At 73.0% G+C, this 57,671-nt stretch carries 45 protein-coding genes (1 of these 45 running past the window's edge); 12 read left to right on the forward strand and 33 right to left on the reverse strand.

Annotated elements, in window-relative coordinates; all coding sequences use genetic code 11:
- On the forward strand, positions 1-279 hold a 279-nt coding region (locus ACEPPI_RS03960), incomplete at its 5' end, for a hypothetical protein (protein ID WP_373913845.1).
- A 204-nt stretch (positions 280-483) separates the two neighbouring features.
- On the opposite strand, the gene ACEPPI_RS03965 is transcribed toward ACEPPI_RS03960, so the two are convergent.
- The 3 genes from ACEPPI_RS03965 to thyX all read right to left on the reverse strand — a co-directional run bounded on the left by ACEPPI_RS03965 (position 484) and on the right by thyX (position 4,125).
- A complete protein-coding gene (locus ACEPPI_RS03965) occupies positions 484-2,169 on the reverse strand; it encodes a ribonuclease J (protein WP_373913846.1) in 1,686 nt (561 codons plus the stop codon).
- Between the two features lie 115 nt (positions 2,170-2,284).
- Positions 2,285-3,184 carry a 4-hydroxy-tetrahydrodipicolinate synthase gene (gene dapA, locus ACEPPI_RS03970; protein ID WP_266842731.1) on the reverse strand — a complete coding sequence of 300 codons (900 nt, stop codon included), beginning with the start codon at positions 3,182-3,184 and terminating at the stop codon, positions 2,285-2,287.
- 200 nt (positions 3,185-3,384) lie between these two features.
- Positions 3,385-4,125: an FAD-dependent thymidylate synthase gene (gene thyX, locus ACEPPI_RS03975; RefSeq protein WP_030227608.1), complete on the reverse strand. Its 741-nt coding sequence runs from the start codon at positions 4,123-4,125 to the stop codon at positions 3,385-3,387.
- A 262-nt stretch (positions 4,126-4,387) separates the two neighbouring features.
- Here thyX and ACEPPI_RS03980 point away from each other — a divergent pair, with 262 nt between their 5' ends.
- Entirely contained in the window at positions 4,388-4,627 is a 240-nt protein-coding gene (locus tag ACEPPI_RS03980) for a hypothetical protein (protein WP_373913847.1), read from the forward strand.
- A gap of 48 nt (positions 4,628-4,675) precedes the next feature.
- Positions 4,676-5,230, forward strand: a complete 555-nt coding sequence (locus ACEPPI_RS03985) for a PH domain-containing protein (RefSeq protein ID WP_373913848.1) — start codon at positions 4,676-4,678, stop codon at positions 5,228-5,230.
- Between the two features lie 40 nt (positions 5,231-5,270).
- Here ACEPPI_RS03985 and ACEPPI_RS03990 read toward each other — a convergent pair whose 3' ends face one another.
- The 6 genes from ACEPPI_RS03990 to eccD form a co-directional block, all read right to left on the reverse strand.
- Positions 5,271-5,738, reverse strand: a complete 468-nt coding sequence (locus ACEPPI_RS03990; RefSeq protein WP_356222759.1) for a hypothetical protein — start codon at positions 5,736-5,738, stop codon at positions 5,271-5,273.
- A 16-nt stretch (positions 5,739-5,754) separates the two neighbouring features.
- Positions 5,755-6,507, reverse strand: a complete 753-nt coding sequence (gene dapB, locus ACEPPI_RS03995; protein ID WP_373913849.1) for a 4-hydroxy-tetrahydrodipicolinate reductase — start codon at positions 6,505-6,507, stop codon at positions 5,755-5,757.
- Between the two features lie 26 nt (positions 6,508-6,533).
- The gene (locus ACEPPI_RS04000) at positions 6,534-7,913 is read right to left on the reverse strand and encodes a M16 family metallopeptidase (protein ID WP_373913850.1); all 1,380 of its coding nucleotides are present in this window, start codon (positions 7,911-7,913) and stop codon (positions 6,534-6,536) included.
- A complete protein-coding gene (locus ACEPPI_RS04005) occupies positions 7,910-10,132 on the reverse strand; it encodes a polyribonucleotide nucleotidyltransferase (protein WP_373913938.1) in 2,223 nt (740 codons plus the stop codon). Before ACEPPI_RS04005 ends, ACEPPI_RS04000 begins: the two co-directional genes overlap by 4 nt.
- Before the next feature lie 285 nt (positions 10,133-10,417).
- Positions 10,418-10,705 carry a 30S ribosomal protein S15 gene (gene rpsO, locus ACEPPI_RS04010; protein ID WP_030227598.1) on the reverse strand — a complete coding sequence of 96 codons (288 nt, stop codon included), beginning with the start codon at positions 10,703-10,705 and terminating at the stop codon, positions 10,418-10,420.
- 172 nt (positions 10,706-10,877) lie between these two features.
- Complete coding sequence (gene eccD / locus ACEPPI_RS04015) at positions 10,878-12,440, reverse strand: type VII secretion integral membrane protein EccD (RefSeq protein WP_373913851.1); 1,563 nt, start codon at positions 12,438-12,440, stop codon at positions 10,878-10,880.
- A gap of 140 nt (positions 12,441-12,580) precedes the next feature.
- Here eccD and eccCa point away from each other — a divergent pair, with 140 nt between their 5' ends.
- Positions 12,581-16,537 (forward strand): type VII secretion protein EccCa, encoded by a 3,957-nt coding sequence (eccCa, locus tag ACEPPI_RS04020; protein WP_373913852.1) that lies wholly within the window; start codon positions 12,581-12,583, stop codon positions 16,535-16,537.
- A 164-nt stretch (positions 16,538-16,701) separates the two neighbouring features.
- Complete coding sequence (locus ACEPPI_RS04025) at positions 16,702-16,935, forward strand: DUF397 domain-containing protein (RefSeq protein ID WP_266842718.1); 234 nt, start codon at positions 16,702-16,704, stop codon at positions 16,933-16,935.
- 38 nt (positions 16,936-16,973) lie between these two features.
- Here ACEPPI_RS04025 and ACEPPI_RS04030 read toward each other — a convergent pair whose 3' ends face one another.
- The 4 genes from ACEPPI_RS04030 to eccB all read right to left on the reverse strand — a co-directional run bounded on the left by ACEPPI_RS04030 (position 16,974) and on the right by eccB (position 20,711).
- On the reverse strand, positions 16,974-17,282 hold the full coding sequence (locus tag ACEPPI_RS04030; protein ID WP_356222742.1) for a WXG100 family type VII secretion target: 309 nt from the start codon (positions 17,280-17,282) through the stop codon (positions 16,974-16,976).
- A 43-nt stretch (positions 17,283-17,325) separates the two neighbouring features.
- Positions 17,326-17,661, reverse strand: coding sequence for a WXG100 family type VII secretion target (locus ACEPPI_RS04035; RefSeq protein WP_030227588.1), 336 nt, complete (start codon positions 17,659-17,661; stop codon positions 17,326-17,328).
- A gap of 213 nt (positions 17,662-17,874) precedes the next feature.
- On the reverse strand, positions 17,875-19,134 hold the full coding sequence (mycP, locus tag ACEPPI_RS04040) for a type VII secretion-associated serine protease mycosin (protein WP_373913853.1): 1,260 nt from the start codon (positions 19,132-19,134) through the stop codon (positions 17,875-17,877).
- Positions 19,131-20,711 (reverse strand): type VII secretion protein EccB, encoded by a 1,581-nt coding sequence (gene eccB, locus ACEPPI_RS04045; RefSeq protein ID WP_373913854.1) that lies wholly within the window; start codon positions 20,709-20,711, stop codon positions 19,131-19,133. The genes mycP and eccB overlap by 4 nt, the downstream gene beginning before the upstream one ends.
- Before the next feature lie 253 nt (positions 20,712-20,964).
- On the opposite strand from eccB, the gene eccE reads away from it, so the two are divergent.
- The 3 genes from eccE (at position 20,965) to ACEPPI_RS04060 (ending at position 25,714) form a co-directional block, all read left to right on the forward strand.
- A complete protein-coding gene (gene eccE / locus ACEPPI_RS04050) occupies positions 20,965-22,239 on the forward strand; it encodes a type VII secretion protein EccE (protein ID WP_373913855.1) in 1,275 nt (424 codons plus the stop codon).
- Positions 22,236-22,958 carry a hypothetical protein gene (locus ACEPPI_RS04055; protein WP_373913856.1) on the forward strand — a complete coding sequence of 241 codons (723 nt, stop codon included), beginning with the start codon at positions 22,236-22,238 and terminating at the stop codon, positions 22,956-22,958. Before eccE ends, ACEPPI_RS04055 begins: the two co-directional genes overlap by 4 nt.
- 164 nt (positions 22,959-23,122) lie before the next feature.
- Entirely contained in the window at positions 23,123-25,714 is a 2,592-nt protein-coding gene (locus tag ACEPPI_RS04060) for an SCO5717 family growth-regulating ATPase (protein ID WP_373913857.1), read from the forward strand.
- Between the two features lie 77 nt (positions 25,715-25,791).
- Here the strand turns inward: ACEPPI_RS04060 and ACEPPI_RS04065 are convergent, their stop codons facing one another.
- The 9 genes from ACEPPI_RS04065 to rimP all read right to left on the reverse strand — a co-directional run bounded on the left by ACEPPI_RS04065 (position 25,792) and on the right by rimP (position 38,782).
- Entirely contained in the window at positions 25,792-26,748 is a 957-nt protein-coding gene (locus tag ACEPPI_RS04065) for a bifunctional riboflavin kinase/FAD synthetase (RefSeq protein ID WP_373913858.1), read from the reverse strand.
- Positions 26,749-26,860: 112 nt separating this feature from the next.
- Positions 26,861-31,366, reverse strand: coding sequence for a hypothetical protein (locus tag ACEPPI_RS04070; protein ID WP_373913859.1), 4,506 nt, complete (start codon positions 31,364-31,366; stop codon positions 26,861-26,863).
- A gap of 260 nt (positions 31,367-31,626) precedes the next feature.
- The gene (gene truB, locus ACEPPI_RS04075; protein WP_373913860.1) at positions 31,627-32,535 is read right to left on the reverse strand and encodes a tRNA pseudouridine(55) synthase TruB; all 909 of its coding nucleotides are present in this window, start codon (positions 32,533-32,535) and stop codon (positions 31,627-31,629) included.
- Positions 32,532-32,984 carry a 30S ribosome-binding factor RbfA gene (rbfA, locus tag ACEPPI_RS04080; protein WP_373913861.1) on the reverse strand — a complete coding sequence of 151 codons (453 nt, stop codon included), beginning with the start codon at positions 32,982-32,984 and terminating at the stop codon, positions 32,532-32,534. The genes truB and rbfA overlap by 4 nt, the downstream gene beginning before the upstream one ends.
- A gap of 33 nt (positions 32,985-33,017) precedes the next feature.
- Positions 33,018-33,311, reverse strand: a complete 294-nt coding sequence (locus tag ACEPPI_RS04085; RefSeq protein ID WP_219671569.1) for a DUF503 domain-containing protein — start codon at positions 33,309-33,311, stop codon at positions 33,018-33,020.
- A gap of 188 nt (positions 33,312-33,499) precedes the next feature.
- Complete coding sequence (infB, locus tag ACEPPI_RS04090; protein ID WP_371676411.1) at positions 33,500-36,604, reverse strand: translation initiation factor IF-2; 3,105 nt, start codon at positions 36,602-36,604, stop codon at positions 33,500-33,502.
- Positions 36,605-36,752: 148 nt separating this feature from the next.
- The gene (locus ACEPPI_RS04095) at positions 36,753-37,040 is read right to left on the reverse strand and encodes a YlxR family protein (RefSeq protein ID WP_373913862.1); all 288 of its coding nucleotides are present in this window, start codon (positions 37,038-37,040) and stop codon (positions 36,753-36,755) included.
- A gap of 144 nt (positions 37,041-37,184) precedes the next feature.
- A complete protein-coding gene (nusA, locus tag ACEPPI_RS04100; RefSeq protein WP_373913863.1) occupies positions 37,185-38,267 on the reverse strand; it encodes a transcription termination factor NusA in 1,083 nt (360 codons plus the stop codon).
- 2 nt (positions 38,268-38,269) lie between these two features.
- Entirely contained in the window at positions 38,270-38,782 is a 513-nt protein-coding gene (gene rimP / locus ACEPPI_RS04105) for a ribosome maturation factor RimP (protein ID WP_285526121.1), read from the reverse strand.
- A gap of 156 nt (positions 38,783-38,938) precedes the next feature.
- Between rimP and ACEPPI_RS04110 the strand changes: the two genes are divergently transcribed.
- The 4 genes from ACEPPI_RS04110 to ACEPPI_RS04125 are packed head-to-tail and all read left to right on the forward strand — an operon-like array spanning position 38,939 to position 41,864.
- A complete protein-coding gene (locus tag ACEPPI_RS04110; RefSeq protein ID WP_373913864.1) occupies positions 38,939-39,514 on the forward strand; it encodes a hypothetical protein in 576 nt (191 codons plus the stop codon).
- A complete protein-coding gene (locus tag ACEPPI_RS04115) occupies positions 39,511-39,969 on the forward strand; it encodes a ferritin-like domain-containing protein (RefSeq protein ID WP_373913865.1) in 459 nt (152 codons plus the stop codon). The genes ACEPPI_RS04110 and ACEPPI_RS04115 overlap by 4 nt, the downstream gene beginning before the upstream one ends.
- Before the next feature lie 16 nt (positions 39,970-39,985).
- A complete protein-coding gene (locus tag ACEPPI_RS04120; protein WP_373913866.1) occupies positions 39,986-40,888 on the forward strand; it encodes an aminoglycoside phosphotransferase family protein in 903 nt (300 codons plus the stop codon).
- A gap of 43 nt (positions 40,889-40,931) precedes the next feature.
- The gene (locus ACEPPI_RS04125) at positions 40,932-41,864 is read left to right on the forward strand and encodes a slipin family protein (RefSeq protein WP_373913867.1); all 933 of its coding nucleotides are present in this window, start codon (positions 40,932-40,934) and stop codon (positions 41,862-41,864) included.
- On the opposite strand, the gene ACEPPI_RS04130 is transcribed toward ACEPPI_RS04125, so the two are convergent.
- From ACEPPI_RS04130 to ACEPPI_RS04180, 11 genes are all read right to left on the reverse strand, one after another.
- A complete protein-coding gene (locus tag ACEPPI_RS04130) occupies positions 41,861-43,573 on the reverse strand; it encodes a proline--tRNA ligase (protein ID WP_373913868.1) in 1,713 nt (570 codons plus the stop codon). The two genes, ACEPPI_RS04125 and ACEPPI_RS04130, sit on opposite strands and share 4 nt — an antisense overlap.
- Positions 43,574-43,582: 9 nt before the next feature.
- On the reverse strand, positions 43,583-44,188 hold the full coding sequence (locus ACEPPI_RS04135) for a GNAT family N-acetyltransferase (RefSeq protein ID WP_373913869.1): 606 nt from the start codon (positions 44,186-44,188) through the stop codon (positions 43,583-43,585).
- Between the two features lie 99 nt (positions 44,189-44,287).
- Positions 44,288-45,133: a GNAT family N-acetyltransferase gene (locus ACEPPI_RS04140; RefSeq protein WP_373913870.1), complete on the reverse strand. Its 846-nt coding sequence runs from the start codon at positions 45,131-45,133 to the stop codon at positions 44,288-44,290.
- Positions 45,134-45,273: 140 nt separating this feature from the next.
- Positions 45,274-46,431 carry a flavodoxin-dependent (E)-4-hydroxy-3-methylbut-2-enyl-diphosphate synthase gene (gene ispG, locus ACEPPI_RS04145; protein ID WP_030227539.1) on the reverse strand — a complete coding sequence of 386 codons (1,158 nt, stop codon included), beginning with the start codon at positions 46,429-46,431 and terminating at the stop codon, positions 45,274-45,276.
- Positions 46,432-46,606: 175 nt separating this feature from the next.
- A complete protein-coding gene (locus tag ACEPPI_RS04150; RefSeq protein ID WP_373913871.1) occupies positions 46,607-47,908 on the reverse strand; it encodes an RIP metalloprotease in 1,302 nt (433 codons plus the stop codon).
- A complete protein-coding gene (gene dxr, locus ACEPPI_RS04155; protein WP_373913872.1) occupies positions 47,905-49,167 on the reverse strand; it encodes a 1-deoxy-D-xylulose-5-phosphate reductoisomerase in 1,263 nt (420 codons plus the stop codon). The genes ACEPPI_RS04150 and dxr overlap by 4 nt, the downstream gene beginning before the upstream one ends.
- A gap of 12 nt (positions 49,168-49,179) precedes the next feature.
- Positions 49,180-50,496: a hypothetical protein gene (locus tag ACEPPI_RS04160; protein ID WP_373913873.1), complete on the reverse strand. Its 1,317-nt coding sequence runs from the start codon at positions 50,494-50,496 to the stop codon at positions 49,180-49,182.
- 62 nt (positions 50,497-50,558) lie between these two features.
- Positions 50,559-52,511, reverse strand: coding sequence for an acyl-CoA dehydrogenase family protein (locus tag ACEPPI_RS04165; protein ID WP_373913874.1), 1,953 nt, complete (start codon positions 52,509-52,511; stop codon positions 50,559-50,561).
- A 169-nt stretch (positions 52,512-52,680) separates the two neighbouring features.
- On the reverse strand, positions 52,681-54,126 hold the full coding sequence (locus ACEPPI_RS04170; RefSeq protein WP_373913875.1) for an aldehyde dehydrogenase family protein: 1,446 nt from the start codon (positions 54,124-54,126) through the stop codon (positions 52,681-52,683).
- 167 nt (positions 54,127-54,293) lie between these two features.
- Positions 54,294-55,874 carry a PucR family transcriptional regulator gene (locus ACEPPI_RS04175; RefSeq protein ID WP_373913876.1) on the reverse strand — a complete coding sequence of 527 codons (1,581 nt, stop codon included), beginning with the start codon at positions 55,872-55,874 and terminating at the stop codon, positions 54,294-54,296.
- 124 nt (positions 55,875-55,998) lie between these two features.
- Positions 55,999-57,671, reverse strand: partial view of an ATP/GTP-binding protein gene (locus tag ACEPPI_RS04180; RefSeq protein ID WP_373913877.1) — the 3' portion only. Its footprint extends 694 nt past the window's final position; the window shows 1,673 of its 2,367 coding nt (coding positions 695-2,367); its start codon lies off the right edge, out of view; the stop codon is at positions 55,999-56,001.

The raw sequence follows: 57,671 nt of genomic DNA on the forward strand, positions 1-57,671 counted from the left end.
TCTTTTTCAAAGGAACCTCATCCACCGAAGTGGACGGGGTATCAACTTCTGGCGTTGATTTTTGGCACGCTGTTGAGTTCTCAAGGAACGGACGCTTCCTTTGTACTCACCCTCGCGGGCTTTCCTCCGGGCTTTCGTTCTGTTCTTGCGTTTCCGACTCTATCAGAGTCTTTCGCGCTTCGCTTTCCAGGTCCTTCGCTTTCGCGTTTTCCCTTTCCTGCGATTCCGACTCTATCAGATTCTTTTTCCTGGCCGTTACCGGCTGGATTGGAATTCTGATGGCCTTCGGGGGGCCTTTCCCTTTCGGGTGGATCAGACTTTATCAGGTCTCCCTGGCTCTGATTTCCCACCCGCCCGCATGCGGCAACGGGCACACGTGTGTGCCCGAGTCCTTGCGAGGTGGAGACGTAAACGTACTGGAGCGGGGCCCCCGGACGCAAATCCGGTTGCCCCGCTCCAGTGAGGTCGCTACGAACGCGGAGGTCAGACCTCTACGACGACCGGGAGGATCATCGGGCGGCGGCGGTAGCCGTCCGAGACCCACTTGCCCATCGTGCGGCGGATGAGCTGCTGGATCTGGTGCGGTTCGGCGACACCGTCCGCGCCTGCGCGGGCGATCGCGTCCTCGATCTTCGGGAGGATCGCGGCGAAGGCGGAGTCTTCGATGCCGGAGCCGCGGGCCTGGATGTTCGGACCGCTGACGACCTTGCCGGTGGTGCTGTCCACCACGACGAAGACCGAGATGATGCCTTCGTCGCCGAGGATGCGGCGGTCCTTGAGCGAGGCCTCGGTGACGTCGCCGACCGAGAGGCCGTCCACGTACACGTAGCCGGCCTGGACCTTGCCGGAGATCCGGGCCTTGCCGTCGATCAGGTCGACGACCACGCCGTCCTCGGCGATGACGATGCGGTCCTTCGGGACGCCCGTCATGGCACCGAGCTCGGCGTTGGCGCGCAGGTGGCGCCATTCGCCGTGGACCGGCATCAGGTTCCGCGGCTTGCAGATGTTGTAGAAGTACAGCAGCTCGCCCGCGGAGGCGTGGCCGGAGACGTGCACCTTGGCGTTGCCCTTGTGCACGACGTTGGCGCCCCAGCGGGTCAGGCCGTTGATCACGCGGTAGACCGCGTTCTCGTTGCCGGGGATGAGGGACGACGCCAGGATGACCGTGTCGCCGGGGACGATCCGGATCTGGTGGTCGCGGTTGGCCATGCGGGACAGGGCCGCCATCGGCTCGCCCTGGGAACCCGTGCAGACCAGCACGACCTCGTCGTCCGGCAGGTCGTCGAGGGTCTTGACGTCGACGACCAGGCCGGCCGGGACGCGCAGGTAGCCCAGGTCACGGGCGATGCCCATGTTCCGGACCATCGAGCGGCCGACGAATGCGACGCGACGGCCGTACTCGTGGGCGGCGTCGAGGATCTGCTGGATGCGGTGCACGTGGCTGGCGAAGGACGCCACGATGATCCGCTTCTGGGCACCCGCGAAGACGCCGCGGATGGCGTTGGAGATGTCGCGCTCCGGCGGGACGAAGCCCGGGACCTCGGCGTTCGTCGAGTCCGAGAGGAGGAGGTCGATGCCCTCTTCGCTCAGACGTGCGAAGGCGTGCAGGTCGGTGAGGCGGTTGTCCAGCGGGAGCTGGTCCATCTTGAAGTCACCGGTGCACACGACCATGCCGGCGCCGGTGCGGATGGCCACGGCCAGGGCGTCCGGGATGGAGTGGTTGACGGCGATGAACTCGCAGTCGAAGGGGCCCAGGTTCTCGCGCTCGCCCTCCTTCACCTCAAGGGTGTAGGGGCGGATGCGGTGTTCCTGGAGCTTGGCCTCGATGAGGGCCAGCGTCAGCTTGGAGCCGATCAGCGGGATGTCCGGCTTCTCCCGGAGGAGGTACGGGACGGCGCCGATGTGGTCCTCGTGACCGTGGGTGAGGACGATGCCCTCGATGTCGTCGAGACGGTCCCGGATCGACGAGAAGTCAGGCAGGATCAGGTCGATGCCCGGCTGCTCCTCCTCCGGGAAGAGGACGCCGCAGTCGACGATCAGCAGACGGCCGTCGAACTCGAAGACGGTCATGTTGCGGCCGATCTCGCCGAGACCGCCCAGCGGGGTGACCCGCAGGCCGCCCTTCGGGAGCTTCGGCGGCGGGCCCAGTTCAGGGTGCGGATGACTCAAAAGTTTCTCCTTCACCACGCGCGCCACGTGCCCCTGGAGGCACGCGGCGCGCATGTCATTCGTGCACTTGCTTTTGTCTTTTTTGATCTTGGCTATTCAGTTGTGAAGTCTGTTGTCAGAGCTGTACCCCGCCGGCGGCAAGATCGATCTTGAGCTGCGCGGTCTCTTCGTCGGTGAGGCCGACGAGCGGGAGGCGCAGCGGGCCCGCGGGCAGGCCCTGGAGGTTCAGCGCGCCCTTGGTGGTCATCACGCCCTGGGTGCGGAACATGCCGGTGAAGACGGGCAGCAGCTTCTGGTGGATCTCGGTCGCCTTCTGCACGTCGCCGCCCAGGTGGGCGTCGAGCATGGCACGCAGCTCGGGGCTGACCAGGTGGCCGACCACGGAGACGAAGCCGACCGCGCCGACCGACAGGAGCGGCAGGTTCAGCATGTCGTCGCCGGAGTACCAGGCCAGGCCGCTCTGGGCGATGGCCCAGCTGGCGCGGCCGAGGTCGCCCTTGGCGTCCTTGTTGGCCACGATACGGGGGTGCTCGGCCAGCCGGACCAGGGTTTCGGTGTTGATCGGGACACCACTGCGGCCCGGGATGTCGTAGAGCATGACCGGGAGCTCGGTGGCGTCCGCGATGGCCGTGAAGTGCCGGTAGAGGCCCTCCTGCGGCGGCTTGCTGTAGTACGGGGTCACCGCGAGCAGGCCGTGGGCGCCGGTGCGCTCCGCCTGGCGGGCGAGCTCCAGGGTGTGCCGGGTGTCGTTGGTGCCGATTCCGGCCACGACGTGGGCGCGGTCGCCGACCGCTTCGAGTACGGCTCGTACGAGGTCGTTTTTCTCCGCGTCGGTGGTCGTGGGCGACTCACCGGTGGTGCCGTTGATGATCAGGCCGTCGTTGCCTGCGTCCACCAGGTGGACGGCGAGCCGCTGCGCGCCGTCGAGGTCAAGTGCGCCATCCGCCGTAAACGGCGTGATCATGGCGGTGAGGACCCGCCCGAAGGGGGTCTGCGGAGTCGAGATCGGAGCCATGGGTAACACGCTACTCGCTGCCACGCTCGCGGTGTCCCCTCGGGGGACGTCAACACTGGGTTGGAGCCCGGCACTGCCTGCTCGGGGGTTCAAGCAGTGCCGGGTCCGTTTGATCAGCCTAGATGAACTTTACGAAACGCCGCAATACGGACACTTGGGACTTGTCTCCGCACATCTGTACGCCGCACGTGCATCGGGCCTTACGGGGCAACGCGACCGTTGCCGTTGAAGGCGGCGTAGGTCAGCGGCATGAGCTTGGCCCACTCCCGCTCCATCTTCTCGCCGACCATCTCGATCTCCCGCTGCGGGAAGGACGGCACCGCCGCCAGCTCGTGCTGGGTGCGCAGACCGAGGAAGTGCATGAGCGAGCGCGCGTTGCACGTGGCGTACATCGAGGAGAAGAGACCCACCGGCAGGACCGCGCGGGCCACCTCGCGGGCCACGCCGGCCGCGAGCATCTCCTGGTACGCCTCGTAGGCCTGGCGGTACGAGTCCTCCATGACCCGGCCCGTCAGCTCCTGCTGCGCCTCGGTGCCCTCGACGAAGACGTACTTGCCCGGACGGCCCTCCTGGACGAGCTTGCGCTCGGCGTCGGGGACGTAGAAGACCGGCTGGAGCTCCCTGTAGCGGCCGGACTCCTCGTTGTAGGACCAGCCCACCCGGTGGCGCATGAACTCGCGGAACACGAAGATCGGGGCGCTGATGAAGAAGGTCATCGAGTTGTGCTCGAAGGGGCTGCCGTGGCGGTCGCGCATCAGGTAGTTGATGAGGCCCTTGGAACGCTCGGGGTCCTTCTGCAGCTCCTCCAGGGACTGCTCGCCCGCCGTGGAGACGCGGGCGGCCCACAGCACGTCGGAGTCGGCGGCGGAGTGCTTCACCAGCTCCACCGTCACATCGCTGCGGAAGCTGGGTTTCTGGTCTGAAGCGGCGGTCTCGCTCACGCGGGGTCCTTCCGAACGGGTCTTTCCTGGGGCGCGCCCACTCTACGGCGCCGACCGGGGGCGGCTGCGCAGGCGCCGAGGCCGCCGGAGGGCCGCTCCGGGCGCGCCCGCGTCACCCGGCCGGCTGACGGACCGCCATGAATTTCGGTTAATGTCCCGAATTTCGGCACCGATTGGGCCCTCCGCTCGTCCTACAGGGAGAACGTGTTCCGTCCTGTCCGCAGCGCCCCCAGGGGCCCGACCGTGAGGAGAGTCGCTCCCGATGTTTCGCCGGCGCGAACCCGTCCCCTTCGCCTTCGTCGCCGAGGCCGACCGATTCCGCAGTAACGTCACTCCGCCGCCGCGCGAGAGTCTGAGCAAGACCCAGATCGCCGCCCGTAGTCTGGTCGGACTGACCGTGGTGGCAGGGCTCGTCGGCTCGCTGCTCTTCGGGATGCCCGCGCTGCAGCCGTACAAGGCGACCGAGAAGGCCCAGCAGCCGGAGGCGTCCGAGGGGCGGTAGCCTCACGGGCACAGTCCAACCGAACGTGCATGTGAGTGAGGTCCAGCCGTGCCCCTGCCCTTCTTGACGGCCGACGGCGTATTCGACGCACACGAGGACGAAGCCCTCCCGCATGCGGATCCCGAACGCTGGCGGCGCCCCTACCGGCCCGGCCCCTGGCGGGTCGCCGGCGCGGCGCTGCTGCTCCTGGTCTCCGCCTTCATGCTGCTGGCCACGGTGATCATCGCCTTCGCCGGCACCTGGGGCGGCGCCGCCGTCGCCGGGGCCGCGTCCCTCACCGTGATCGGCTGCGCGTTGCGCATACTGCGCACGGGCGTGTGGGTGAGCCCGGCGGGACTCCGCCGGGTCGGGTTCTTCGGGACCCGCTCGATCTCCTGGAGCGAGATCGACACGGTCCGCAAGGTCCAGCAGCCCGTGCGCTGGCTGGGGCTGCCGAGGACCGTGCAGGGACAGGCCCTGACGGTGGCCGGGCACGGCGGAGCGGAGCTCCCGGTGCTGCTGACCGACCACAGCGCCGACTTCCTGTCCCGGGGCGAGGCCTTCGACCGTGCGGCCGGCCGGGTGGAGGCGTGGGCCCGGGAGTACCGGGCCGTGCCCGCCTGACGGCGGGGAGCCGCCCGCCCGTGTGGGGCCCGTACGGGGATCAGACCTGTACGGGCCCTTCGTGTGCCGGCCGGGCGGCGTGCAGGGCGATCGCCCGCTGCATCGCCTTGCGGGCCCTCGGGGTGTCGCGGGCGTCGTGGTAGGCCACGGCGAGCCGGAACCAGCTGCGCCAGTCCCCCGGAGCGTCCTCCGTCTCGGCCTTGCGGCGCGCGAAGACCTCGTCGGCGGAGTCCCGCAGGATCCGCCCGTAGCCGTCCCGTTCCAGTTCGTCGACGGGCAGGCCGCCCTCGGCCTCCAGCTCGGCCGCGAGCTGGTTGGCGCGGGTGACGAACCGGGTGTTCATCCAGAGGAACCAGATGCCGATGACCGGCAGGATCAGCACGGCCGCACCGAAGGTGACGGTGAGCCAGGTGCCCTGCTGGAGCAGCATCACGCCCCGGCTGCCGACCAGGACGAAGTAGACGACCAGGACGGCGGCCGTGAGGAAGTACGTGATCTTCGCGCGCATGGGTGCTACTGCCTCATCAGCCGAGGTCGAGGAAGTTTTCCAGGCCGAAGGTGAGGCCCGGGGTCTGCGTCACGCGGCGGGCGCCGAGCAGGATGCCCGGCATGAAGCTGCTGTGGTGCAGGGAGTCGTGACGGATGGTCAGGGTCTCGCCCTCGCCGCCGAGGAGCACCTCCTGGTGGGCCAGCAGGCCGCGCAGGCGGATGGCGTGCACGGGCACCCCGTCGACGTCCGCGCCGCGGGCGCCGTCGAGGGCCGTCGCGGTGGCGTCGGGCTGGGCCCCGAGCCCGGCCTCGGCGCGGGCGGCCGCGATGAGCTGGGCCGTACGGGTCGCCGTACCGGAGGGGGCGTCGACCTTCTTCGGGTGGTGCAGCTCGACGACCTCGACGGATTCGAAGTAGCGGGCGGCCTGGACGGCGAACTTCATGGTGAGGACCGCGCCGATGGAGAAGTTCGGGGCGATGAGCACCCCGGTCTCCGGGGAGGCGGCGAGCCAGGTGTCCAGCTGCGCGAGGCGGTCCTCGGTCCAGCCGGTGGTCCCGACCACGGCGTGGATGCCGTGGCCGATGAGGAAGTCGAGGTTGTCCATCACCGAGTCGGGGGTGGTCAGCTCGACCGCGACCTGGGCGCCCGCCTCGGCGAGCGCCTCCAGCTTGTCGCCACGGCCCAGGGCCGCCACCAGCTCCATGTCCTCGGCGGCCTCGACCGCCTTGACCGCCTCGGAGCCGATGCGGCCCCGGGCGCCGAGGACTGCCACGCGCAGCTTGCTCATGTTGCTTCCTTCGTGTCCGTACGGAACTAGGCGACCGCTTCGTCGAGGCGGGCGGCCTGCTTCTCCTTGAGCGGGCCGATCACGGCGAGCGAGGGCCGCTGTGCCAGTACATCCTGGGCGACCGCGCGGACCTCGTCCGGGGTCACGTCCGCGATGCGGGACAGCATGTCGTCGACCGACATCTGGTCGCCCCAGCACAGCTCGCTCTTGCCGATCCGGTTCATGATCGCGCCGGTGTCCTCCAGACCGAGGACGGTGGAGCCGGACAGCTGGCCGATGGCGCGCCGGATCTCCTCGTCGGTGAGGCCTTCCGAGGCGACCTTGTCGAGCTCGTCGCGGCAGATCCGCAGCACGTCGTGGACCTGCCCGGTCCGGCAGCCCGCGTAGACGCCGAAGAGACCGGTGTCGGCGAAGGCCGAGGTGTACGAGTACACGCTGTAGGCGAGGCCGCGCTTCTCCCGGACCTCCTGGAAGAGGCGGGAGGACATGCCGCCGCCGAGGGCGGTGTTGAGCACGCCCAGGGCCCAGCGGCGCTCGTCGGTGCGGGCGATGCCCGGCATGCCGAGGACCACGTGGGCCTGCTCGGTCTTGCGGTTGACCAGTTCGACGCGGCCCGCGGTGCGGATGCGCTTGGTGCCGGTGCGGGGGCCGATCGGCGCCGCGTCGGTGTGTCCGAGCGCGCCGGCCTTCTCGAAGGCCGCGCGGACCTGGCGTACGACCTTGTTGTGGTCGACGTTGCCGGCGGCGGCCACGACCAGGCGCGTGGGGTCGTAGTGCTTCTTCCAGAAGCGGCGGATCCGGTCGGCGCCGAGGGCGTTGATCGTGTCGACGGTGCCGAGGACGGGGCGGCCGAGCGGCGAGTCCCCGTACATGGTCTGCGCGAACAGGTCGTGGACCATGTCGCCCGGGTCGTCCTCGGTCATCGCGATCTCTTCGAGGATGACCCCGCGCTCGGCGTCGACGTCCTCCTCGCGGATCAGCGAACCGGTGAGCATGTCGCAGACCACGTCGATGGCCAGCGGCAGGTCGGTGTCGAGCACCCGCGCGTAGTAGCAGGTGTACTCCTTCGCCGTGAAGGCGTTCATCTCGCCGCCGACCGCGTCGATCGCGGAGGAGATGTCGAGGGCGCTGCGCGTGGCGGTGCCCTTGAAGAGGAGGTGCTCCAGGTAGTGCGTGGCGCCGTTGAGGGTGGGCGTCTCGTCCCGGGAGCCGACGTTCGCCCAGATGCCGAAGGTGGCGGAGCGGACGGAGGGCAGCGTCTCGGTGACGACGCGCAGGCCGCCGGGCAGGACGGTGCGCCGGACGGTGCCGATGCCGTTCTGCCCCTTGAGCAGGGTTTGGGTACGGGCGACGGCCCGCCCCTCCGAAGAGGGGCGGGCCGTCACACGCGAACTACGCGACGTCACTTGTCGGAGTCGTCCTTGTCAGCGTCGTCACCGGCGGCCTCGCCGTCGATCACGGGGATCAGGGAGAGCTTGCCGCGCTGGTCGATCTCGGCGATCTCGACCTGCACCTTGGTGCCGACCGCGAGCACGTCCTCGACGTTCTCCACGCGCTTGCCACCGGCGAGCTTGCGGATCTGCGAGATGTGCAGCAGGCCGTCCTTGCCGGGCATCAGGGAGACGAAGGCACCGAAGGTGGTGGTCTTGACGACCGTACCCAGGTAGCGCTCGCCGACCTCCGGCATGGTCGGGTTGGCGATCGCGTTGATCGTGGCGCGGGCGGCCTCGGCGGCCGGGCCGTCGGAGGCACCGATGTAGATGGTGCCGTCGTCCTCGATCGTGATCTCGGCGCCGGTGTCCTCCTGGATCTGGTTGATCATCTTGCCCTTGGGGCCGATGACCTCACCGATCTTGTCCACGGGGATCTTGACGGTGATGATCCGCGGGGCGAAGGGGGACATCGCGTCCGGCGTGTCGATCGCTTCCATCATCACGTCGAGGATGTGGAGGCGGGCGTCGCGGGCCTGGGTGAGGGCCGCGGCCAGCACGGAGGCCGGGATGCCGTCCAGCTTGGTGTCGAGCTGGAGGGCGGTGACGAACTCCTTGGTGCCGGCGACCTTGAAGTCCATGTCGCCGAAGGCGTCCTCCGCACCGAGGATGTCGGTGAGGGCGACGTAGTGCGTCTTGCCGTCGATCTCCTGGGAGATCAGGCCCATGGCGATGCCGGCGACGGGGGCCTTGAGGGGCACACCGGCGTTCAGCAGCGACATGGTGGAGGCGCAGACCGAGCCCATGGACGTCGAACCGTTGGAACCGAGGGCCTCGGACACCTGGCGGATCGCGTAGGGGAACTCCTCGCGCGTCGGCAGGACCGGCACGATCGCGCGCTCGGCGAGCGCGCCGTGGCCGATCTCGCGGCGCTTCGGGGAGCCGACGCGGCCGGTCTCGCCGACGGAGTACGGCGGGAAGTTGTAGTTGTGCATGTAGCGCTTGCGGGTCACCGGGGAGAGGGTGTCCAGCTGCTGCTCCATGCGGAGCATGTTGAGGGTGGTGACGCCCAGGATCTGGGTCTCGCCACGCTCGAACAGCGCCGAGCCGTGCACGCGCGGGATGGCCTCGACCTCGGCGGCGAGGGTACGGATGTCCGTGAGCCCGCGGCCGTCGATGCGGACCTTGTCCTTGATGACGCGCTCGCGCACCAGGGCCTTGGTCAGGCTGCGGTAGGCGGCGGAGATCTCCTTCTCGCGGCCCTCGAAGGCCGGGAGGAGCTTCTCGGCGGCGATGTCCTTGACGCGGTCCAGCTCGGCCTCGCGGTCCTGCTTGCCCGCGATGGTCAGCGCCTTGGTGAGGTCGCCCTTGACGGCGGCCGCGAGGGCCTCGTACACGTCGTCCTGGTAGTCCAGGAAGACCGGGAACTCGCCCTCGGGCTTGGCGGCCTTCGCGGCCAGGTCGGCCTGGGCCTTGCAGAGGACCTTGATGAACGGCTTCGCGGCCTCCAGGCCGGAGGCGACGATCTCCTCGGTCGGCGCCTCGGCGCCGCCCTTGACGAGGGCGATGGTCTGCTCGGTGGCCTCGGCCTCGACCATCATGATCGCGACGTCGCCGTCCTCCAGGACGCGGCCCGCGACGACCATGTCGAAGACGGCGTCCTCGAGCTCGGTGTGCGTCGGGAAGGCCACCCACTGGCCGCGGATCAGCGCGACGCGGACGCCGCCGATCGGGCCGGAGAAGGGCAGGCCGGCCAGCTGCGTGGACGCGGACGCGGCGTTGATCGCGACAACGTCGTACAGGTGGTCCGGGTTGAGCGCCATGATGGTGGCGACGACCTGGATCTCGTTGCGCAGGCCCTTCTTGAAGGACGGGCGCAGCGGGCGGTCGATCAGGCGGCAGGTGAGGATCGCGTCCTCGGAGGGGCGGCCCTCGCGGCGGAAGAAGGATCCGGGGATCTTGCCGGCCGCGTACTGGCGCTCCTCGACGTCCACCGTCAGGGGGAAGAAGTCGAGCTGGTCCTTGGGCTTCTTCGACGCGGTGGTGGCGGACAGCACCATCGTGTCGTCGTCCAGGTAGGCAACGGCGGAGCCGGCGGCCTGGCGGGCCAGACGGCCCGTCTCGAAGCGGATGGTGCGGGTGCCGAAGGAACCGTTGTCAATGACGGCCTCGGCGTAGTGGGTCTCGTTCTCCACTAGCGTTTTCTCCATTTTCGTCGTCTCCGTCCACCACCCGTGTGGTGGGGGACGGTGCCGGAGAAGCGCTCCTGGCGTGCGGGCCGGTCTTCGATCGAAGCACCCGGTTCCGATCCCCGTCACGGGGATTTCCGGATGCCACTACCGAGGACCGGCGGCGTAGGGCCGGCGCTCCTCCTCTTCGGTCGTGCGCTGTGTCCAGACTACAAAGCGTCCGGTAGGTCGCGCACGTACAGCAAAGGGAGCGGCCCCATCGGTGTGGGAACCGCTCCCTTCACAGCGTCTTTACTTGGCGCCGGCCGCACCGCGACGGATGCCGAGGCGCTCGACCAGCGTACGGAAGCGCTGGATGTCCTTCTTGGCCAGGTACTGCAGCAGGCGGCGACGCTGGCCGACCAGGATCAGCAGACCACGACGGGAGTGGTGGTCGTGCTTGTGGGCCTTCAGGTGCTCGGTCAGGTCCGAGATGCGGCGGGAGAGCATCGCGACCTGGACCTCGGGAGAGCCGGTGTCGCCCTCCTTGGCACCGAACTCTGCGATGATCTGCTTCTTCGTAGCGGCGTCGAGCGGCACGCGTACTCCTCGTTTGGTCTTCGTAGCCACCGAGTGCCCCAGGTCGAATTCTCTGGGGATCTTCCGTAACTCGGGAGGCGGGGTCCGCTGAGCGCAGCCTCCAGAAGGATGTCCGGGGGCGCGTACACAAACGGCCGTCACACAGCGTACCAGGCTGCCGGGTCGCGCCGTCTCAGCTGGTGAGCGAGCGGGCGCGGCCGTAGACGTCGAGCACGGCCAGGGTCAGCGGGACCAGGCTGAGCAGTACTGCGGCCTCGGTGAGGTCGAGCAGCCGTCCCCAGAAGGGTGACAGGCCCTTACGGGGGATGACAAGCGCAATTCCCGCGAGGAGGGCCGCGCCGGCGGCGACGGCGGCCGAGAGCCAGATCGTACGGAGGTCCAGGCCGGCGCGGTCGTGGTAGTGCACGAAATCGAACATCAGATCGACGGGTGGGTGCAGCGCGAGGCCCAGGATCAGCAGCGCGACGGAGGCCAGGCCGGCGGCGAGGGCGCAGACCACCTGGGAGGTGTACCGGAAGAGCCGCGCCCGCAGCAGCATGGCCGGCCCCGCGGCCAGGGCCAGCAGCCGGCCCCAGGTGTTGTCGGCGAACCCGAGGACGGCGGCCGAGCCCACGACCACGGCGGCGCAGCCCCCGACCAGGCCGAGGAGCATCTCGTGGCCGCGGCGGGCCTGGGCGGCGATCTGCTCGGCGTCGAGCGGGGCGGCCGGGTCGTGCCCGACGGCGGGGGCGTCCGGGTCGGCGCCGGGGGCGGTCTCGTAACGGTCCGGGGTCTCGTAATCCTCGACGGCGCTGCGCGGGGCGGCGTACCCGATGGGCAGCCGGGCGAAGCGGGCCGAGAGGCCGGGGAGGAAGGCGACGAGCCCGATGGCGACGGGGGCGCAGACGGCGGCGGTCGCGGTGGCGGAGGCCTCGGCGGCGATGGCGGCGAAGGTGGCCAGGGTCCCGGTGGCGGCGAGGAAGGTGGTCGCGACGAAGGGGGCGTCGCCGTGCGGGGTGAGCACGACGAGGGCGACGGAGGCGACGAGGACGCAGAGGCAGCCGAGCAAGAACTGCAGGCGGCCCGGACCCTGGCCCGCGCCGGCGGCGACGATGCCGGAGCCGGCGATCAGGAGGTGCGGCAGACCGCCGAGGCCGAGCGCGACCGCGGAGCCGCGGTCGCGGTAGACGCGGGCGCGCACCCCGGCGGCGGCGGTGAGCAGGACGCCCACGGCCCCGGCGATGATCCCCGGCAGGCCGTGCATGTCGTGCCGGAGCGGGTCGGCGTACCAGAGGACGAATCCGAGCAGGACGAGCAGCAGGGCGGCGCCGGCCAGGCCCGCCCCGCGCAGCATGTCGTCGCTCCAGCGGTGCCGGTCGCGCACGACCGCCGCGGCGACGGCGTCGGAGACGTCGTCGAAGACGGCCGGCGGCAGGGACTCGGCGAAGGGGCGCAGGCTGAGCACCTCGCCGTCGAGGACCTGCTGGGCGGCGAGGGTGCGGGCGCCGTCGAGGACGGTGCCGGAACGGCGCACGAGGTGGAATCCGGTGGGGGCGCCGACGGGCTGGGTCTGGCCGGTGAGGCGCAGCAGCTCCGGGTAGACGTCGGCGACGGCGATGTCCTCGGGGAGGGCGACGTCGATGCGGCTGTCGGGAGCCACGACGGTGACCCTGCAGAACCCCGTCGCCTCGGCCGTACTCACCTGTGGGACCCCCTGGTTGGCGCCGGTGGCGGCGTCGGATTCGCGGATGCGCATGCTGCGCGCGCCACCCTACCCGGCGGGGGTGCGACTGTCGGCAAGTAGGATCACCGGGCGCGGAGGAGTCCCCCTCCACGCCCGGGACTTGGGGACGCCGGTTGCGACGTCCCGTCCGTTTCCAAGGGATTGATGCTCCGGTGAGCCAGATCGTCGTCAAACGCCCGCCCCGGTCCCTGCCGCCCGAGGTGCCTTCCGACGAGCTGAGGCTGGAGGCCCCGCCGGAACTCCCCCGGGGGCAGCAGGAGGGCATGCTGATGCAGCTCCTGCCGATGCTCGGCATGGGCTCGTCGGTCGTCTTCTTCTTCATGCCGGGTGCGGCGCCGTTCATGCGCATCATGGGCGTGCTGATGCTGGCGTCGACGGTGGGCATGGTCATCGCCCAGCTGGTGCGGTTCCGGCGCGGTACGCAGGGGCAAATGGCGGACGTGCGCCGGGACTACCTCAAGTACCTCGCGCAGACGCGCCGTCAGGTGCGCAGGACCGCGCGGGCGCAGCGCGACGCGCAGCTGTACCTGCACCCGGCGCCCGAGCAGCTGTGGTCGGTGGTGGCGGAGGGCTCCCGGCTGTGGGAACGCCGCGTCGGCGACGCGGACTTCGGCCAGGCGCGGCTGGGTCTGGGCGCGCAGCGGCTCGCGACGGCGCTGGTGGCTCCGGACACGGCTCCGGTGGACGAGCTGGAGCCGCTGACGGCGGGCGCGATGCAGCGATTCCTGAAGGTGCACTCCTCGCTGGACGGGCTGCCGGTGGCGCTGTCGATCCGGGCGTTCTACCACGTGACGGTCTCCGGGGAGCCGGAGTCGGCGCGCGGGACGGCCCGTGCGCTCGTGGCGCAGCTGGCGACGCTGCACTCCCCCGAGGACCTGGTGGTGGCGGTGGTGGCGGCGCCGGGCGCGGTGCCGTCGTGGGACTGGGTGAAGTGGCTGCCGCACACGCAGGTGCCGGGTCAGGTCGACGGGGCGGGTACGAAGCGGTTGTTCGGCGACGACCTCGGCGAGCTGGAGGAGCTGCTGGGCTCCCGGCTGGAGGGCCGGTCGCGGTTCAGCCGCGAGGTGTCCCCGGTGCTGGACCAGCCGCACCTGGTGGTGGTCCTCGACGGTGGGCTGGTGCCGCCGGACTCGGCGTTCGCGGCGGCCGAGGGTCTGCAGGGCGTGACCATCGTGGAGGTGGTCGCGGGCGAGCTGGACGAGCCGCGCGGCGGCCTGTCGGTCGTGGTGCGGCCGGGCCGGCTGCGGCTGGAGTCGGGCGCGGGCGTCGCGTACGAGGGCACGCCGGACACCCTGTCGCTGCCGGCTGCGGAGGCGCTGGCGCGTCAGCTGGCGCCGCTGCGCACGGGCGGCGGGGACGACGACGAACCGCTGCTGGCGAACCTGGACTTCACGGATCTGCTGAACCTGGGCGACGCGGCGGCCGTCGACGTGGCGCGGACCTGGCGGCCGCGTTCGGCCGGTGAGCGGCTGCGCGTGCCGATCGGCGTGGGCGAGGGCGGCGCGCCGGTGATGCTGGACCTGAAGGAGGCCGCGCAGGAGGGCATGGGCCCGCACGGGCTGTGCGTGGGCGCGACCGGTTCGGGCAAGTCGGAGCTGCTGCGCACGCTCGTGCTGGGGCTGGCGGTGACGCACACCTCGGAGACGCTGAACTTCGTGCTCGCCGACTTCAAGGGCGGTGCGACCTTCACCGGGATGGGGCAGATGCCGCACGTCGCGGCGGTGATCACCAACCTGGCGGACGACCTCACCCTGGTGGACCGGATGGGCGACTCGATCCGTGGGGAGCTGCAGCGCCGGCAGGAGCTGCTGCGCTCGGCGGGCAACTACGCGAACATCCACGACTACGAGAAGGCCCGCGCGGCGGGCGCCCCGCTGGAGCCGCTGGCCTCGCTGGTGCTGGTGATCGACGAGTTCTCCGAGCTGCTCACGGCGAAGCCCGACTTCATCGACATGTTCATCCAGATCGGCCGCATCGGCCGTTCGCTGGGCGTGCACCTGCTGCTGGCCTCGCAGCGGCTGGAGGAGGGCAAGCTGCGCGGGCTGGACACGTACCTGTCGTACCGGATCGGCCTGCGGACCTTCTCGGCGGCGGAGTCGCGCACGGCGATCGGCGTGCCGGACGCGTACCACCTGCCGTCGGTGCCCGGTTCGGGATACCTGAAGTTCGGCACGGACGAGATGACCCGGTTCAAGGCGGCGTACGTGTCGGGCACCTACCGCTCGGGCGGGCCGGACCTGTCGGTGGGGCCGTTCCCGGTGGAGCGGCGGCCGGTGCTGTTCACAGCGGCTCCGGTGCCGGTGGTGTACGCGGCCCCGGACCCGGCGTACCTGGCGGCGGGCACGGTCCGGGAGGACGACGCGCTCGCGGACACGGTGCTCGACGTGATCGTGGGCCGGCTGGAGGGGCAGGGGGTGCCGGCGCACCAGGTGTGGCTGCCGCCGCTGGACCAGGCTCCGCCGCTGGACCAGCTGCTGCCGGCGCTGGCGCCCTCGGCGGAGCGGGGGCTGCACGCGCAGGGGTACACCCGGCCCGGTGGGCTGGTCGTGCCGCTCGGTCTGATCGACAAGCCCTTCGAGCAGCGCCGCGAGGTGCTCTACCGGGACTTCTCGGGGGCCGCGGGCCACATGATGGTGGTCGGCGGTCCGCAGTCGGGCAAGTCGACGCTGATGCGGACGCTGATCTCGGCGTTCGCACTCACGCACACCCCGCGCGAGGTGCAGTTCTACGGGCTGGACTTCGGCGGCGGCGGACTGTCCGCGGTGTCGGAGCTGCCGCACGTGGGCGGGATCGCCTCCCGGCTCGATCCGGAGCGGGTGCGGCGTACGGTCGCGGAGGTGGCGGGGGTCCTGGGCCGGCGCGAGGAGTTCTTCAGGGCGAACGGCATCGACTCCATCGCCACCTACCGGCGGCGGCGCGCGGCGGGCGAGCTGCCCGGCGAGGCGTGGGGCGACGTGTTCCTGATCGTCGACGGCTGGGGTGGATTCCGCACCGAGTACGAGGGCCTGGAGCCGGTGGTCACGGACATCGCGTCCCGGGGTCTGGGCTACGGCATCCACGTGGTGGTCACGGCGGCCCGGTACATGGAGGTGCGGGCCGCGCTGAAGGACCAGATGCTGAGCCGGCTGGAGCTGCGGCTCGGCGACGTGATGGACTCCGAATTCGACCGACGGGTCGCGGCCAACGTGCCGACGGGGATGCCGGGACGCGGCCAGGTGCCGGAGAAGCTGCACTTCCTGGGCGCCCTGCCGCGCGTCGACGGCGCGCACGACGCCGAGACCCTCTCGGAGGCCACGGCCGCCTTCGTGGCGGCGGTGCGCTCGGGCTGGTCGGGTCCGGCGGCTCCGGGCGTACGGCTGCTGCCGCGGCTGCTGCACGCCGACCAGCTGCCCAAGGGCGGGGAGTTCCCGGAACGCGGGATCGCGATCGGCATCGACGAGACCGCGCTGGAGCCGGTGTTCGTCGACTTCGAGACGGACCCCTTCTTCCTGGTGTTCGGCGAGAGCGAGTCTGGCAAGACGAACCTGCTGCGCCTCATCGCCCGGCAGATCGCCGACCGGTACACCCCGGACCAGGCCAAGCTGGTCGTGGGCGACTACCGGCGGGGCCTGCTGGGGGCGCTGCCGGAGGAGTACCTGCTGGAGTACGCGCCGATGGCGAGCTCCCTGCAGATGCACATGGAGGCGCTGGGCGGGGTGTTCTCACGTCGGCAGCCGCCCACCGACGTCACTCCGCAGCAGCTGCGCGACCGCAGCTGGTGGACGGGCCCGGACGTGTACATCGTGATCGACGACTACGACCTGGTCGCAACGAGCCAGGGCAACCCGCTGGCGCAGCTGGTGGAGTTCCTGCCGTTCGCCCGCGACACGGGGGTCCGCTTCATCATCGCGCGCAGCTCGGCGGGTGCCTCCCGGGCGCTGTACGAGCCCTTCATGCAGCGCGTCAAGGAGCTGGGCGCGCAGGGCGTGGTGCTGTCGGGCGACCCCTCCGAGGGCGATCTGCTGGGCACCGTACGATGCCGCCCGATGCCGCCGGGCCGCGGTTACTTCGTCTCGCGCAGGCGCGGCACCTCGCTCGTCCAGCTCGGGCGGATGGCGGGGCCGTCCTGACGGGGGAGCCGGCCGTCGCCGGTGCCGCCGTGTCCGGGCGGGGCGGTGGTCGCCGCCCGGCGGGCGTCCTCGGTGATCATCGGGAAACACTCCCCCGCCCCGGCCGGCAGCACCGATAATCGGCAGACCGCGGGAGCACCGCACCACCGAGGGAAGGGCCGCACATGGGCACCCAGCAGGAGAAGGACGAGCTGTACGCGCTCGACATCAGCGGCGTCGAGTGGCAGGGCCCGCCCGGGACCAGCCCGGACGAGGAGCGGGTCGAGATCGCCAGGCTGCCCGAGGGCGCGGTGGCGATGCGGTCCTCGCTGGACCGCGACACGGTGCTGCGGTACACGGCGGCCGAGTGGGAGGCCTTCGTCCTGGGGGCCCGGGACGGGGAGTTCGACCTCACCTGAGGACGTTCGCGCGGGCGCCGTGCCGGCGGGTACGGGGCTCAGAAGGCCTCGGTGAACAGGCGCGAGGCCTTCACGTCGGTGGCGCGGTAGTCGCCCTTGCCGCGCTCGATGATCTGGGCGACCTTTTCGAGCTCCTGCTGCATGTGGTCGGCGCGGCGGTGGTACTTCGTCTGGAGGTTGACGTACTCCATGTGCGCCTCACCGTCCCAGGTGTCGGTGACGACCTTCACGGCCGCCTCCATCTCGTCGAGGTCCTTGAGGATGTTCTTCGAGACGACGCGGATGCGGTCCGCCATCTGCTGGACGCTCTCGTACCGTACCCGGGTGTGGCCGTCGGTGCCGGACATGATCTTCTCCTTCGCGGTGGGGTTGCTGGGGACGGCGCCGGACTCAGATGCCGTCGAGGCCCGAACGGCCGCCGCTGCCGCCGCCGATCGAGTTGAACGCGGCGCGCACCTCGTCGTCCTGGGCGTTGGTCAGGTTCTTCGTCTGCGAGACGGCGTTGTGCAGGACGCCGAGCAGACGGCGGATCTCGTCGTGGTCGATGTTGAGGTCCGACTGGGCCTTCTTGAAGCCCTCGGCACCCACACCGGTCCAGCCCGCGCTGACGGTGGCCAGGATGTCGGCCAGCTCGCGGGACTGCGTGGTCACGGCGTTGGCCGTCTCGGAGATCTTGTTGGCCGCCTTGACGACCGGATCGTCCGCAAGACCGAAGTTGTTCGTCATCCGAAGCTCCTCACTTCTCAATTCCCCGGCAGAACCGGCGGATTGCAGGGCGGAGCGGACCTTCGCGACGCGGAATTCCAGTCACGCGCGCCGCACTTCCCCCTCCGCTTCACGAATCCCCCGATCACAGTCGTGAAGCCTGCGGTCACTCTAGCCAGTTCGGGTCCCGCGCCCAACACCGGTGGGCCGTCACGGTAGATGAACCGTTACCGTTCACTGCAAACGGCGTCGGCGGCGGCTCCGGGCCTCGCGGACGACCGTCGCGGTGGCGGCGATGACGGCGATGAGCACGGCGCCGACGCCGAGAGCGTACGTGCCGATCCGCTCCTCGCGTTCCTGCGCGGTTTCCGACAGGGCGAGTTCGGCCACCCGGGGCGTTGCCGCCGGGGGCGGGCCGGGATCCGGGACGGGTGCCCGGGGCGTCTCGCGGTCCTGGGTGACGGCACGGACCGGGTCCACCACACCCCATCCGACGTAGTCGTCACGGCCGTTGACGGCGCGCTCGGCGGTGTTCTGGATCTGCCAGACCACCTCCTGCGGGGTCCACTGCGGGTGCTCGGCGCGCAGCAGGGCCGCGACCCCGGCGACGTAGGGGGCGGAGAAGCTGGTGCCGTTGTCGATGCACTGGCCGAAGCCGGGGACGGTGGAGACCATGTCGACGCCCGGGGCGGCGACGCCGATGAAGTCGCCGGGCTGGGAGAACGCGGCCCGCTCGTTGTTGCGGTCGGAGGAGGCCACGGCCAGGACCCCGGGGAAGGCGGCGGGATAGGTGCGGCGCTTCTGGCCGTTCAGGCCGTCGTTGCCGGCCGAGGCGACGACCACCGCCTTGGCGTCCAGGGCCCGCTGGACGGCCTTGCCCAGGTCGGAGTCGGGGGTGAGCGGGGCGTCGGTGTCCTGGGAGATGTTGATGACCTGGGCACCCTTGGCCACGGCGTGGTCGATGGCCTGGGCGAGGGTGGCGGCGTTGCCGTTGCCCTGTCCGTCGTTCTGCCGGATGGGGATGACGGTGGCCTCGGGGGCCAGGCCGACGAAGCCGGTGCCCTCCTGGGGACGGGCCGCGATCAGGCCGGCGACCTTGGTGCCGTGCCCGACGGTGTCGTTGGTGCCGTCGCCGCCCTTGGGATCGAGGAAGTCCCGGCCGGCGCCGGGGTCGAGGGCGCCGGAGAGCTGTGGGTTGGCGCGGTCCACGCCGGTGTCGATGACCGCGACACGGACGCCCTTGCCCCTGGTCCGCGCCCACAGCGCGTCCAGCATGAGCCGCTGGAGGGCCCAGGGCCGGTCGGCGATCTGCTTCTTCATGGGGAAGGTGCACTCCCCCGCCCCGGCGAGCCCCAGGGCGTACGGGGGCGGGGCCGGCGGCGCGGGCCGGGCGCCGGGCGCGGCGCCGACTCCGGCACCGTACGCCGCCACGAGGGCCAGCGCGGTGCCCGCCAGCACGGCACGGGGCGTCTGCGGCACGGGCGTCCTCCTCATGAACCCTGCGGCTGACGGGCGGAGTTGGTGTCGAGGCGGGGCCCCTTGGAGAGGAACTCCGACCAGGCGATCGGCACCATGGCGGGTACGACCCCGCCGTAGCCGAGCCGGATCTGGGCCTGGCTGGCCTCGGGGCGGCCGTCGCCGGCCCCGCCCGGGGCCTGCGGATCGGGCGCGCCGATCTTCGACTGTGCGGCGTCGCTGTCGCCGTTGGCCTGCACGGCGTAGCGCAGGCCGGTGTCGGTGACCAGGAACAGCGACCCGCCGGCGGTGGTCTGGCGGCCCTGGACCTGGGTGTAGAGCAGGCCGGTGCCGGGGGTGACGTAGGAACTGGTGCCGCTCGCGGCGATGTCGACGGGGAAGCCGGTTCCGGCCCAGGTGCTCAGCGTCTGGTTGCCCTGCCCGTCGACCGAGCGCAGCACGCTGCAGACGGTGTCGCGCCGTTCGGCACCCTGCGGGGCGCCGGGAGCGTCGGCGACCCGGTTGACCTGCTTTCCGCGGCTGCGCGGCCACCGGGCCTCGTCCTTGAAGGGGGGCGCGTCGGGGCCCAGGGACTGCAGGTCGATCTCGTGGGCCTTGCCGTGCATGTTGAGGCTGTCGGTGGCGGGCGAGGAGATCAGCAACCAGGCCACGAACTCCGAGACGGGGGCGACCCGGTCGGGCAGGACGACGTAGTGCTGCGTACCGGAGCCGGTCTGGGCGGTCACCACCATGCCGACCTTGGCGTCGGCCGCGCCCAGGCCGGGGACCGCCGCGTTCGCGCCCGGGGTGCCGGGCAGTTGCGGGAAGGCCAGGTCGTCGCCCGCGTTGAGGGTGGCGAGCCACTCCTCGGTGACCGGCTGCGGGGTGGCGCCGGTGCCGACCAGGGCGGTGGTGAGGGTCGCGGAGTCCGGTTTGCCCTCCGGGAAGCGGTACCTCGTGCCCGTCGCGTCCACGAGGAAGCGCTCCTTGGCCCCGCCGGTGCTCTGCACGTACAGCACCTGCCCGTCGGCGGTGCGGCGGGCGTCGTCGAGCAGTGGGGCCTCGCGGTCGGCGAGCACGAACGCCGCCGTCTGGACGCCCCGGCCGTTGCCGCCGGGCTGCTGGCAGACGGCCCACCGCTTGGCCTTGCCGGCGTCCTGCTTCGCGGGGAGCCGGTCGGGGGCGTAGGGGATGCCGATGATGGGGCCGCGCGGGGGCTTGCCCGCGTCGAGCACCTTGTCCTCGACCTGGACGACCTTGAACTTCTGCGGGTCGAGGAGGAGCCGCGCGGAGGCCAGGTTGAGCACGGGGTGCAGCCGGGTCTGGTCCTTGCCGCCGACCTTGGTGGTCAGGACCACGTACCGGGTCGTCGACTGCTTGCCGACGATGACGGTGGCGCCGGGCTCGTCCCAGCCCTTGGGCGCCTGCGGTTTGAACATGCCCCAGGCTCCGAAGCCCGCGACCACGAGCGCCCCGATCACGACCCCGGGCACGATGGCGCGCAGCGGCCTGGGCGCACCCTCCTCGGAACCGGTGGCCGAGGGCTGCAGGAACGCGGCCACGGTGCGCCGCTTCGCGAAGGTGTACGCGTTGAGCTCATCACGTCGTGATGCCATGACCGCCTGCTTCTCCCCGCACGGCCCGGTCGGTGGGGCCGCTCCCCGGGCCTTGGTTGTCGGACCGGGGACCTACTATGCCTCTTGACGGAGGGTCGGCAGGGAGCAGGTGGGCTGGGAAGTCCGCTCAGCGCCTTCAGGACCGGGGAAATCAAGCCTAGTTGGGGTGGATCGGGGAGGTTCCGGAGCCGGCGGCCGCTGCCGCGCGGTGCCGGACGCGCCGGGTCCGCCCCCCTGATGGGGAGGTGCGCGAGTGAGGGCCACCGCGACGGAGCCGCAGGCGGCCGCGGCCGCACCCGCACGGGGCGGGGTGACGCCGCATCCGAAGTCGAGCCCGGGCCGGTTCGGACCGTTCCGATTGCAACAGCTCGTCCTCCTCCAGCTCGCCGCTGCCGTCCTGTTGGCGGCGTGGGTGGTGGAGCCGCTGCTGCTGGTGCCCGCCGGCGTCCTGGCCCTCGTCCTGGTGCTGCTGGCCGTCGTACGCCGCCACCAGCGGTCCCTGCCCGAGTGGATCGGCGGCGCGCTCGCGCTGCGGGCCCGGCGCCGCAGGTCCGCCTCGCTCACGGTGCCCGCCGGGACCGAGCCTGGGCTGGCCCCGCTGGTCGAGGCCGATCCCGCACTGCGGACGCTGACCTTCAGCGACCGTGACCGGCGGCCGGTGGGCATGGTCGGCGACGGGACCTTCCTGACGGCGGTGGTCCAGGTGGACATGGACGCCACCGCGCTGCGGCCGGACCGGGGGGCGCGACCGCTCCCGCTGTCCGCCGTACGGGACGTCCTGGAGGTGGACGGCATCCGGCTGGAGTCGGCGCAGCTCGTCCAGCACACGCAGCCCGCTCCGGCCCCGCACCTGCCCGCCCGGTCGATGGCCACGCTCAACTACGGCCCGCTCCAGGCCCGGACGGGAGCCCCGGCCGTGCGGCTGACGTGGATCGCGCTCAAGCTCGACCCCGAGCTGTGCCCGGAGGCCGTCGCCGCCCGCGGCGGCGGTCTGGCGGGGGCCCAGCGGTGTCTGGTGCGGGTCGCGGACCAGCTGGCGAGCCGGCTGGCCGGGGCCGGGTTCCGGGCCGCCGTGCTGACGGAGCAGGAGCTGACGGGCGCGCTCGCGACCTCCTCCTGCGCGAACCCGATGGCGATCACCCAGGCGGGACGTGCGGCGAGCACGGGCCGGCGCACGGAGGAGACCCCGCGGACCTGGCGCTGCGACGACCGGCGGCACACCACGTACTGGATAGCCCGCTGGCCGCAGTTGGGCGGTACGGGGGCGGGGCTGCCGCAGTTCGTGGCCCTGCTGACCTCGCTGCCCGCGCTGGCGACGAACTTCAGCCTGACGATGGCCCCGGCCGAGCGGCGGGGCGTGACGCTGACCGGGCACGTCCGGGTGACCGGGCGCAGCGACGAGGAGCTCGTCGCGGCCCGGCGGGAACTGGAGCGGACCGCGCGGGGCGTGCGGACGGGACTGGTCCGGCTGGACCGGGAACAGGTGCCGGGGCTGCTGGCCTCGCTGCCGTTGGGAGGTGCGCGGTGACGGGCTCGGCGAGGAACGCGGTCAGGGGCGGTTTCGGGCTGATCGGGCCGCGCCGGGAGCGGCACGTGGTCCCGGCGGGCGATCTGGACGCCCTGGCACTGCCCGTCGGCGACGACGGGGTCGTCATCGGCGTGGACGCGGAGGGTCGTCCGGCGGTGCTCGGCGTGAACCGGCCCACGCCGTACGAGGTCACGCTGATCGGCGGCCTGTGGACGGCCCAGGTGCTGGCCCTGCGGACGGCGGCGACCGGGGCCCGGGTCGCGGTGGAGACCGGGCGCGGGCAGGTGTGGTCCGGGCTGGCGCAGGCGGCCGGCGGCGGGCAGCAGTGCGTGACCCTGCACGACGTGGGCCGGGTGCCGCCGCAGGGCGCCTCGGCGGGCAGTCCGGTGCTGGTGATCCGGGACTGCGGGATGCGGCCGCCGCGCGGACGGGTGGTGTCGGGGCCGTGGCAGTCGGTGCTGACCCTGCTGCCGTACCTGAGCCCGACGGCTCCGCGGCTGCTGCGGAACTCCGCGCTGGTGGGGGTGCAGCGGGTGTCCCCCGACGAGGCGGACCGGATCGGAGTCCTGATGGGGCTGCCGCGGGCGGCGGTGGAGTCCCTGCCGACGCTCGGGGACGGGGTGACGCTGTGGTGTACGCCGCGGGACCGGAAGTTCGTGATGACGCAGGGCACGGAAACGGAGACGGGCCTGCTGGGCGCGGCGCGGCGCATCGACTGAGACGGTGGTGCGTCATGACGGTTGCTCAGGGCGCGGGTGGCCTGTAGGCAGGAGTGCGGGGGCGCGACCTCGGGGGCCTCGGGGTCACGGGGCGCGATTAGGCTGAGCGCGGGCGCGGCGTCGAGTTGGGCGCCCGACCGGTGTTCGACAGACCAGGAGGACCAGTGAGCGGCGATCGGAACGAGAGGCGCGGCGGGACGTGGGACGTCCCGACGGACGATCAGTCCGACGCGGAGCCCGATGTGACGGGCGAGTTCACCATCGACTACACCCCGCCGGCCTGGTACACGCAGGGCGCGGCGGCACCGGCCGCGCCGGTTCCGGGGCTGCCGGGGCTGCCCGAGGGCAGCGGATTCGAACCCCACCGGCCGTCGGACGTGGTCTCCCCGCCGACGATGCGGATCGCCCCGCCGGTCCCTCGCACCCCGTCCGACACGCCGTCGGCGGCCGAGGCGGCGCTGCCCGCGTTCCCGGCGTCGGCGGATGCGGTCCCGCCTTCCTTCCCGGCCTCGACCGACGCGGTCCCGCCTTCCTTCCCGGCCTCGACCGACGCGGTCCCGCCTTCCTTCCCGGCCTCGACCGACGCGGTCCCGCCTTCCTTCCCGGCGCAGGGACCGGCCGACGCGGTCCCGCCTTCCTTCCCGGCGCAGGGACCGGCCGCTTTCCCGGCCCCGGCCGACGCGGCGGCCCCGGGCGCGGCTCCGGCCGCCTTCCCTGCCCCGGGCGACGCCCCGCAGGCCTACCCGGGCGCGGCTCCGGCCGCCTTCCCGACCGACGCGCCGACCCCGCCCGCCTACCCGGGCCAGGCCGACGCCGCGCCGCCGTTCGCGGCGCAGGCCCCTGCTCCGGCCGTCGTGCCGCCGGCGTTCCCGGCTCAGGGTCCGGCCGCCTACCCGGCTCCGGCCGATGCCGTGCCGGCGTTCCCGGGTGCCGCTGCGGCCCCCTACCCGGCGCAGGGGCAGACCCCGGCGCCGTTCCCCGGTCAGGCCCCGGCCGACGCGGCGGCCCCGCCCGTCCACCCGGGCCCGGCGGGGAGTCCGACTCCCGCCGACGCGCCGCCGACGCCCCCGGAGGGACCCGCCGGATCTCCGGACACGGCGGAGTCCCCGGTTTCCGATGGCACGGCCCACGCCGACGCGCCCGCCCCGGACCAGCCCCGGGAAGCGGCGGCGGACGCCCCGTTCCGGGTGCCGGTGGTGGAGCCCATCGTCGTGCCCGAACTGCCCGAGGCCCCCGCGGCGCCCCGGACCGCCACGCCCGCCGAGGACGTCAAGGCGCCCCAGGACGCCCCGCCGGGGCCGTACGCCGCCGCACCCTCTCCCGCGGATACTCCGTTCGGGGGACCCGGCCCCGGGGGTGAACTGCCTCCGCTGCCGCCCGCGTTCCCGTCCTCGGGTCCGCCTCAGGGGTACGGGTTCCCGCCCGTTGGCCAGCAGCAGCCCCAGGCCCAGCCCCCGCAGGGCTACGGCTTCCCGCCGCAGGCGACACCTCAGGCGACGCCGCAGGCCCCCGTCGCCCCGTGGCCCCAGCAGCAGGCCGCGCAGCCACAACCGCCGCAGCCGCAGCCGCCGCAGGGCCCGTACCAGCAGCAGCCCGGCCAGGGACCCGGCGCGCCGCTGGGCTACACCGCCGCCGTCGAACTGTCCTCCGACCGCCTGATCCGCGCCAAGCAGAAGCCCAAGCCCACCCGCTCCGCCTTCCGCTTCGGCGGCAAGGCCGCCGAAGCCGACCGCCGGCGGAAGCTCGAACTGATCCGCACTCCGGTGATGTCCTGCTACCGCATCGCCGTCATCAGCCTCAAGGGCGGCGTCGGCAAGACCACGACCACCACCGCCCTCGGCGCGACCCTCGCCACCGAGCGCCAGGACAAGATCCTGGCCATCGACGCGAACCCCGACGCCGGCACCCTCGGCCGCCGCGTCCGCCGCGAGACCGGCGCGACGATCCGCGACCTGGTCCAGGCGATCCCTTACCTGCACTCGTACATGGACATCCGGCGGTTCACCTCGCAGGCCCCCTCGGGCCTGGAGATCATCGCCAACGACGTGGACCCGGCGGTCTCGACGACCTTCAACGACGAGGACTACCGCCGCGTCATCGAGACGCTCGGCCGCCAGTACCCGATCATCCTCACCGACTCGGGCACCGGGCTCCTCTACTCCGCCATGCGCGGGGTCCTGGACCTGGCCGATCAGCTGATCATCATCTCGACCCCGTCGGTGGACGGCGCGAGCAGCGCCAGCACCACCCTCGACTGGCTGTCCGCCCACGGGTACGCCGACCTGGTCTCGCGCTCGATCACCGTCATCTCCGGGGTTCGCGAGACCGCCAAGATGATCAAGGTCGAGGACATCGTGCAGCACTTCGAGACCCGCTGCCGCGGGGTCGTCGTGGTGCCCTTCGACGAACACCTGGCGGCCGGCGCCGAGGTGGACCTGGACCTGATGCGGCCCAAGACCCGGGAGGCGTACTTCACCCTCTCCGCGCTGGTCGCCGAGGACTTCGTCCGCGCACAGCAGCAGGGCGCGCAGGGGCACTGGGGCGGACCCCAGCAAGCCCAGCAGCCCCAGCAGCCCCAGCAGCCCCAGCAGCAGCCGTACCCCCAGCAGCAGGCCCCGCAGGCTCCGCCCCCGCAGCCGGCGGGCCCGTACCAGCAGCCGCAGCAGCCCCCGTACGGCGGCCAGCCCTATCCGCAGCCCGGCCAGCCCTATCCGCAGCCCCCGGGCCAGCCCCCGCGCGACCCGCGCCTCGGCTGAGGCGGAACACACCAGACGAACGAGAGGGCCCGTACCGTCCCCAGGACGGTACGGGCCCTCTCGGCTCGCGCGGCGCGTCAGCGCTCGGAGTCGTACGCCTCCGTCAGCACCCGCGCCCGCTTCACGTCGTCGGCGATCGCCTCCAGCAACCCGTCCAGCGACTCGAACTTCGCCATCCCCCGCACGTACGCGAGGAAGTCGACGGACACGTGCATGCCGTACAGGTCCAGGCCCACGCGGTCGATGGCGTACGCCTCGACGGTCCGCTCGGTGGCGTCGAACTGCACGTTCGTGCCGACCGAGATCGCCGCCGGCATCCGCTCGCCGTCCGCCGTCAGCCAGCCCGCGTACACCCCGTCGGCCGGGATCGCGGTGTGCGGCTGGGTCTCGACGTTCGCCGTCGGGTAGCCGAGCTCGCGCCCGCGCTGCGCACCACGCACCACGACGCCCTCGACCCGGTGCGGGCGGCCGAGGATCTCGGCGGCGCCGTCCATGTCCCCCTCGGCGACGAGCCTGCGCGCGAGGGTGGACGAGAACGGCACCCCGCCGCCCGCCCCGCCGCGCTCCACCAGGTCCACGACCTCGACCTCGTAGTCGTACGTGGCCCCCAGCTCGGTCAGGAAGTCGACGTTCCCGGCGGCCCGGTGGCCGAAGCGGAAGTTCGGTCCCTCGATGACGGCACGCGCGTGCAGCTTGTCGACCAGGACCTTCACGATGAAGTCGGCCGGGGACAGCTGCGAGAACTCCGCCGTGAAGGGCAGGATCAGCAGCGCGTCGACCCCGAGACCGGCCATCAGCTCGGCGCGGCGGTCGTAGGGGGCCAGGATCGGCGGGTGGCTGCCCGGCCGGACGACCTCGCTGGGGTGCGGGCTGAAGGTGACGACCACCGAGGGCACGCCGAGGGCGCGCGCCTTCGCGACGGCCTGCCCGATGATCAGCTGGTGTCCCCGGTGCACGCCGTCGTAGGAGCCGATGGTGACGACGCTGCGTCCCCAGTCCTGGGGGATGTCCTCCAAGCCACGCCAGCGCTGCACTGTGACCGCTCCTCGCCCGAACCCGTGTAGTCCCTGTACCGATTGCAGGTCTAAGACTGCCATGCCGGTGGCCGGGGCCCCGCATCGGCGTCCGGCTGAGGGCCGGGCCGCCTCATGTGACGTCCGGGGCGGCCCTGCTGAGGGTCTCCACGGTACGCCGGGCACCGGGTCCGAGGAGGGCCGCGGCATCGGCCTGCGCATCCGTGAGCCAGCGTGCCACCAGCGCCCCGAACGCCGGATCGGCGCGGGCCAGCTCCACCGTGCGGTGCTCGAAGACGACGGGCCCGCCGGGGGCCCGCAGCAGCCGGCGGCCGGTCCGCCGGAGCAGCTCCCGGGTGCGCTCCTCGGGCCGTACGGGGGCCGCGGCGGCGAGGGCCTCCAGGAAGGCGCCCAGGACCGACGGATCGGCCTCCTCGCGCAGCAGTACGTCGGCCAGCTCGCCGCGCAGCGTCCGCGAGGGCTCCCCGCCCGGCGCGGCCAGCACCCGGGCCAGCTCGGACCGTACCGGCGACGGGGCCGTGCGCAGCAGGTCCAGGACGAGGGCCCGCATCACGGGCCCGGCGGCCGGTCCCTGCTCCAGGCGCCGGTCGACGAACGCGGCGGCGTGCGGGGCGTCCTCGGGGTGGCCGGCCAGGTGGTCCCGTACGAGGTCGCCGGCGCGCCGGGCCAGCCCCGGAGTGGTCAGCGCGGCCAGCGCGCGCAGCACCTCACCGTCGGCGCGGGCCCGCAGGGCGGCGAACACGGCGTCCGGGTCGGGCAGTACGGGCAGGGCGGCGACCAGCGCGGAGGCGGGCAGCCGGGTGCCGCTCCCGGGGTCGCGGAAGCAGTCGAGGGCGTCGGGCAGGTAGCGGGCCCGTACCTGGGGGTCGCGCAGCAGCACGGCAAGGGCGCTGCCGTGCAGGGGGGCGTCGCCGGGGCGGGCGAGCAGCGCCTGGGCGGCGTGGCGCAGCAGCTCGCGGTCCGCGGTGCTGCGCACGTGGGGTGCGGTGGCGAGGGCGTACGCGGCCGCGGCCACGCGGCGGCCGGGACGCTCGTCGTGTGCCCAGCGGTCGACGGCGCGGGACAGGGCGGAGGGCTCGTCCTCGGCGAGGACGGCGAGCAGTTCGTCGGCGCGGGGGTGCCCGGCGCCGACGAGGGCCTCGGTGAGGTCGTCGACGGCCAGGGCCCGGTGGGTGTGCAGGAGGGCCTGGGCGGCGGTGGCGACGGTGGCTCCGGGGCGTCCGCGCAGGCGGCGTTCGTCGGTGAACCAGGCGCAGACCAGGGGCAGGACGAGCTGCGGGGCACGGACGAGGCGGCGGGCGGCGGCCTCCAGGTAGTGGTGGTCGGAGGGCAGCAGGCGGCGCAGCAGGTCGAGCCGGTCGGACTCGGGCAGCCGGAGCCGGTTCCAGAACCAGCCGCCGAACTCCCCGGGGCCCGCCCGGGCCACGTGCTCGGCGAGGGCGTGCAGGACGGGGAGTTGGGGGGCGGCGTCGGGGGCGCAGAGCAGGGTGCCGCGCAGCAGCCGGGCGGCCCACCAGAGGCGGTCGGGGTGCACGGGGCCGTCCGGCTCCGCCGGCTGTTCCGTGAAGGTGTTGAGGGCGCCGACCAGGCGGGTCAGCACACCCCGGGTCTCGGCGGGCGGGAGCCGCCGCAGGGCCTCCAGGACGGGTCCGATGCGGTGCCGGGGCACGGGCGGGCCGGGGGTGACGGGGCCGTGGTGGACGAGGGTGTCGAGGGCGGTGGGAACGTCGAGGTGGGCCGCCTGCAGCCAGTCGGAGAGCTCCTCGTGCGCGAAGCGGTAGCCAGGGCCCGCGGGGACGAGCAGGCCCTCGGTGAGGACGGCGGAGGCCCAGCCGGTGCGCCAGGGGAACAGTTCCTCGAAGGAGGCCCGGTCCAGCTGGCCCTGCCCGGGGCCGAGGCAGCGCCGGGCGGCCTCGTGCACCCGCCCGGCCACCCGCGCGGCGAGCCGCCGCACCCCGGGCCCGTACACCACCCCCCGGCCGGCGCCTGCGCCGCCCGCGGCCTCCGCGGGTCCGGGGTCACGGCCCTCGGCCCATGGACGGCCGGCGCCATCGCCACCACCACCACAGGCCCACGGACCGTCCGGATCACGACCCTCGGCCGATGGACCGCCCGCGCCACCGCCATCGGCCCCCGGACGGCCCGAGTCACAGCCCTCGGCCCCCGCCGGTCCCGAGGCGCCGCCATCGGCTCCCGGGCAACCCGCGCCACGGCCATCGGCCCCGGCGGGTCCCGGGGCGCTGGGCCCGGCCGGGCCGGATCCGTCACCGGCCTCCGGCCGGGCACCGGGCGATCCCGCCGGCCGCGGGCGCGGGATCCCGCCGTCCGGGGCGGTCCCCCGGCGGATCCGCTCCCCGTCACCCCGGACGCCACCGGGTGGGCCGCCGGCGGACCGGGGGCCCGCCCCCGGAGCACCGCCGGTACCGGGCGTCCCGTCCGCGGACCGGCTCACGGGGTCCATGCCGCCGGCATTCGCGCCGCCGGGGTCGGGGCCACCGAGGTACCCTCCGCCGAAGCCCGCACCCCCGGCATACGCGCCACCGGAATCCGGGCCACCGAAGCACCCGCCGCCAAGGCCCGTTCCCCCAGCCTGCGCGCCACCGGGGTCCACGCCCCCGGGGTACCCGTCGCCAGGGCCCGTTCCCGCGGCGTACCACCCACCGGCGTCCACGCCGCCGCGGGCGTGTCGGCGGAGGGTGGGGCCGGTCGGCGGAGGGGGCCCGGGGTGCGCGGCACCGGTGGGTGCGCCGGTGCCGGTACGGGCCCGGGGACCTGCGGTGGGTGTGCCCGGGGGGTTCGGGCCCTCGGGGCCCCGCGCCGGGGCGGTGTCGGCGACGGCGATCCGGACCGCCACGCGCAGGGCCACCAGGTCCAGGTGCGCCGCGAACACCTCGTCGCGCCCCGGGCGGCCCGCCGTGACCTCGGCGGCTCGGATCCCGGCGAGCAGGCTCAGGGTGAGGGGGTGCCGGGCGTCGGCCTCCCGCACGGCGTCGTCCGGGATCCCGAGGCGGGCCCGCGCCGTCCGCGCCTCGTCCGGGGTCAGGTCCCCGACCGGGAGCGCGGGGGACAGCCGCCGGGCCGCCCGGTCCGGGGCGTGCAGCATCTCCGGCGGGTACAGCTGCCCCGCCCGCTCCCAGTATTCGGGCCGGGCGGCGACCACCAGCCTGGCCCCGGTCCCTCCCAGCCACCCGGCAGTGGCTCCGGTCCACGGCGCGAGGCGGTGCGCGAGCTGCGGCGGCATCTCCTCGGGGGCATCCAGCACGACCAGCAGCGCCCGCCCGGCGTCCGCCGCGAGCCCGGCCACCCGCTCGGCCGTACCCGGCGGCACGGGCCCGGCCCCGCCGGCGGTGACGATCCGGCCGGCGGCTTCGAGGGCCCGTGTCACGGCGTCGGCCAGGGAGGCGTCCCCGCCCCTCAGGTCGGCCCCGCGCAGCCACAGCGTCGGCGCGGGGAAGGGGCCGCGCGCGCGGTCGGCGGCGAGGGCGGCGAGGGCAGTGGTGCGGCCCGTGCCGGGGGCGCCGACCAGGCCCAGGACCTGGCGGTCCCCGGTGGTGAAGGCGGCCAGCCCGGCGGCGATCGCGGGACGTGTCACCGGTTCCGGCCCAGCGCCGTGCGCTGGGCCGGGCGCGGGCGCAAATCCGGGCGCGGCCCCAGGCGCGAATCCGGAGGCGGTGCCGGACCCGGGCGCGGACCCGGGCGCGGACCCGGGGGCCGGGAGGAAGGCCGAGCCGAGGGTGATCGCGGTCAGCTCCAGCACGCCGGCGAGGTTCAGGTCGGCCCCGTACCCCGGAACGGTGGCGGAGTTGCGTGCCAGCAGGGCCGCGAGGGGACCGTCGGGCGCCGCCGCGGCGCAGGCGCGCAGGGGGACGGCGAAGCTTGCGGAGCGGTGCTCCGTGCCGAGAGCGGTGCCGAGAACCGCGAGCACCGCTCCGGTCTCCGCGTCGAGGACCGGCCCCCCGCAGGTCTCCGCGCCCCGCGCGAGGGCGTCCCGGCCGTCCGTGCCGATCGCCAACTCGACGCTGGCGGGCAGGAGATGGGCGCGGCCGACCGCGGTGTAGGTGACCTCCGCACCGGCCGCGAGCACCCGCGCCTGGCGCCAGCCCCGCGCGGGGAGGCGTACGTACGTCCCCGGAGGGATCACCTCGCGCATCGCGACCGGCAGCGGCCGCAGCCCCAGCCCGTCGGTCCGCACGAGGGCCAGTCCGAGGTCCGGCAGGGCGGTCACGTCCTGTGGGCCGGCGCACCAGCTCCGGTCCCCCGGGCCGTGCAGCACCACCCGGGCCGGTCCGTGGACGGCCGCGTGGCTGGTGATCACCGTGCCGCGGTCGTCGGCCACGAAGCCGCTGCCGCGCGGTCGCCCTGCCTCGTCGCAGACCAGCACGAGCCCCACCGAGCCCCGCGCGCCGGTGCCGGCACCGGCCCACGGTCCCGCCCCGTCGCAGTCAGCGGGGAAGTCCCCTGCCGCGTCCCCTGCCGCGTCCCCGGGGGCGTCCGGGGCGAGGCGCGTGCCCACGCGCGTGCCGAAGCCCACGCCGGAGTCGGCGCCGGAGTCCGCGCCGAAGTCCGTCCGGGGCTCGGCCCCGCAACTCCTCGTACCGCCGGTGACCTCGTCCGTCATCGCCGCACCACTCCCCTGCCGCGGGACCCCTGGTCACGACGGTAGGCAAGTGAAGATCAGCACGAAAAGCACGCGGGGCGAAAGCGCCCCCTTACGCTCCCCGCATTCACTCCGAGCGCCTGCTCGGACGGGTGAATACGGGGCTCCGGGTGGATAGAGACCTACCCGAGGGGGGTCGTGGAGCGGTGAGCGGCAGTCACCGTGCGCTCACCGCTCCACGTCAACGCGCGGTCGGCGCGCAGGCGGGTCGCAGGACCGGGTCAGACGAAGACCGCGAGGGACTTCGCCTTGCCGTTCTTGCTCTCCACGAGCCCGAGCAGCTGCCCCTTGGGCCCGTAGACGGCGACCGTCCGGCCGTCCTGGTACTCGTCCGGCATGTCGATCCGGACCCCGTTGGCGAGCAACGAGGCCCTCCGGGAGTCCAGGTCCCAGCGCGGGAAGGCGGCGGCCGCCGCCTCGCCGATCGGCATCACGGTCAGCTCCTCCTGGAGCTGGTCCAGAGTCCGCGCGCGGTCGAGCTTGTACGGGCCCACCCGCGTGCGCCGCAGCGCCGTGAGGTGGCCGCCCACGCCGAGGTCGGCGCCCAGGTCGCGGGCGAGGGCGCGGATGTACGTACCGCTGGAGCAGACCACGGAGACGACGAGGTCGACGACCTTGGTGCCGTCCTCGGCCTCCGCCTCCCGCATGTCGTACACCTGGAACGACGAGATGGTCACCGGCCGGGCCGGGATCTCGAAGTCCTCGCCGTCGCGTGCGCGCTTGTAGGAGCGCACGCCCTTGATCTTGATCGCGCTGACCTTCGACGGGACCTGCATGATGTCCCCGGTCAGCTTGGCGATGCCCGCGTCCACCGCCTCGCGGGTCACCCCGGAGGCATCGGCGGACGACGTGATCTCGCCCTCCGCGTCGTCCGTGAGGGTGTACTGCCCGAGACGGATGGTCCCGAGGTACTCCTTCTCCGTCAGGGCGAGGTGGCCGAGGAGCTTGGTGGCCTTCTCCACGCCGAGGACGAGGACGCCCGTCGCCATCGGGTCGAGGGTGCCGGCGTGGCCGACGCGACGGGTCTTGGCGATCCCGCGCATCTTGGCGACCACGTCGTGCGAAGTGAAGCCGGACGGCTTGTCGACGATGACAAGGCCGTCCGGAGTCTTCCCTGCGTCGGTGCTCATTCCGCGGCTGCGTCCTCGTCGTCCTCGTCGCCCGGCTTCTTGTACGGGTCGGCGTCGCCGGCGTACTGGGCGCCGGAGGAGACCTCCCGCACCTGGGCGTCGGAGGCGCGCGCCTTGTTGAGGAGGTCCTCGATGGTCTTGGCGTTCTCCGGGAGGGCGTCCGCGACGAAGGTCAGGGTGGGCGTGAACTTGGTTCCCGCCGCCCGGCCGACCGCGGAGCGCAGTACGCCCTTGGCGCTTTCGAGACCCGCGGCCGCGCTGGCCCGGTCCTCGTCGTCGCCGTAGACCGTGTAGAAGACCGTGGCCTCCCGCAGGTCGCCGGTGACCCGGGTGTCCGTGATGGTCACGTGCGTACCGAGGCGGGGGTCCTTGACGCCGCGCTGCAGCTTCTCGGCCACCACCTCCCGGATGAGGTCCGCCAGCTTCTTCGCCCGCGCATTGTCGGCCACTGGTCCGTCTCCTTCTTCCTTGCAGACAAGCAATCAGTCTTCATCACCGTGGAGCCGCCGCCTCACGGACAGCAGTTCCACTTCCGGACGCGCCGCGACCAGCCGCTCACAGCGGTCGAGCACGTCCGACACGAACCCCGCGTCCCCACTCACCAGGGCGACCCCTATACGGGCCCTGCGGTGCAGGTCCTGGTCGCCCACCTCGGCCGCGCTCACGGAGAACTTTCGTTGGAGCTCGGCGACGATGGGCCGGACGACGGAGCGTTTCTCCTTCAGCGAGTGGACGTCGCCGAGGAGCAGATCGAAGGACAGAGTCCCCACGTACATGCAGTTCCGGATGTCCCGCCGGTGCGGGTTAGGTGGCCCGCCGGGCCGTCGCCCGGAGGGATCTCCCGGTCGCGCGAGCGGCCGGTCACCAGAACCGTACACGCAACGGCCGGGGCCGATCGACGGATATTCCGCCGACCGGCCCCGGTGTTACAGCTGACTACGACACGGTGCGAACCGCCTCGCGCTTACGCGCGGGGCTTCTCGCGCATCTCGTACGTCGCGATGACGTCGTCGATCTTGATGTCGTTGAAGGAACCGAGGTTGATACCACCCTCGAAGCCCTCGCGGATCTCGGTGACGTCGTCCTTGAAGCGGCGCAGACCGGAGATGGTGAGGTTCTCGGCGATGACCTTGCCATCGCGCAGGAGCCGCGCCTTGGTGTTGCGCTTGACCTCGCCGGAGCGGATGAGGACACCCGCGATGTTGCCCAGCTTGGACGAGCGGAAGATCTCGCGGACCTCCGCCGTACCGAGCTCGACCTCTTCGTACTCCGGCTTGAGCAGACCCTTCAGGGCCGCCTCGATCTCCTCGATGGCCTGGTAGATCACCGAGTAGTAGCGGACGTCGACGCCCTCGCGGTCCGCCATCTGCGCGGCACGGCCCACGGCACGGACGTTGTAGCCGATGACGATGGCGTCGGAGCCCATCGCCAGCGAGATGTCCGACTCGGTGACCGCACCCACACCGCGGTGCAGGACGCGGATGTCGACCTCTTCGCCGACGTCGAGCTGGAGCAGCGAGGACTCCAGGGCCTCGACCGCACCGGACGAGTCGCCCTTGATGATGAGGTTGAGTTCCTGGACCAGACCGGCCTTGAGGACCGAGTCGAGGTCTTCCAGGGACACCCGGCGGACGCGCTTGGCGAAGTTGGCGTTGCGCTCACGCGCAGCACGCTTCTCGGCGATCTGACGGGCGGTGCGGTCCTCGTCGACGACGAGGAAGTTGTCGCCGGCGCCGGGGACGTTGGTGAGACCCAGGACCAGGACGGGGGTCGAGGGACCCGCTTCCTCGATGTTGTTGCCCTTGTCGTCGAGCATGGCGCGCACACGGCCGTAGGCGTCGCCCACGACCATCGTGTCGCCGACGCGGAGGGTACCGCGCTGGACGAGGACGGTGGCGACGGCACCGCGGCCACGGTCGAGGTGGGACTCGATCGCAATACCCTGAGCGTCCTGCTCGGGGTTGGCGCGCAGGTCGAGCGAGGCGTCGGCGGTGAGGACGACGGCCTCCAGCAGGGAGTCGATGTGCAGACCCTGCTTGGCGGAGATGTCGACGAACATCGTGTCGCCGCCGTACTCCTCGGCGACCAGACCGAACTCGGTGAGCTGACCGCGCACCTTGACCGGGTCGGCACCCTCGACGTCGATCTTGTTGACCGCGACGACGATCGGGACGCCGGCGGCCTTGGCGTGGTTGAGCGCCTCGATCGTCTGCGGCATGACGCCGTCGTTGGCCGCGACCACGAGGATCGCGATGTCGGTCGACTTCGCACCACGGGCACGCATGGCGGTGAACGCCTCGTGACCCGGGGTGTCGATGAAGGTGATCTTGCGGTCTTCGCCGTTGACCTCGGTGCCCACCTGGTAGGCACCGATGCCCTGGGTGATGCCGCCGGCCTCGCCCGCGACGACGTTCGTCTTGCGGATGGCGTCGAGCAGGCGGGTCTTACCGTGGTCGACGTGACCCATGACGGTGACGACCGGCGGACGCGGCATGAGGTATTCCTCGCCGCCCTCGTCCTCGCCGAACTCGATGTCGAAGCCCTCGAGGAGCTCGCGGTCCTCTTCCTCCGGGCTGACGATCTGAACCTGGTAGTTCATCTCGCCGGCCAGCATTTCGAGGGTCTCGTCGGAGACGGACTGCGTGGCCGTGACCATCTCGCCGAGGTTCATCATCACGGCGACGAGCGACGCCGGGTTGGCGTTGATCTTCTCCGCGAAGTCGGTGAGGGACGCACCGCGCGACAGGCGAACGGTCTCGCCGTTGCCGCGGGGCAGCATCACGCCGCCGACCGACGGGGCCTGCATGGCCTCGTACTCCTGGCGCCTCTGACGCTTGGACTTGCGGCCACGACGGGCCGGACCGCCGGGACGGCCGAAGGCACCCTGCGTGCCACCACGGGCACCGGGACCACCGGGACGCCCGCCGAAGCCGGGACGACCGCCGCCACCGGCACCGGCCGGACCGCCGCCGAAGCCGCCGCCACCCGGACGCGGGCCGCCGAAGCCGCCGCCCGCCGGACGCGAGCCCGGACCGGCCGGACGACCGGCGAAGCCGCCGCCGGGACGACCGGCGCCACCGGGACGGGGACCGCCCGCACCGGGACCACGGCCACCGGGGCCGCCACCGGGACGGGGACCGGGACCACCGGCAGCCGGACGCTGCGGCATCATGCCCGGGTTCGGACGGTTACCGCCGGGAGCACCACCGGGACGCGGGGCGCCGCCCTGCGGACGGGGCATGCCGCCCGGGGTCGGGCGGGCGCCGCCGGGACCCTGCGGACGCGGGGCGCCACCGGGGCCGCCCTGCGGACGCGGAGCACCCTGGCCGCCGCCGGCGCCGGGGGCACCGGGACGGGGAGCGCCGGCCGGACGGGGCGCCTGGGGGCGCGCCATGCCGGTGGAGCCGCCGGAGGTGAAGGGGTTGTTGCCCGGACGGGGACCGGCCGGACGGGCGCCCTGGGGACGCGGGGCCTGAGCGCCACCGGGGCGCGGGGCCTGGGCACCGGGCGTGGCGCCGGCCGGACGCGGGGCGCCGGGACGGGCACCGCCCTGACCCTGCGCCGGACGCTGCTGCGCCGGACGGGGGCCGGGGGCCGCGGCGGGACGCTCGGTGCGCGCCGGGGCGGCCGGGGCCGCCGGAGGCGCGGAGAACTCGGTCGCCACGGGAGCCGCCGGAGCGGGCTTCGGGGCGGCCGGAGCCTTGGGACCGGGACGCGGGCCGGGGGCGGCCGGAGTCACCGGGGCGCTGACGGCCGGAGCCTCGGCGACGGGCGGCTTGGGGGCCACCGGCGCACCGGGCTTCGGGGCAGCAGGACGTGCCGCGGCGGCCGGGGAGGGCGCCGCGGGCTTGGCGGGCGCGGCCTTGCGGGGCGCGCCGGGCTTCGCAGCGGACTTGCCGGCGTTGCCGCCGGGCCCCTGCAGTGCGTCAGTCAACTTGCGTACAACCGGCGCCTCGATCGTCGAGGACGCCGAACGGACGAATTCACCGAGTTCTTGGAGCTTGGCCATGACGACCTTGCTCTCCACCCCGAACTCCTTGGCGAGTTCGTATACCCGGACCTTAGCCACTTCGCTCCTTTTAGGTCCGGGTTACGCCGGACCGTCGCTACTTCATGGGCGTACTCATCGCGTACTCATCGAGTGCTCATCGCAATCTCGACCTACTTCCAACTCGCGAGGTACCTGACCGCACGGGATGTCCGTGCCGTACTTCTTCTTACGGTGTCGCCTCGGCCAGTGCGGCCAGAGCTGTGCGCAGTACCGCCGTGTCGAGCGCTCCTGCGGACCGTAGGGCCCGGGGGAACGCTCTGCGGCGGACCGCCTGGTCGAGGCAGACCGCGGCAGGGTGCACGTAAGCACCCCGGCCGGGCAGCGTACCGCGTGGATCGGGGACGCATTCGTCCCCGACCGCCACGATGCGCAGCAGATCGCTCTTGGCCGCTCGCTCCCGACACCCCACACAGGTGCGTTCGGGGCATGCGCGGGCTTGCGTCCGGCCAGACACGCCTAAGTCTACCTCCCCGTACCGACCTCACCCCTTCAGGTGAAAAATCGAACGGACGTTGTTGTGATCCACGAGCGGGCCTCCACTTGCGGGCCCCGCTCCGTGTCCCTGTCTACCGCCCGGAAACCTCCGGCCGGTACTGGTTTATTCCCGGCCCCGGCGCTGGCCACGGTCGTGACCGCGGTCCTGGGTCCGGTCGTGACCGCGGTCGTGACCGCGGTCGCCGTCACCCTCGCCGTCCCGGTCCGGGGTCTCCTCGGTGTCCGGGCGGATGTCGATGCGCCAGCCGGTGAGCCGCGCGGCGAGGCGGGCGTTCTGGCCCTCCTTGCCGATGGCGAGCGACAGCTGGTAATCGGGCACGGTCACCCGGGCGGAACGCGAGTCCCAGTCGACGACCTCGACCTTGCTCACCCGAGCGGGTGACAGGGCGTTCGCGACCATCTCCGCCGGGTCGTCCGACCAGTCGACGATGTCGATCTTCTCGCCGTGCAGCTCGGCCATCACGTTGCGCACGCGGCTGCCCATCGGGCCGATGCAGGCACCCTTCGGGTTCAGGCCCGAACGGGTGGACCGGACGGCGATCTTGGTGCGGTGACCGGCCTCGCGGGCGATCGCGGAGATCTCGACGCTGCCGTCGGCGATCTCGGGGACCTCCAGCGAGAACAGCTTCTTCACCAGGTTGGGGTGGGTGCGCGAGAGGGTCACGGAAGGCCCGCGGACACCCTTCGCCACGCGCACGACGTACGTCTTCAGACGGAGCCCGTGCGTGTACTCCTCACCCGGGACCTGCTCCTGCACCGGCAGGATGGCTTCCAGCTTGCCGATGTCGACCAGGACGTTCTTGGGGTCCTTGCCCTGCTGGACGACACCGGTGATGACGTCGCCCTCGCGGCCGGCGAACTCGCCGAAGGTCAGGTCGTCCTCGGCGTCGCGCAGACGCTGGAGGATCACCTGCTTGGCGGTCGTCGCGGCGATCCGCCCGAAGTCCGACGGGGTGTCGTCGAACTCCTTGGGCTCCTGGCCCTCTTCGAGGTCCCTCGGGTCCTCCTTCGCCCACACGACCACGTGACCGTTGGTGCGGTCGAGCACGACGCGGGCACGCCGGAAGCTGCCCTCGGTGCGGTGGTAAGCGATGAGGAGGGCCGACTCGATCGCCTCGACGAGCAGGTCGAAGGAGATCTCCTTCTCCCGGACCAGACCCCGCAGGGCACTCATGTCGATGTCCACGGCTACGCCTCCTCTTCCTTCTTGTCCTTGCGGTTGAACTCGATCTCGACACGCGCCTTGGCGATGTCGGTGAACGCGATGCGGCGGGTGGTCGCCTTGCGGCCCTTCACACCCGGTACTTCGAGGTCCAGGCCCTCGTCGTCGACGCCGAGGATGCGGGCGACCAGTTCACCGGCACCCTTTTCACCGTCGGCGGACAGCTGAAACTTCACGAGACGACCGGTCGCCCGAACGTAGTGACGGTGCTCGCTGAGCGGCCGGTCCGCACCCGGGGAACTGACTTCGAGGACGTACTCGTCCTCACCCATCACGTCGGAAGCGTCGAGCAGGTCGGAGGCCTCACGGCTCAGCTCGGCACAGGCGTCCAGCTCCACGCCCTCATCGGAGTCCACGACGATCCGCAGCATGCGGCGCTTGCCCGCCTTGGACAGTTCGATTTCTTCGAGGTCCAGTCCCTTGGCGGTGACGAGCGGCTCCAGCAATCCGCGCAGCCTGTCGCTCTGGGTGGTGCTCATCCGGGTGACTCCTCGGCCGCGTGTGCTGTTGTGGTTTTCGTCGCGTGTCAGGTCAAAGGGTATCCGGTCGCGGAGGGTGTTGCCGTCCGCTCTCCCGACGGGCCCCCGGGTACCGTGATCACACCCTGCCCAGACACCACCCCCGAGGACGGCGCCGTGCCCTGGACCCTGCCCCCCCGGCCCTCCCGAAGGAGCCTGTTCACCGGAGCCGCCGGCGCGGCCGGGGCCGCCCTGCTCGCCGGATGCACCGGCGGGGGCGGCCCGTCCGGGGACAGCACCGGGATTCCACTCGAACGGCGGATGCGGGAGGGCGCCGTTCGTGACAGTGCGCGGCTGCTCGAACGATACGACGCCACCCTCGCCGTCCATCCCGCGCTGGCGGAGCGGCTCGCGCCGCTGCGGGCCGCCGTCGCGGCGCACTCGGCGGCCCTGGCCTTCCCGGCCCCGGCCGCCGGGGGCCGCACCCCGGCCACCTCGCCCTCCCCCTCGCCCTCCGGCTCCGCGGCCGCCGCCACGGCGTCCGCGCCCCCGGCGGCGAGCCGTGAGGCCGTCCCGCCGAAGCCCGCCGAGGCGCTGAGCGCCCTCGCCGACGCCGAGCGGAGCCTGTCGGAGGCGCGGACCATCGCGCTGGCCGGGGCGCCCGGGGAACTGGCCCGGCTGCTGGCCTCCGTCGCCGCCTGTGGCGCCGTCCACGCGTACCTGCTCACCTCCACCCCCGGAGCCGCCTCGTGAAGCCCGAACCCTCCCCCGCCGGCCGTGCGTTGCAGGCCGCCCAGGCCGCCCTGGCCGCCGAGCACGCGGCGGCGTACGGGTACGGGGTGATCGGCGCCCGGGTCGCGGCGGACCGCGCCACCGAGGCCCGCGACGCGTACGGCACCCACGTGGCCCGGCGCGACGCGCTCACCCGCACGGTGCGCGAGCTGGGCGGCGCGCCCGTGGCCGCCGAGGCGGCGTACGCCCTGCCCTTCGAGCTGCGCACCCCCGACGACACCACGCGGCTGGCCGCCGTGATCGAGGACCGGGTGGCGGGCGCGTACTCCGATCTGGTGCGGGCGGCGGACGGCCGGTTGCGCCGCGAGGCGGCCGACGCGCTGAGCGCCGCGGCCGTCCGCGCGGCACGCTGGCGCGGCAGCGGCGTAGCCTTCCCTGGGCTCACGGAACGCTCCGACCGAGCTCCCACCAGCTGAAAGGGATCACGCACGCATGGCTTTCGAACCGCCGCAGCGGCTTGTACGGGCGCTCGGCGAGCTGCCGGAGGAGGAGCGGGCCACCCAGTGGCTGGGGCGCCTGCCCGAGCTCACCGAGGAGGCGCTGCACCGGCGGCAGGTCATGGCCCAGCGGGTCCAGGCCCCGGGCGGCCGCAGCAGCCTGGTGGTCCTCGTCCGGTACGCCGACGGCACCCCGGCCGCCCTCAAGCTTGCCCCGCCCGGGGCCCGGCCGGACCGGGAGCTGGCGGCGCTCGCCCACTGGGGCGGTTTCGGGGCCGTACGGGTCCTCGACTCCCGCCACCACGAGGCGGACGGGGCCCTGCTGCTGGAGCGGCTGCACCCGGAGGTCTCGCTGCGTTCGCTGCCGGACGCCAAGGCCCTGCTGGAGGCGTGCGGCACGTTGCGACGGCTGTGGGTGGAGCCGCCGCCCGGTCACCCCTTCGAGACGGTCGCCGAGCGCACGGCCCGCCAGGGCGAGGCGCTGCGCGCCGCACCCGCGGAGGTGCGGGCGCTCGCGGACTCGGCGCTGGCGGTGCGCGCGGAGCTGACGGCGCTGCCGGGTGAGGAACTGCTGCTGCACGGGAACTTCCGGCAGGGCAAGGTACTGGCCGGGGAGCGGGCGCCGTGGCTGACGGTGGGCCCGGACCCGCTGGTGGGCGAGCGGGCCTACGACCTGGCCCGGCTGGTGCGGGACCGGCTGGAGGACCAGATGGCCACCTCGGCGGGGGCGGCCGGGGCCCGGCGGCGGGTGCACCGGCTCGCGGACTCGCTGGAGGTGGACCGCGAGCGGCTGCGGGGCTGGACGGTGTTCAGGGCGGTGGAGTCCGGGGTGCGGGCGCTGGCCGCCGGGCGGCGCGGGGACGCGGAGCTGCTGCTGGAGTTCGCCTCCTGGTTGTAGGGCATACCGTAGGTAAGAGGTATGAATCCGGCAGGGGGCCGTCATGGTCGAAGAACTGCTGACAGCGGCGGCGGCCGCCGCCGCGGGTGTGATGGTGTACACGGGCGTGGCGGCCCGGGTGGTGAAGCAGTACGAGCGGGGCGTGGTCTTCCGCTTCGGCCGGCTGCGGGAGGGCGTCCGCGGGCCGGGTTTCACGATGGTGCTGCCGTTCGTGGACCGGCTGCGCAAGGTGAACATGCAGATCGTGACGCTGCCGGTGCCGGCCCAGGAGGGCATCACCCGGGACAACGTCACGGTGCGGGTGGACGCGGTCGTGTACTTCAAGGTCGTGGACCCGGCCAACGCGATCATCGAGGTGGAGGACTACCGGTTCGCGGTCTCCCAGATGGCGCAGACCTCGCTGCGCTCGATCATCGGCAAGAGCGATCTGGACGATCTGCTGTCCAACCGGGAGCAGCTCAACCAGGGGCTGGAGCTGATGATCGACAGTCCGGCGGTGGGCTGGGGTGTGCAGATCGACCGGGTCGAGATCAAGGACGTGTCGCTGCCGGAGACCATGAAGAGGTCGATGGCCCGGCAGGCGGAGGCCGACCGCGAGCGGCGGGCCCGCGTGATCAACGCGGACGCGGAGCTCCAGGCGTCGAGGAAGCTGGCGCAGGCCGCGGCCGTGATGTCCGAACAGCCGGCCGCCCTCCAACTGCGGCTGCTCCAGACGGTGGTGGCGGTCGCGGCGGAGAAGAACTCCACCTTGGTGCTGCCCTTCCCGGTGGAGCTGCTGCGCTTCCTGGAACGGGCGGCCCCGGCCCCCGCGGCGGGCCCGGCCCCCGCGGCGGCCCCGGACACCCCGGTGGCGGCGCCCGCGCCGGACGCCGTCACCCGGGGTCGGGCTCCGGGCGCGCTGACGCCGGTCGCGTCGCCGGCCCCTCCGGCACGGCCCGAGGGGCTGCCGGAGGAGCGGCGGGCGGAGCCTGCCTAGGCCTGGCCGGCCGGTGCGTTCAGGCGGGCGAGGGCCTCGTCCAGGGGGAGTTCCTCGCGGGTGCCGGCGGCGCGGTCCTGGAGTTCGACCACGCGGTCGCCCGAGCGGCGGCCCGCCACCAGGATCCGGGGCACACCGATGAGTTCGGCGTCCGTGAGCTTGACGCCCGGGGAGAGTCCGGGCCGGTCGTCGAGCAGGACCCGGTGTCCGGCGGCGGCCAGCGCTTCGGCGGCCTCCTCGGCGAGCGCCAGCGGGACGGCCTTGCCGGCGGCCACGACGTGGACGTCGGCCGGCGCCACGGCGGCGGGCCAGCACAGGCCCCGGTCGTCGGCGGTCTGCTCGGCGAGCGCGGCGACGGCGCGGGAGACGCCGATGCCGTAGGAGCCCATGGTGACCCGGACGGGCTTGCCCTCCTTGCCGAGGACGTCGAGCCCGAAGGCGTCGGCGTACTTGCGGCCGAGCTGGAAGATGTGCCCGATCTCGATGGCCCGGTCCAGGCGCAGCCCGGCCCCGCAGGAGGGGCAGGGGTCGCCCGGCTCGACGACGACCACGTCGAGGTGTCGGTCGACCTCGAAGTCCCGGCCGCAGACCACGTTGCGGGCGTGCGTGTCCGCCCGGTTGGCGCCGGTGACCCAGGCCGTGCCGGGAGCCACGCGCGGGTCGGCGATGTAGGGCACCTTGTCCAGGCCCTGCGGGCCGACGTAGCCGCGTACGAGGTCGGGCCGGCCGGCGAAGTCCTCCGCCGTCACCAGCTCCACGACCGCCGGGGCGAGGTGCTCGCCGAGCTTGCCGAGGTCCACCTCGCGGTCGCCGGGCACGCCGACGGCCGTGATCTCGCCGTCGACCTTGACGAGGAGGTTCTTCAGGGTCGCCGACGCGGGGACGCCCAGGTGCGCCGCCAGCGTCTCGATCGTGGGGGTGTCGGGGGTGTCCACCTCCTCGATCGGCGGGTGTTCGGCGGTCACGGGCGTCAGCGCGAAGGTCACGGCCTCGGTGTTCGCCGCGTAGTCGCAGGACGGGCAGTCCACGAAGGTGTCCTCGCCGGCCACGGCCGGGGCCAGGAACTCCTCGGACGCCGATCCGCCCATCGCCCCGGAGACCGCGGAGACGATCCGGTGGTCCAGGCCGAGTCGCTCGAAGATCCGTACGTAGGCCTCGCGGTGGAGCCGGTAGGACTCGGCCAGGCCCTCGTCGGACACGTCGAAGGAGTAGGAGTCCTTCATCTGGAACTCGCGCCCGCGCAGCACGCCGGAGCGGGGGCGGGCCTCGTCGCGGTACTTGGTCTGGATCTGGTAGAGCATGACCGGCAGGTCCTTGTAGGACGTGCACTGGTCCTTGACGACGAGGGTGAAGATCTCCTCGTGGGTGGGGCCGAGGAGGTAGTCGGCACCCTTGCGGTCCTTGAGCCGGAACAGCAGGTCGCCGTACTCGGACCAGCGGCCGCTGACCTCGTAGGGCTCCTTCGGCAGCAGGGCCGGGAGCAGCACTTCCTGCGCCCCGATGGCGTCCATCTCCTCGCGGACGATGCGCGAGACGTTGTCCAGGACTCGCTTGCCGAGCGGCAGCCAGGTCCACACCCCCGCCGAGCTGCGGCGGACGTAGCCGGCCCGTACGAGGAGGCGGTGGCTGAGGGTTTCGGCGTCGGCCGGGTCCTCTCGGAGGGTCTTGGCCATGAGGCGGGACATGCGCTGCACGTGTTGCGTTGACATGCCCGGAGGCTACCGGGGCGGGTGCGGCTCCCGGAAACCGTTTCGCCGGCCGAGCAGCGGGAGCTGCGCGCCCATGACCGCGTACGGGAGGCTCGCGCTCGGGAAGTGCACGCGGCGGGCCAGGTCCCGGTAGCCGAGGGCCGTGTAGAGGCCCCGGGCGGGGCTGTCGGTGTCGATGGCGGAGAGGATCGAGTGGGGTTCGCTCGCCCCGTCGGTGAGCCGGGTGATGAGGGCGCGGCCGACGCCGTGTCCCTGGAAGCCGGGATGGACGTGGAGCTCGGTGATGACGAAGGAGCCGTCGAGCCAGCCGTCGGCGCCGCTGGCGCGCAGGTAGGGCTCGACGATGGTGGACCACCAGTGGGCGCGGTCGTTGGGCATTCCGTAGACGAAACCGGCGAGGGTCCCGTCGTCGGTGTACGCGCCGAGCGCGCGGGCGCCGGGGCAGGTCATGTGGCGCTGGACGATGTAGCGCCGGATGCCGACCTCCTCCTCGCTGAGCCCGAAGGCCACGGCCTGGACGCGCAGGGCCTCGTCCACGCGGCCGGCGAGGTCGAGGGGACCGATGCGGAGTCCGGCGGGCCGTGCGGGGTCGTCGCCCCCGGGGGTAGGAAGCATGCGGCGACCTTACTGCGGGGTAGTGCCGCTCGGGTACGGCTTCCGCGAGGAAAGGGGAGCTGGGGACGGGGGGAGGGCGCGGGGCCCGGGAGGGGACCCTCAGAACAGGATGCTCATGAACGCGCCGACCTCGCGGAAGCCGACCCTGCGGTAGGAGGCGCGGGCCGCGGTGTTGAAGTCGTTGACGTAGAGGCTGACGACGGGGGCGATGTCGCGCAGGGCGTACCGGACGACGGCGGCCATGCCGGTCTCGGAATGGCCGCGGCCGCGGAACTCGGGATCGACCCAGACGCCCTGGATCTGGCAGGCGCGGGGGGTGGCGGCGCCGATCTCGGCCTTGAAGACGACCTTGCCGTCCTCGACGCGGGCGAACGAGCGGCCGGTGCCGACCAGCTCGGCGACCCTGGCCTGGTAGAGGAGACCGCCGTCGCCGGCGAGCGGCGAGATGCCGACCTCCTCGGTGAACATGGCCACGCAGGCGGGCATGATCAGGTCCATCTCGTCCTTGCGGACGCGGCGCACCAGGGGGTCGGCGGCGACCTCCGCGGACGGCTGCTCGATGACCATGAGGGGCTGGTGGGCGCGCACGTCGCGGGCTGGTCCCCAGCTGGGCTCCAGGAGCTTCCACAGCAGCCGGGTGGCCTCGGCGGGCCCGACGATGGAGGAACAGCGGCGGCCGGTGCGGCGGGCCCGGTCGGCGAAGGCCCGTACGGCGTCGGGTCCGGCGCAGACGGGGACGAGGTTGGCGCCGGCGTAGCAGAGCGAGCGGAGCTCGCCGTCGGCGTACCAGCCCCACATCTCCCCGCCCAGGCGCCAGGGGTCGAGCCCCGCGACCTGGACCCGGGAGGTGACGAAGGCGTTCTCGACCGGCTCGCGTCCGAGGATGTCGAGCGCGGCGTCGAGATCACTGGGCTCAAGGACCCGGGTGGTGGTCTGCGTCAACACTGGGGCCTCACCATGCAGGTCTGCTGATCTCCGCACTGTACCCGGCGTCGCTTGCGGATGCCCTGTCCCACGGGTCACGAAAAGACCCCGGCCCCGCCCCCGAGCTGCGGGAACGGGGCCGGGGCTCCTTCTTCCGGGCCTTACACTCCGATGGCGACGGTGGGCTCGCCGGAGGCGATGCCGTCCTTCTCCATCTGCTCGGCGATCTTCATCGCCTCTTCGATGAGGGTCTCCACGATCTTCGACTCGGGGACGGTCTTGATGACCTCGCCCTTCACGAAGATCTGGCCCTTGCCGTTGCCGGAGGCGACGCCGAGGTCGGCCTCACGGGCCTCGCCGGGGCCGTTGACGACGCAGCCCATGACCGCGACGCGCAGCGGGACTTCCATGCCCTCCAGGCCCGCCGTGACCTCCTCGGCCAGCTTGTAGACGTCCACCTGGGCGCGGCCGCAGGACGGGCAGGAGACGATCTCCAGGCGGCGCGGCCTGAGGTTCAGCGACTCCAGGATCTGGATGCCGACCTTGATCTCCTCGACCGGGGGCGCGGACAGCGACACGCGGATGGTGTCGCCGATGCCCTCGGAGAGCAGCGCGCCGAAGGCGACGGCGGACTTGATGGTGCCCTGGAAGGCGGGGCCGGCCTCGGTGACGCCGAGGTGAAGCGGGTAGTCGCAGGCGGCGGCCAGCTGGCGGTAGGCGTTGACCATCACGACCGGGTCGTTGTGCTTGACCGAGATCTTGATGTCGCTGAAGCCGTGCTCCTCGAAGAGGGAGGCCTCCCACAGCGCGGACTCGACCAGCGCCTCGGGGGTGGCCTTGCCGTACTTCTTCAGCAGGCGCGCGTCGAGGGAGCCGGCGTTGACACCGATGCGGATCGGGGTGCCGGCGTCCTTGGCGGCCCGCGCGATCTCCTTGACCTTGTCGTCGAACTGCTTGATGTTGCCCGGGTTCACGCGGACGGCGGCGCAGCCGGCGTCGATCGCGGCGAACACGTACTTCGGCTGGAAGTGGATGTCGGCGATGACCGGGATCTGCGACTTCTTCGCGATGACGGCCAGGGCGTCGGCGTCGTCCTGGGTCGGGCAGGCGACGCGGACGATGTCGCAGCCGGAGGCGGTCAGCTCGGCGATCTGCTGGAGCGTCGCCCCGATGTCGGAGGTCCTGGTGGTGGTCATCGACTGGACGGAGATCTGTGCGTCACCGCCGACGGCCACCTTGCCGACCTGGATCTTGCGGCTGACCCTGCGGTCGGCAAGCTTCGTCGGCACGGCCGGCATTCCGAGAGAGATGGCAGTCATCTGCTGTGCAACCCCAAGGTGTGGATCAAGGTCCCGAGATCGGCGGGCTCCAGCCTTCGAGATTACGCCAATCCACACGGTCCCCCCGCATCCGAGGGGGTGCGCCACCCGAACGTAGGGAGCCGGGCACGATGCGTGCCCGGCTCCCCGCTCCGTCCTGTACCGCGCTCCGCCGCTAGGTGATCTTGATCGGGTTCACCACGTCCGCGACGAGCACGAGCAGGGTGAAGCAGACGAAGACACCGGCGACCACGTACGCGGCGGGCATCAGCTTGGCCACGTCGAAGGGGCCGGGGTCGGCGCGCCGGAAGAGCTTGGCGACGCTGCGGCGCAGGGACTCCCACAGGGCGCCGGCGATGTGTCCGCCGTCCAGGGGCAGCAGGGGCAGCATGTTGAACAGGAACAGCGAGAGGTTGAACATGCCCAGGACGTTGAGCAGGATCGAGAACTTCTGCTCGCTCGGCAGGTCCAGGGCGGCGATGTCCCCGCTCATGCGGGCCGCGCCGACGATGCCCATCGGGGAGTCGGGCTCGCGCTCGGCGCCGTCGAAGGCCGCGTTCCACAGGGCGGGGATCTTGGCGGGGAGCTTGACCAGACCCTGGATGCTGCCGTCGACGATCTCGCCCATGTGGTCCACGGACTCGCCGATGGACAGTGCCGCGATCTCGTTCTTCGGGCTGAAGCCGAGCCAGCCGGCCGTCACGTACTCGCCCTTGACGTAGCCGCCGTGGCCGTCGGTCTTGGCGACCCGGTTCTCGATGAGGTTCACGGGGACGACCACCCGCTGCCCGTCGCGCACGACGGTGACGGTGGTGGCGCCGATGGTGTCGCGGATCCGCTTCTGCAGCTCGGACCAGTCGGAGACCGGCCGTCCGCCGAAGGCGACGATCTTGTCGTCGGCCCGCAGGCCGGCCTGCTTGGCCGGGGCCACGGGGTCACCGGCCTTGCAGACCTCGCGGTTCTCGCTCTGCTGGATGACGCAGGGCGAGACGCTCGCGATCTGGGTGGTCGTCCGGTTGATCCCGAAGGTCATCCAGACGCCGAAGAAGATCGCCAGGGCGAGCACCAGGTTCATGAAGGGGCCCGCGAACATCACGATCACGCGCTTCCAGGGCTTGCGCGTGTAGAAGAGCCGCGACTCGTCCCCGGGCTGGAGTTCCTCGTAGGCCGCCGAGCGGGCGTCCTCGATCATGGAGCGGAAGGGGGAGGTGGAGCGGGCCGTGACCTTGCCGTCCTCACCGGGGGGGAACATCCCGATCATGCGGATGTAGCCGCCCATGGGGATGGCCTTGATCCCGTACTCGGTCTCGCCCTTCCTGCGCGACCAGATGGTCTTGCCGAAGCCGACCATGTACTGGGGCACGCGGATGCCGAAGAGCTTGGCCGTGGAGAGGTGGCCGAGCTCGTGCCAGGCGATCGAGAACAGCAGTCCGCCCACGAAGACGAGTACACCGATCAGATTCAGCACCAGCGTCATGCGCTCGCCTCCAGGGCGGCCCGCGCCGCCATCTCCCGTGCCCGGGCCCTGGCCCAGGTCTCCGCTTCGAGGACGTCCGCCACGGTCAGGGAAGTTCCCGACTCCGGCGTCCCGTGCTCGTCGACCACCGCAGAGACGGTATCCATGATTGCTGTGAACGGCAGCCGACCGGCCAGGAAGGCCTCGACGCACTCCTCGTTCGCCGCATTGAACACGGCGGGCGCGGTGCCGCCCAGGGTGCCGACGTGCCGGGCCAGGCCCACGGAGGGGAAGGCCTCGGTGTCCAGCGGGAAGAACTCCCAGCTCGACGCCTTGGTCCAGTCGAAGGCGGGGGCCGCGTCCGGGATCCGCACGGGCCAGCCCAGACCGATCGCGATGGGGCCGCGCATGTCCGGCGGGGTGGCCTGGGCGAGGGTGGAGCCGTCGGTGAACTCGACCATGGAGTGCACGTAGGACTGCGGGTGGACGACGACCTCGATGCGGTCGAAGGGGATGTCGTAGAGCAGGTGGGCCTCGATGACCTCCAGGCCCTTGTTGACCAGGGTGGCGCTGTTGACGGTGATCACCGGGCCCATGGCCCAGGTGGGGTGCGCGAGGGCGTCCTCGACCGTGACGGAGGCCAGCTCCGCGCGGGTGCGGCCGCGGAAGGGACCGCCGGAGGCGGTGACGACGAGCTTGCGGACGTCGGCGCGGGTGCCGGCGGCCAGCGCCTGGAAGAGGGCCGCGTGCTCGGAGTCCACCGGGATGATCTGGCCGGGCTTCGCGAGGGCCTTGACCAGCGGGCCGCCGACGATCAGCGACTCCTTGTTGGCCAGGGCCAGGGTGCGGCCCGCCCGGAGCGCGGCCAGGGTGGGCGCCAGGCCGATGGAGCCGGTGATGCCGTTGAGGACGGTGTGGCATGCGGAGGCGGCGAGTTCGGTCGCCGCGTCGGGTCCGGCGAGGATCTCCGGCAGCGGCTCGGAGGCGCCGTACTGCTCGCTCAGCGCCTCCTTGAGGGCCGGTACGGCGTCCTCGCGGGCGACGGCCACCTTCTCGACCCGCAGCAGCCTGGCCTGTTCGGCCAGCAGTCCGACGCGTCCGCCCGCGGCGGACAGCGCGGTGACCCGGAAGCGGTCCGGGTTGCGCAGGGCGAGGTCGATGGCCTGGGTGCCGATGGACCCGGTCGACCCGAGGATGACGATGTCCCGGCGGCCGACCGAGGCGTCGAAGAGGAGGTGCGGGTCGGCGAGGGGGGCTGGACTGTCGCTCATGCCCCCCATTGTTGCCGCAACTCAGGGGCGCTCGGACAGGGAGTCCCCGTCCGCGACCCGCAAGAGGAGGTGCGGGAGCGTTCCGGCGAAGTCCGGGAGGGTCCGGGCCGCCTCCCACCAGGCGTCCGGATCCCCGTCCAGGGCCAGTGCGAACAGCCGGGCGGCCTCGGCGCGCGCGGCGAGCACGGCCTCCGGCCGGTCGTAGCGGTCGGGGTGGTCCACGTCGCCGAGCCACTGGTCCTCGTCCAGGGCCCAGCAGGCGGGAAGCTTGTGCCGGATCACGTCGGTGCCGGTCAGCAGCCCACGGTCCAGGCAGTCCCGGACCCAGCGGATGTCCTCGTCGACGGTCTCCATGGGCACGGCGAGGCTGGTCAGGGCCAGTTCCCGCTCCACTCCCCCGGTCGGTTCGAGGGCGGCCGGGGCCAGGGTGCGCACGGCCTCGGCAAGGCCGTCGGCCGGCGGGGCGGGCGGGGGCCCGGGCAGGACGCCGTTCGCGACGCCGTGGGCGAGCGCGGTCAGCGCTCCCCGGAAGGACGGGGCCTGCCTCAGCAGTTCGGCCCACAGCCGCGGGTCGTCCCCCAGGGGTTCCAGCGCGCGGGTGGCCTCGGTGCGTATCTCCGCCTGCTCGGACAGGTTCCAGCGCAGGCCGCGGGTTCCGTTCGGGCGGCACAGCAGCAGGGCGCGGTGCGCGGGGGCGGTGTGGGCGACCAGTTCGGCCGGGGTGAGCAGGCCCATCCGGACGGCGCGGACGAACGGGCGGTGCCAGGCCTTGCCGTACGGGGCGGTGCCCGTGGTCGTCAGGAGCGTGCGCACGGTCTCGCGGGACGGCTGCGCGCGCATGAGCAGGGCTTCGACGGAGCCGGGCGGCAGCGGCCGCCGCAGGTGCTCGGAGGCCGGCAGCTCCGGGTCCGCCGTGTGCGGGAGCGCCAGGATGTCGAGCGGGACCCTGGGGTGGTGCGTGCCGTGGCGGCGGAGCAGGCCGATGAGTTCCTCGCCGCTCAGGGGGCCGTCGGCCGGGTCGCGGCCGAGTTCCGCGCGCAGCAGCGGCAGCAGCGCCTCGGGGGTGCGGCGGGCCGCGTAGCGGGCGGGGCCCGGCAGGCCGGGCAGCGGGCAGCCGCGTACGTAGGGGTTGCGGGCGACGAAGTGCCGGTCGCGGTCGGTGCCGTCGCGCACGAGGAGGGTGACGGCGGAGGCGGGCAGGCGTTCGTCGCGGCACAGGTGGTCGCGGGTGTCGGGGTCGAGCCGGCCGATCAGGTCGGCGGCGATGTGCTCTGGTGCGTGGCGCAGTACGAGCGCCACGCACCAGGCCCGCCGCCGGCTGTCCCTGTGTCCGTCCATTGCCTTGCTCCGTGCCGCTCGTACGCCTGTCCGTTTCCCCGCCGTGCGGCGATGATCGCAGGTCAGCGGAGCGGACGGTGCACGTTTTTGTGTACGGAGGGGCCGGGGGCGGCCTCCGCGATCCACGGGCCGTCGCCCGAGGGGTCGAGGACGCCTTCCTCCAGCCAGGTGTAGGTGCCGCCGAGGACGCCTTCGACGACCTTGCGGTCGAGGTCGTCGGTGTTGGACCAGAGGCGGCCGAAGAGCTCCTCGACGCGGAGCCGGGACTGCCGGCAGAACGCGTCGGCGAGCTGGTAGGCCTCGCGGCCGTGGTCACCGGTGGCTCGCAGGTGCTCGGCACGGACGCAGGCTGCGCTCATGGCGAAGAGCTCGGCGCCGATGTCGACGATCCGGCCGAGGAACCCCTGCTTGGTCTCCATGCGGCCCTGCCAGCGCGCCATGGCCAGGAAGGTGGAGCGGGCGAGTTTGCGCGAGCCGCGTTCGACGTAGCGCAGGTGGGTGGCGAGGTCGGGGTGGCCCGCCGGGTGGAACTCCCGGTAGGTGCCGGGGACCTGTCCGGGGCCGGCGGCCAGTTTGGGGAGCCAGCGGGCGTAGAAGCCGGTGGCGCGGGCTCCGGCCCTGGCCTTGTCCGCCAGGGCCTTGTCGGGGTCGATGAGGTCCCCCGCGACCGAGAGGTGGGCGTCGACCGCCTCGCGGGCGATCAGCAGGTGCATGATCTCCGTCGAGCCCTCGAAGATCCGGTTGATGCGCAGGTCGCGGAGCATCTGCTCGGTGGGGACGGCCCGCTCGCCGCGCGCGGCGAGCGACTCGGCGGTCTCGAAGCCGCGGCCGCCGCGGATCTGGACCAGCTCGTCGGCCATCAGCCAGGCCATCTCCGAGCCGTAGAGCTTGGCGAGGGCTGCCTCGATGCGGATGTCGTTGCGGTCCTCGTCGGCCATCTGGGAGGCCAGGTCGACCACCGCTTCGAGGGCGAAGGTGGTGGCCGCGATGAAGGAGATCTTGGCGCCGACGGCCTCGTGCCGTGCGACGGGGCGGCCCCACTGCTCGCGTACGCCGCTCCACTCTCGGGCGATCTTCAGGCACCACTTGCCGGCGCCGACGCACATGGCGGGCAACGACAGGCGGCCGGTGTTGAGCGTGGTCAGCGCGATCTTGAGGCCCGCTCCCTCGGCGCCGATCCGCTGGGCGGCGGGCACGCGGACCCGGTGGAAGCGGGTGACGCCGTTCTCCAGGCCGCGCAGGCCCATGAAGGCGTTGCGGTGCTCGACGGTGATCCCCGGCGAGTCGGCCTCCACGACGAAGGCGGTGATCCCGCCGCGGTGCCCCTCGCTCGCGGGGACCCGGGCCATGACCACGAGGAGGTCGGCGACGACCCCGTTGGTGGTCCACAGCTTCACCCCGTCGAGCACGTAGGCGTCCTCGCCGTCCGGCACGGCCGTGGTGGCCAGGCGGGCCGGGTCGGAGCCGACGTCGGGCTCGGTGAGCAGGAAGGCGCTGATCGCGGAGGTGGCGCAGCGGGGCAGGTAGGCGTCCTTCTGCTCCTTCGTGCCGAACATCTTCAGGGGCTGCGGGACGCCGATCGACTGGTGCGCGGAGAGCAGGGCGCCGATGGCCGGGCTGACCGAGCCGACGAGGGCGAGCGCCTTGTTGTAGTAGACCTGGGTCAGTCCCAGGCCCCCGTACTCGGTGCCGATCTTCATGCCCAGGGCGCCGAGCTCCTTGAGCCCGCGCACCGTCTCGTCGGGGATCCGCGCCTCGCGCTCGATGCGGGCTCCGTCGATCTCGTTCTCGCAGAAGACCCGCAGCCGGGCCAGGAAGGCCTCCCCGCGCCGGACGTCCTCGTCGGCGGGGAGCGGGTGGGGGTGGATCAGGTCGAGCCGGAACCGCCCGAGGAACAGCTCCTTGGCGAAGCTGGGCTTGCGCCAGTCCTGTTCCCGGGCCGCCTCCGCGACCTGCCGCGCCTCGCGCTCGGTCACCTTGGGCTGTACGGGCTGTACGGGCTGCGTCGCTGACATCCGGGTGCTCACCTCGCCGTATCGGGGGGACTACCGATCGGTGCTACCTGTGAGTCGTACCCGTTCCGGGCACCCGGGAAAAGGCCCGTGCGGGTGGCGGGGAAAAGGGAGACGGCCGGAGCCCCCGCACAGTAGGCTCCGGCCGTCGGTCCATGACCGTACGAGTCGGTCAGATGTCGAGGCCCGTGAGGACCAGGACGCGCTCGTACGTGTAGTCGTCCATCGCGTAGCGGACGCCCTCGCGGCCCACGCCGGACTGCTTGACGCCGCCGTACGGCATCTGGTCGGCGCGGTAGGACGGCGCGTCGCCGATGATCACACCGCCGACCTCGAGCTCGCGGTGGGCGCGGAAGGCGACCTGGATGTCGCGGGTGAAGACGCCGGTCTGCAGGCCGAACTTCGAGTCGTTGACGGCGGCGAAGGCCTCGTCGGTGTTCTCGACCCGGGTGATGGTCAGGACCGGGCCGAAGACCTCTTCGGTGGCGAGCTTGACGCCCGCCGGGATCTCCGCGAGGACGGTCGGCTCGACCGTGGCGCCGTCGCGCTTGCCGCCGGTGAGCAGCTTGGCGCCGGCGGAGACGGCCTCGTCCACCCAGGACTCGACGCGCTTGGCGGCGTCCTCGGAGACCAGCGGGCCGACGTCGGTGGCGTCGTCCGCCGGGTCGCCGGTGACCTGCGCCCGGACCTTCTCGACGACCTTCTCGACGAGGCGGTCGTAGACGGAGGCGTCGGCGATCACGCGCTGCACGGAGATGCAGGACTGGCCGGCCTGGTAGTTCGAGAAGGTCGCGATACGGGTCGCGGCCCAGTCGAGGTCGGCCTCGGAGGACCAGTCGGCGAGGACCACGGCCGCGGCGTTGCCGCCGAGCTCCAGGGTGCAGTGCTTGTGGGGCACCGACTGCTGGATGGCGTAGCCGACGGTGTCGGAGCCGGTGAAGGAGATGACGGGCAGGCGCTCGTCCTTCACCAGGGCCGGCATCTTGTCGTTGGCGACGGGCAGCACGGACCAGGAGCCGGCCGGGAGGTCGGTCTCGGCCAGCAGCTCGCCCAGGATCAGACCCGAGAGCGGGGTGGCCGGGGCCGGCTTCAGGATGATCGGCGCGCCGACGGCGATGGCCGGGGCCACCTTGTGGGCGCACAGGTTCAGCGGGAAGTTGAACGGCGCGATGCCGAGGACCGGGCCCTTGACGAAGCGGCGGGTCAGGGCCATGCGGCCGACGCCACCGGCGTCGGTGTCCAGGCGCTGGGCGTCCCCGCCGTTGAAGCGGCGGGCCTCTTCGGCGGCGAAGCGGAACACGGACACCGCACGGCCGACCTCACCGCGCGCCCACTTGATCGGCTTGCCGTTCTCGGCGGAGATCAGCTGGGCGATCTCCTCGGTGCGCTCGGTGAGCCGCTTGGACACGTGGTCCAGGGCGGCGGCCCGTACGTGGGCGGGGGTCGCGGAGAACTCCGCCGTCACGGCGTACGCCGCGGCCACGGCCTCTTCGACCTGGGCGTCGGTGGGCACGCTGACCGTGCCGACCAGACGGCCGTCCCACGGGTTGTGGACGTCGAAGCTGTCCTCGCCGGTGGCCTGGCGGCCGGCGAGCCAGAAGGCGTGGGTGGAAGTCATGCGAATCCCGGCCCTTCGGGTTTGTGCGGTGGGGTCCTTGTCCACACCACCGTAGGACTCCGAGGGGCTTTCGGTGTTTATCCGGCATGGAGCGCCGCCCTCCCGCCCTGCGCCGCTTTGTCACTGTCGCGGCCGGGACCTCCCGTGCGGTGGGGCGCCGGCGGGGGCTACGGGTGCGTCGTCCCGGCCTTCAGGGCGAGCCACAGCTCCATCCGTACGTCCGGATCGTCCAGGGAGCGCCCGAGGATCTCCTCGACCCGCTTCATCCGGTAGCGCAGCGTGTGGCGGTGCACACCGAGGTCGGCCGCCGCCGCGTCCCACTGCCCGTGGCGCGAGAGCCAGGCCTGGAGGGAGGCCACGAGATCGCCCCGGCCGGTCGCGTCGTGTTCCCGCAGGGCCCGCAGGGTGCCGTCCGCGAAGGCCCGTACGGCGTCGTCGGCCAGCAGCGGCAGGACGGAGCCCGCCGCGAGGTCCTCGTGCTCGACGAGCGGCCGTCCACGGCGGCGGGCCACGGCGAGGGCCTGGTCGGCCTGCTTGAAGGCGGCCGCCACGCCCGCCGCCGCCGCGGGGGCCGACAACCCGACGACCAGCTCGTCCGGCTCGGGCCCCGTCGCGTCCCGGCCGCGCCGGGTCTCCAGCGCCTCGGCGTGGTCCGCGCACGCCTGTACGGCCGAACCCCCGTCGGCGGCGAGCACCACCAGCCGGCCCTCCTCCGGCACCACCAGCAGCGCCTCGCCGGTCCGCGCGGCCGCCGACTCGACCGCGTCGGCCAGCAGCGCCAGCCCCTCCGGCTGCGCGGTGCCCGCCAGCGCCGGTTCCGCGACGACGATCCGGAACGGCGCCTCCAGCAGGGCCCCGTAGAGGTCCCCCGCCACCGCCCGGGCGTGCTCCGCCTCCCCCTCCAGCAGCATCCTCAGCACGGCCGCGCCGAGCCGGGACTCCGCGTCGTGCAGCGACCGGGAGCGCTCGGTGGTCAGGGTGAGCAGGGCGACGGCGGAGTGCACCGCGTACCGTTCGGCGGTGCCCAGCGGGGCCCCCGTGCCGACGGCCAGCGCGCCCCGGGGCCGCCGTCCGGTGCCCAGCGACTGGAGCTCGACGCGGTCCTCCGAGCCGCCGACGACCGCGCTCGCCGGCGCGGGCCGCTCCCGCAGCCGCTCCACGTCGGGGGTGAGCCGCGCGGCCCGGCGCGCGGCCCACTCGGGGGCGGCGGCGACGACGGCGCCGGAGGTGTCGTACAGCGCGGCCCAGCCGTGCACGTGGGCGGCCAGCTTCGCCAGCAGGTCGGCGGGGCCGTCGGCGGAGAGCGCGGCCCGGGTCAGCTCCCGCTGCGCCTCGAAGCCGGCCGTCACGGCCCGGTACTGGTCCGCGGCGAGGGCCGCCGAGACGGCTTTGCTGATGGCGAGGAACGGGGTGCGCCGGGGCACCTCCAGCAGCGGCAGGTCCTCCTCGCGGGCCGCGTCGACCAGCGCCTGCGGGACCGCGTCGTAGTTGACGCCGACGGCGAAGCCGATCCCCACGACCCCGGCGGCCGCGAGGCGCCTCACGTAGCGGCGCATCTCCTCGGGGTCCTCGGCGTCCAGCTTCATCGCCGTGACGAGCAGCAGCTCGCCGCCCTCCATGTAGGGGACCGGGTCGGCGAGCTCGCTGACGTGGGCCCAGCGCACGGGGGTGTCGAGGCGGGTCTCCCCGGCCCGGACGCTGAGTTTGAGCGCCGAGTGCTGGACGAGCGAGGCAAGGGTGAGCGGCATCGGGTACCAGGGGCCTTCGGCGGGAGGGGAGGGAGACTGCGGGGCCTTCGGGATGTGGGCCTTCGGGATTTCGCCGTGTCGTATGAACGGCCCTTCTCGATTCTGCCACCCCGTACGGGTCGGCTCAGCCCGTTCCGGCCAACCGGACGAGCAGCGGCGCCGCCCGCTCCCCGCGGACCGAGGTCAGCGAGAGCACCGCGCAGCCGGGCGGTACGGCGTGCGCCAGCTCGGAGGCCGACCACCGTTCGCGCTCGACCTGGCGCACGGTGACGGCGTCGGTGGTGACCGCCTTGCCGGTGACCATCTTGCGGAAGGCGTGGATGGCGCGGGTGAGCGGCTGGTCGGCGAAGACGGTCCGGTGGGTGACGTCCCGGGTCTCGACCCACTCGGTGCCCCAGGCCTCGGCGAAGCGCTTCCCGTCCCAGGTGGTGACGCCGGAGAAGGCCATCCGGCAGCCGACGGCGCCGAGCAGCGGGGTGCGCAGGGCCTCCGGTACGTCGTCCAGCGCGCGCAGGGTCAGCAGCACCCCGGCGTTCACCGACCGCAGCCGCTGCACCCCGCGGACCGTCTCGGGGGTCAGGGTGTGCGAGGCGTCGTCGAGGGCGAGGAAGGCGAAGAGCGAGCGGTCGGCTCGGGCGGTGGCGCAGGCGTTGAACTGGGCGAGGAGCAGCCGGGCCAGCATCCGGGAGGCGTCGGCGTGGCCCCGTTCGGGCAGGTCGATCCGGACCCGGACGGGGTGTTCCATGGCGCGCATGGAGAAGGGGCGTCCCTGGCCCGTGGTGTCGAAGAACCCGGCGAAGGCGGGCCGGTCCAGCAGGGCGAGCCGGTCGGCGAGGGCGGGGCCGGGGTCGGCGGGGGCGCCGTGCTGGCGCGTGCGCGCGTCGAGCTCGCGGAGCATGGCCTGCTCTCCGGCGTCCTGCAGCTCGTGGCGCAGCGCGTCGAGGGCGGGCGGCAGCCCGTCGAGGAGCTCGCGCAGCTCCGGTACGGCGGGGAAGCGTCCGTACGCCGCCCGGTACGGGCCGAGCAGCTGCGCGAGGGCGGTCGCGGCGCGGCGCACGTCGATGCCGGGGACGTCTCCGACGAAGGCCTCGGCGAGGAGGGTGGCGGCCTCGTCGGGGTCGGCGGTGCCGCCGTAGAGGTCGAGGTCGTGGACGGAGTCGGGGTCGCCGACGCGGACGACGATGTCGTAGCCGCCGTCGGGGCCGAGCCCGGCGCCGGCGGAGCCGACGGCGATGACGGCGGCCTGGCCGGCCAGCGCCTGCAGCGCGAGGGACTCGACGACGGGCCGCACCAGCCGGGCGGTCTTCCCGGTCCCGGACGGCCCGACGGCGAGCAGGGAGGTCCCGAGCACCTCGGGGTCGAGGGCGAGGGGGGTGCCGCGGCGGGCGTAGGGGTTGCGCTCCTGGTCCTCGACGCTGCCGAGCAGCACCTGCCGGGCGAGCAGGTCGTGCCGGGCGGCGCGCACGGGCAGGTCCCGGTCGCCGGAGGGGTGGAGGCAGGCGGCGGCACCCTTGTCGCGCACGGAGTCGGCGAAGGCCCGCACGCGGGTGGGGTCGGCCTGGACGGAGTCCCAGGCGCGGCGGATGCGGGCGTAGTCCACGTCGTTCATCCGCCCGCCCACCACCTCCCCACCGAGCCGCTCGGCCACCTCCCCGAGGCCGGCGGCGCGGAGCTGGGGCCACTGGGCGGGATCGACCCCGTCCTGGGGGACGACGGGCGGGGCGGGGGAGGCCGCGGCGGCGGCAGTCCCCGCCCTGCCCCCATGCCCGCGTCGGCGCCATCCGCCGAGGCGGGCGT

The organism is Streptomyces sp. AB3(2024), from assembly GCF_041862025.1.
Lineage (GTDB): Bacteria > Actinomycetota > Actinomycetes > Streptomycetales > Streptomycetaceae > Streptomyces.

Coding starts and splice junctions, on each gene's coding strand:
- dapA (WP_266842731.1), bottom strand. CDS start 3,184: ATGGCTCCGATCTCGACTCCGCAGACCCCCTTCGGGCGGGTCCTCACC.
- ACEPPI_RS03980 (WP_373913847.1), top strand. CDS start 4,388: ATGTTTCGCCGGCGCGAACCCGTCCCCTTCGCCTTCGTCGCCGAGGCC.
- ACEPPI_RS03990 (WP_356222759.1), bottom strand. CDS start 5,738: ATGCGCGCGAAGATCACGTACTTCCTCACGGCCGCCGTCCTGGTCGTC.
- dapB (WP_373913849.1), bottom strand. CDS start 6,507: ATGAGCAAGCTGCGCGTGGCAGTCCTCGGCGCCCGGGGCCGCATCGGC.
- eccD (WP_373913851.1), bottom strand. CDS start 12,440: ATGCGCATCCGCGAATCCGACGCCGCCACCGGCGCCAACCAGGGGGTC.
- ACEPPI_RS04025 (WP_266842718.1), top strand. CDS start 16,702: ATGGGCACCCAGCAGGAGAAGGACGAGCTGTACGCGCTCGACATCAGC.
- ACEPPI_RS04030 (WP_356222742.1), bottom strand. CDS start 17,282: ATGTCCGGCACCGACGGCCACACCCGGGTACGGTACGAGAGCGTCCAG.
- ACEPPI_RS04035 (WP_030227588.1), bottom strand. CDS start 17,661: ATGACGAACAACTTCGGTCTTGCGGACGATCCGGTCGTCAAGGCGGCC.
- mycP (WP_373913853.1), bottom strand. CDS start 19,134: ATGAGGAGGACGCCCGTGCCGCAGACGCCCCGTGCCGTGCTGGCGGGC.
- eccB (WP_373913854.1), bottom strand. CDS start 20,711: ATGGCATCACGACGTGATGAGCTCAACGCGTACACCTTCGCGAAGCGG.
- ACEPPI_RS04070 (WP_373913859.1), bottom strand. CDS start 31,366: ATGACGGACGAGGTCACCGGCGGTACGAGGAGTTGCGGGGCCGAGCCC.
- truB (WP_373913860.1), bottom strand. CDS start 32,535: ATGAGCACCGACGCAGGGAAGACTCCGGACGGCCTTGTCATCGTCGAC.
- ACEPPI_RS04085 (WP_219671569.1), bottom strand. CDS start 33,311: ATGTACGTGGGGACTCTGTCCTTCGATCTGCTCCTCGGCGACGTCCAC.
- rimP (WP_285526121.1), bottom strand. CDS start 38,782: ATGAGCACCACCCAGAGCGACAGGCTGCGCGGATTGCTGGAGCCGCTC.
- ACEPPI_RS04120 (WP_373913866.1), top strand. CDS start 39,986: ATGGCTTTCGAACCGCCGCAGCGGCTTGTACGGGCGCTCGGCGAGCTG.
- ACEPPI_RS04125 (WP_373913867.1), top strand. CDS start 40,932: ATGGTCGAAGAACTGCTGACAGCGGCGGCGGCCGCCGCCGCGGGTGTG.
- ACEPPI_RS04130 (WP_373913868.1), bottom strand. CDS start 43,573: ATGTCAACGCAACACGTGCAGCGCATGTCCCGCCTCATGGCCAAGACC.
- ACEPPI_RS04135 (WP_373913869.1), bottom strand. CDS start 44,188: ATGCTTCCTACCCCCGGGGGCGACGACCCCGCACGGCCCGCCGGACTC.
- ispG (WP_030227539.1), bottom strand. CDS start 46,431: ATGACTGCCATCTCTCTCGGAATGCCGGCCGTGCCGACGAAGCTTGCC.
- ACEPPI_RS04150 (WP_373913871.1), bottom strand. CDS start 47,908: ATGACGCTGGTGCTGAATCTGATCGGTGTACTCGTCTTCGTGGGCGGA.
- dxr (WP_373913872.1), bottom strand. CDS start 49,167: ATGGGGGGCATGAGCGACAGTCCAGCCCCCCTCGCCGACCCGCACCTC.
- ACEPPI_RS04160 (WP_373913873.1), bottom strand. CDS start 50,496: ATGGACGGACACAGGGACAGCCGGCGGCGGGCCTGGTGCGTGGCGCTC.
- ACEPPI_RS04165 (WP_373913874.1), bottom strand. CDS start 52,511: ATGTCAGCGACGCAGCCCGTACAGCCCGTACAGCCCAAGGTGACCGAG.
- ACEPPI_RS04170 (WP_373913875.1), bottom strand. CDS start 54,126: ATGACTTCCACCCACGCCTTCTGGCTCGCCGGCCGCCAGGCCACCGGC.
- ACEPPI_RS04175 (WP_373913876.1), bottom strand. CDS start 55,874: ATGCCGCTCACCCTTGCCTCGCTCGTCCAGCACTCGGCGCTCAAACTC.